At 55.4% G+C, this 57671-nt stretch carries 48 protein-coding genes (2 of these 48 running past the window's edge); 34 read left to right on the top strand and 14 right to left on the bottom strand.

Features of this window, described 5'->3' with window-relative positions:
- The 4 genes in view from J7413_RS17160 to J7413_RS17145 are tightly spaced (at most 9 nt apart) and all read left to right on the top strand, a layout consistent with a single transcriptional unit that may run on beyond the window.
- A protein-coding gene (locus tag J7413_RS17160; protein WP_209100415.1) for an alpha/beta hydrolase crosses the window boundary here: on the top strand, nt 1-492 show its 3' portion. 321 nt of this gene lie to the left of the window's left edge; the window shows 492 of its 813 coding nt (coding positions 322-813); the start codon falls outside the window, past its left edge; it ends in the stop codon at nt 490-492.
- On the top strand, nt 489-1418 hold the full coding sequence (locus J7413_RS17155; protein ID WP_209100414.1) for a flavin reductase family protein: 930 nt from the start codon (nt 489-491) through the stop codon (nt 1416-1418). Before J7413_RS17160 ends, J7413_RS17155 begins: the two co-directional genes overlap by 4 nt.
- On the top strand, nt 1415-2452 hold the full coding sequence (locus tag J7413_RS17150) for an LLM class flavin-dependent oxidoreductase (protein WP_209100413.1): 1038 nt from the start codon (nt 1415-1417) through the stop codon (nt 2450-2452). The genes J7413_RS17155 and J7413_RS17150 overlap by 4 nt, the downstream gene beginning before the upstream one ends.
- Nucleotides 2453-2461: 9 nt before the next feature.
- Nucleotides 2462-3928 (top strand): aldehyde dehydrogenase, encoded by a 1467-nt coding sequence (locus tag J7413_RS17145; protein WP_209100412.1) that lies wholly within the window; start codon nt 2462-2464, stop codon nt 3926-3928.
- 67 nt (nt 3929-3995) lie between these two features.
- Here the strand turns inward: J7413_RS17145 and J7413_RS17140 are convergent, their stop codons facing one another.
- From J7413_RS17140 to J7413_RS17095, 10 genes are all read right to left on the bottom strand, one after another.
- A complete protein-coding gene (locus J7413_RS17140) occupies nt 3996-5513 on the bottom strand; it encodes a deoxyribodipyrimidine photo-lyase (protein WP_209100411.1) in 1518 nt (505 codons plus the stop codon).
- Complete coding sequence (locus tag J7413_RS17135) at nt 5510-6643, bottom strand: FAD-binding domain-containing protein (RefSeq protein ID WP_247743582.1); 1134 nt, start codon at nt 6641-6643, stop codon at nt 5510-5512. Before J7413_RS17135 ends, J7413_RS17140 begins: the two co-directional genes overlap by 4 nt.
- Nucleotides 6633-6797 carry a DUF2256 domain-containing protein gene (locus tag J7413_RS17130; protein WP_209100409.1) on the bottom strand — a complete coding sequence of 55 codons (165 nt, stop codon included), beginning with the start codon at nt 6795-6797 and terminating at the stop codon, nt 6633-6635. The genes J7413_RS17135 and J7413_RS17130 overlap by 11 nt, the downstream gene beginning before the upstream one ends.
- Nucleotides 6784-8316, bottom strand: coding sequence for a cryptochrome/photolyase family protein (locus J7413_RS17125; protein ID WP_209100407.1), 1533 nt, complete (start codon nt 8314-8316; stop codon nt 6784-6786). The genes J7413_RS17130 and J7413_RS17125 overlap by 14 nt, the downstream gene beginning before the upstream one ends.
- 210 nt (nt 8317-8526) lie before the next feature.
- Complete coding sequence (locus J7413_RS17120) at nt 8527-9534, bottom strand: endonuclease/exonuclease/phosphatase family protein (protein WP_209100406.1); 1008 nt, start codon at nt 9532-9534, stop codon at nt 8527-8529.
- On the bottom strand, nt 9531-10571 hold the full coding sequence (gene ugpC, locus J7413_RS17115) for a sn-glycerol-3-phosphate ABC transporter ATP-binding protein UgpC (protein WP_209100405.1): 1041 nt from the start codon (nt 10569-10571) through the stop codon (nt 9531-9533). The genes J7413_RS17120 and ugpC overlap by 4 nt, the downstream gene beginning before the upstream one ends.
- An 11-nt stretch (nt 10572-10582) precedes the next feature.
- The gene (locus tag J7413_RS17110; RefSeq protein WP_209100404.1) at nt 10583-11479 is read right to left on the bottom strand and encodes an ABC transporter permease subunit; all 897 of its coding nucleotides are present in this window, start codon (nt 11477-11479) and stop codon (nt 10583-10585) included.
- Nucleotides 11480-11490: 11 nt separating this feature from the next.
- Nucleotides 11491-12372: an ABC transporter permease subunit gene (locus J7413_RS17105; protein WP_209100403.1), complete on the bottom strand. Its 882-nt coding sequence runs from the start codon at nt 12370-12372 to the stop codon at nt 11491-11493.
- A gap of 72 nt (nt 12373-12444) precedes the next feature.
- Nucleotides 12445-13740, bottom strand: coding sequence for an extracellular solute-binding protein (locus J7413_RS17100; protein WP_209100402.1), 1296 nt, complete (start codon nt 13738-13740; stop codon nt 12445-12447).
- 306 nt (nt 13741-14046) lie between these two features.
- Nucleotides 14047-14970, bottom strand: a complete 924-nt coding sequence (locus J7413_RS17095; RefSeq protein ID WP_209100401.1) for a LysR family transcriptional regulator — start codon at nt 14968-14970, stop codon at nt 14047-14049.
- 46 nt (nt 14971-15016) lie between these two features.
- Between J7413_RS17095 and J7413_RS17090 the strand changes: the two genes are divergently transcribed.
- The 8 genes from J7413_RS17090 to J7413_RS17055 all read left to right on the top strand — a co-directional run bounded on the left by J7413_RS17090 (nt 15017) and on the right by J7413_RS17055 (nt 23102).
- On the top strand, nt 15017-15328 hold the full coding sequence (locus J7413_RS17090) for a DUF2218 domain-containing protein (RefSeq protein WP_209100399.1): 312 nt from the start codon (nt 15017-15019) through the stop codon (nt 15326-15328).
- Between the two features lie 13 nt (nt 15329-15341).
- Nucleotides 15342-16400, top strand: a complete 1059-nt coding sequence (locus tag J7413_RS17085) for a DUF3500 domain-containing protein (protein WP_209100397.1) — start codon at nt 15342-15344, stop codon at nt 16398-16400.
- Between the two features lie 302 nt (nt 16401-16702).
- Nucleotides 16703-17248, top strand: a complete 546-nt coding sequence (locus J7413_RS17080) for a cytochrome b (protein ID WP_209100396.1) — start codon at nt 16703-16705, stop codon at nt 17246-17248.
- Between the two features lie 316 nt (nt 17249-17564).
- Nucleotides 17565-18815 (top strand): sarcosine oxidase subunit beta family protein, encoded by a 1251-nt coding sequence (locus J7413_RS17075; protein WP_209100394.1) that lies wholly within the window; start codon nt 17565-17567, stop codon nt 18813-18815.
- 10 nt (nt 18816-18825) lie between these two features.
- Nucleotides 18826-19311: a pyridoxamine 5'-phosphate oxidase family protein gene (locus J7413_RS17070; RefSeq protein ID WP_209100392.1), complete on the top strand. Its 486-nt coding sequence runs from the start codon at nt 18826-18828 to the stop codon at nt 19309-19311.
- Nucleotides 19305-19592 carry a sarcosine oxidase subunit delta gene (locus J7413_RS17065; RefSeq protein WP_209100390.1) on the top strand — a complete coding sequence of 96 codons (288 nt, stop codon included), beginning with the start codon at nt 19305-19307 and terminating at the stop codon, nt 19590-19592. Before J7413_RS17070 ends, J7413_RS17065 begins: the two co-directional genes overlap by 7 nt.
- Nucleotides 19592-22546 carry a sarcosine oxidase subunit alpha family protein gene (locus tag J7413_RS17060; protein WP_209100388.1) on the top strand — a complete coding sequence of 985 codons (2955 nt, stop codon included), beginning with the start codon at nt 19592-19594 and terminating at the stop codon, nt 22544-22546. The genes J7413_RS17065 and J7413_RS17060 overlap by 1 nt, the downstream gene beginning before the upstream one ends.
- On the top strand, nt 22539-23102 hold the full coding sequence (locus J7413_RS17055) for a sarcosine oxidase subunit gamma (RefSeq protein ID WP_209100386.1): 564 nt from the start codon (nt 22539-22541) through the stop codon (nt 23100-23102). Before J7413_RS17060 ends, J7413_RS17055 begins: the two co-directional genes overlap by 8 nt.
- Nucleotides 23103-23173: 71 nt before the next feature.
- On the opposite strand, the gene J7413_RS17050 is transcribed toward J7413_RS17055, so the two are convergent.
- On the bottom strand, nt 23174-24181 hold the full coding sequence (locus J7413_RS17050) for a helix-turn-helix domain-containing protein (protein WP_209100384.1): 1008 nt from the start codon (nt 24179-24181) through the stop codon (nt 23174-23176).
- Nucleotides 24178-25074, bottom strand: coding sequence for a LysR family transcriptional regulator (locus J7413_RS17045; RefSeq protein ID WP_209100381.1), 897 nt, complete (start codon nt 25072-25074; stop codon nt 24178-24180). The genes J7413_RS17050 and J7413_RS17045 overlap by 4 nt, the downstream gene beginning before the upstream one ends.
- Nucleotides 25075-25182: 108 nt before the next feature.
- On the opposite strand from J7413_RS17045, the gene J7413_RS17040 reads away from it, so the two are divergent.
- The 6 genes from J7413_RS17040 (at nt 25183) to J7413_RS17015 (ending at nt 32912) form a co-directional block, all read left to right on the top strand.
- Entirely contained in the window at nt 25183-26631 is a 1449-nt protein-coding gene (locus J7413_RS17040) for an aldehyde dehydrogenase family protein (protein WP_209100379.1), read from the top strand.
- A 169-nt stretch (nt 26632-26800) separates the two neighbouring features.
- Nucleotides 26801-27784: a membrane dipeptidase gene (locus J7413_RS17035; RefSeq protein ID WP_209100377.1), complete on the top strand. Its 984-nt coding sequence runs from the start codon at nt 26801-26803 to the stop codon at nt 27782-27784.
- A gap of 77 nt (nt 27785-27861) precedes the next feature.
- Entirely contained in the window at nt 27862-29406 is a 1545-nt protein-coding gene (locus tag J7413_RS17030) for a BCCT family transporter (protein WP_209100375.1), read from the top strand.
- Nucleotides 29407-29509: 103 nt separating this feature from the next.
- Nucleotides 29510-31201 (top strand): hypothetical protein, encoded by a 1692-nt coding sequence (locus tag J7413_RS17025; RefSeq protein WP_209100373.1) that lies wholly within the window; start codon nt 29510-29512, stop codon nt 31199-31201.
- Entirely contained in the window at nt 31198-31848 is a 651-nt protein-coding gene (locus J7413_RS17020) for a DUF3726 domain-containing protein (RefSeq protein ID WP_209100371.1), read from the top strand. Before J7413_RS17025 ends, J7413_RS17020 begins: the two co-directional genes overlap by 4 nt.
- A 56-nt stretch (nt 31849-31904) precedes the next feature.
- Nucleotides 31905-32912 (top strand): Ldh family oxidoreductase, encoded by a 1008-nt coding sequence (locus J7413_RS17015; RefSeq protein WP_209100369.1) that lies wholly within the window; start codon nt 31905-31907, stop codon nt 32910-32912.
- Between the two features lie 39 nt (nt 32913-32951).
- Here J7413_RS17015 and J7413_RS17010 read toward each other — a convergent pair whose 3' ends face one another.
- The gene (locus J7413_RS17010; protein WP_209100367.1) at nt 32952-33863 is read right to left on the bottom strand and encodes a LysR substrate-binding domain-containing protein; all 912 of its coding nucleotides are present in this window, start codon (nt 33861-33863) and stop codon (nt 32952-32954) included.
- 95 nt (nt 33864-33958) lie between these two features.
- On the opposite strand from J7413_RS17010, the gene J7413_RS17005 reads away from it, so the two are divergent.
- From J7413_RS17005 to J7413_RS16985, 5 genes are all read left to right on the top strand, one after another.
- Nucleotides 33959-35479: a trimethylamine methyltransferase family protein gene (locus tag J7413_RS17005; RefSeq protein WP_209100365.1), complete on the top strand. Its 1521-nt coding sequence runs from the start codon at nt 33959-33961 to the stop codon at nt 35477-35479.
- The gene (locus J7413_RS17000; protein ID WP_209100363.1) at nt 35466-36641 is read left to right on the top strand and encodes a mandelate racemase/muconate lactonizing enzyme family protein; all 1176 of its coding nucleotides are present in this window, start codon (nt 35466-35468) and stop codon (nt 36639-36641) included. The genes J7413_RS17005 and J7413_RS17000 overlap by 14 nt, the downstream gene beginning before the upstream one ends.
- 9 nt (nt 36642-36650) lie before the next feature.
- Nucleotides 36651-39119 carry an FAD-dependent oxidoreductase gene (locus J7413_RS16995; protein WP_209100361.1) on the top strand — a complete coding sequence of 823 codons (2469 nt, stop codon included), beginning with the start codon at nt 36651-36653 and terminating at the stop codon, nt 39117-39119.
- An 18-nt stretch (nt 39120-39137) separates the two neighbouring features.
- Nucleotides 39138-40130, top strand: coding sequence for a GlxA family transcriptional regulator (locus J7413_RS16990; protein WP_209100359.1), 993 nt, complete (start codon nt 39138-39140; stop codon nt 40128-40130).
- Between the two features lie 79 nt (nt 40131-40209).
- Nucleotides 40210-42036 (top strand): BCCT family transporter, encoded by a 1827-nt coding sequence (locus J7413_RS16985; RefSeq protein WP_209100356.1) that lies wholly within the window; start codon nt 40210-40212, stop codon nt 42034-42036.
- A 103-nt stretch (nt 42037-42139) separates the two neighbouring features.
- Here the strand turns inward: J7413_RS16985 and J7413_RS16980 are convergent, their stop codons facing one another.
- A complete protein-coding gene (locus J7413_RS16980; protein WP_209100354.1) occupies nt 42140-42919 on the bottom strand; it encodes a FadR/GntR family transcriptional regulator in 780 nt (259 codons plus the stop codon).
- Between the two features lie 210 nt (nt 42920-43129).
- Between J7413_RS16980 and J7413_RS16975 the strand changes: the two genes are divergently transcribed.
- The 11 genes from J7413_RS16975 to J7413_RS16925 all read left to right on the top strand — a co-directional run.
- Nucleotides 43130-44182, top strand: coding sequence for a TRAP transporter substrate-binding protein (locus J7413_RS16975; protein WP_209100352.1), 1053 nt, complete (start codon nt 43130-43132; stop codon nt 44180-44182).
- 139 nt (nt 44183-44321) lie between these two features.
- Nucleotides 44322-46385 carry a TRAP transporter large permease subunit gene (locus J7413_RS16970; protein WP_209100350.1) on the top strand — a complete coding sequence of 688 codons (2064 nt, stop codon included), beginning with the start codon at nt 44322-44324 and terminating at the stop codon, nt 46383-46385.
- A gap of 20 nt (nt 46386-46405) precedes the next feature.
- Nucleotides 46406-48088, top strand: a complete 1683-nt coding sequence (gene dld / locus J7413_RS16965; protein ID WP_209100348.1) for a D-lactate dehydrogenase — start codon at nt 46406-46408, stop codon at nt 48086-48088.
- Between the two features lie 323 nt (nt 48089-48411).
- The gene (locus tag J7413_RS16960; RefSeq protein WP_209100346.1) at nt 48412-49419 is read left to right on the top strand and encodes a substrate-binding domain-containing protein; all 1008 of its coding nucleotides are present in this window, start codon (nt 48412-48414) and stop codon (nt 49417-49419) included.
- Between the two features lie 83 nt (nt 49420-49502).
- Nucleotides 49503-51026 carry a sugar ABC transporter ATP-binding protein gene (locus J7413_RS16955; RefSeq protein WP_209100344.1) on the top strand — a complete coding sequence of 508 codons (1524 nt, stop codon included), beginning with the start codon at nt 49503-49505 and terminating at the stop codon, nt 51024-51026.
- 11 nt (nt 51027-51037) lie between these two features.
- Nucleotides 51038-52033 carry an ABC transporter permease gene (locus tag J7413_RS16950; RefSeq protein ID WP_209100342.1) on the top strand — a complete coding sequence of 332 codons (996 nt, stop codon included), beginning with the start codon at nt 51038-51040 and terminating at the stop codon, nt 52031-52033.
- Between the two features lie 10 nt (nt 52034-52043).
- On the top strand, nt 52044-53024 hold the full coding sequence (locus J7413_RS16945; RefSeq protein WP_209100340.1) for a sugar-binding transcriptional regulator: 981 nt from the start codon (nt 52044-52046) through the stop codon (nt 53022-53024).
- Nucleotides 53014-54009: an aldo/keto reductase gene (locus tag J7413_RS16940; RefSeq protein WP_209100338.1), complete on the top strand. Its 996-nt coding sequence runs from the start codon at nt 53014-53016 to the stop codon at nt 54007-54009. Before J7413_RS16945 ends, J7413_RS16940 begins: the two co-directional genes overlap by 11 nt.
- A 109-nt stretch (nt 54010-54118) precedes the next feature.
- Nucleotides 54119-55864 (top strand): glycerol-3-phosphate dehydrogenase/oxidase, encoded by a 1746-nt coding sequence (locus tag J7413_RS16935; protein WP_209100336.1) that lies wholly within the window; start codon nt 54119-54121, stop codon nt 55862-55864.
- Complete coding sequence (locus J7413_RS16930; RefSeq protein ID WP_209100334.1) at nt 55837-56679, top strand: class I fructose-bisphosphate aldolase; 843 nt, start codon at nt 55837-55839, stop codon at nt 56677-56679. Before J7413_RS16935 ends, J7413_RS16930 begins: the two co-directional genes overlap by 28 nt.
- Nucleotides 56672-57671 carry the 5' portion of an FGGY-family carbohydrate kinase gene (locus J7413_RS16925; protein WP_209100332.1) on the top strand. Its footprint extends 518 nt past the window's final position, so 1000 of the gene's 1518 nt are visible here — the first part of the coding sequence; its start codon is at nt 56672-56674; the stop codon falls past the right edge of the window. Before J7413_RS16930 ends, J7413_RS16925 begins: the two co-directional genes overlap by 8 nt.

The following is a 57671-nucleotide window of genomic DNA, read 5'->3' as shown; positions in this document are numbered from 1 at the left end:
GTGTCCCATCCGCAGCGAGTGGCAAGCGTGGCGCTTCTAAATGGTGTATTCCGCCGCTCGTCCGCGGCGCGGAAGGCTGTTGTGGCCCGTGCAAACGACATTCAACGTGGTTGTTTTGACCTTGAAACGCCGTTGAAGCGATGGTTCGGTGACAGACCAGCAGAGCAGAAGGCACGCGGTAAGGTGTCTGACTGGCTGTCTTCGGTGAACACCAAAGGGTACGCCGACGCTTACGCGGCATTTGCTGCGGGCGACGAAAAGTATGCGGATCAGTTTTCTCAAATCCGCTGCCCGCTGCTGGCACTCACCGGCGCATTGGATCCGAATTCGACGTCTGAAATGGCTGAGGCCATGGCTGATATAGCCCCGCAAGGACACGCGGTTATCATTGAGGGGGAGCGTCATATGGTCAACCTAACGGCACCGGAAAAGGTCAATGCAATTTTGAAAGATTGGTTGCCCACTCCGGCAGCGGAAAGAGGAACGGCATGACAAGTTTTGATCCTCGTGTACTCAGGAATGCGTTTGGAACGTTCATGACCGGCGTGACGGTTGTCACAACCCATGATGATGAGGGGAAGCCGTTGGGTTTTACTGCGAATTCGTTCAGTTCCGTTTCTCTGGATCCAGCGCTGGTCTCGATCTGTCTGGCCAACAGCTCTCGCAATTATGAGACGTTTGCCCGGGCAAAAGGATTTGGCGTCAATGTTCTGGCTGAGACCCAGAAAGATGTGTCCAATACGTTTGCGCGCCCAGTCGAAAACCGCTTTGCGGCCGTGAACTGGCGCGCTGGTCCCCTGGGATCACCTATATTTGAAGGGGTTTCGGCCTGGTTTGACTGTTCGACCTTCAAAACAGTTGAGGCAGGAGATCACCTGATTCTGATTGGCAGGGTCGAAGCTTTTGACATGTCCACTGCGCCTGGGCTTGGCTACGCGCGTGGTGCGTATGTCACCCCAGCGGCAGAAGCGGAGGCGTTAAGCCAAGGTACCAATTTGATCGTGTCCGCACTGATTGAGCGCGATGGAAAAGTGCTGTTGGTTGGTAACGAACATGGGCGTCTGACGCTGCCTGCAACCAAAACCGGGAAGATGGGTGTCACATCGGCCTTGAACGGCATAATCGATCGATGTGGCGTAAATGCTCAGCCTGGATTCATTTATTCTCTGTATGAAGATGCCGCACAGCAGCAACAGCACATCGCGTTCTTGTGCCAGGCGGCCGAGGGGGAACCATCACAAGGCACCTTTGCAGAACTGAAAGAAAGCACGCTGATGGATATTGCAGACGCGGCGATGTGCACGATGTTGGAGCGTTTTGAGCAGGAGCGTCGCATCGGTAGTTTCGGGATCTATCTAGGCAATCAGATCAGTGGAAAAGTTCGCCCAGTCCCGTCTGAAAAAAGAGTAATGCAATGAAGTTTTCGCTATTTGCTCACATGGAGCGTATCAGTCCAAAGGATGATCAAAGACGCCTGTATGATGAGTTCGTGCAGCTGTGCGAGATTGCGGATGAAGCTGGGTTCCACGCGGTTTGGACAGGTGAACATCACGGGATGAATTTCACAATCGCGCCGAACCCATTCATCAATCTCGTGGATCTTGCAAACAAGACCAAGAATGTGCGTTTGGGCACAGGAACGGTGATCGCACCTTTCTGGCACCCGATCCGCCTCGCCGGCGAAGCGGCGATGACTGATCTGATTACGGATGGCCGATTGGAGCTTGGCATTGCACGCGGCGCTTATTCTTTCGAATATGAACGCATGATGCCCGGGATGGACGCCTGGGAGGCTGGGCAACGCATGCGTGAACAAGTTCCGGCCATCAAGAAGCTCTGGGCTGGCGATTACGCGCACAACGGTGAGTTCTGGCAGTTTCCAGAAACCACCTCGGCGCCACAACCAGTACAGGTTGATGGTCCACCTATTTGGATCGCCGCAAGAGATCCAAACAGTCACGAATTTGCTGTCGCAAACGGGTGCAATGTGCAAGTGACGCCGCTTTGGAACGGTGATCCAGAGATCGAGTCACTGATGAGCAAATTCAACGATGCTTGCGTCAAATTCCCTGACGAGCCGCGCCCGAGCATAATGTTGCTCTTGCATACCTATGTTGCCAGCGATGCAGAAGATGCAAAACAGGCAGCGGTCGAACTGAACCGGTTCTACAACTACTTTGGCGCTTGGTTCATGAACCAGCGCAAGATCAGGCAGGGCTTGATTGAGCCGCTTTCTGATGAAGACATCGCGGCGCATCCTTTCTACTCACCTGAAGCAATACAGCGCGATCTCGCGATTGGTACAGCCGAAGAACTGATAGTGCGGCTGAAAAACTACGAAGCAATGGGGTATGATGAATACTCCTTCTGGATCGACAGCTCGATGCCCTTTGAGCGGAAGAAGAAGTCACTTGAGCGGTTCATCTCTGACGTGATGCCAGCCTTTCAGTAAGGGAAAATTATGCAGCATTTTCAGCAATATATTAACGGTGAATTTTCTGACGGCACTGCGCAATTCGAAAGCAAAGACCCGGCTACCGGGCGGCCTTGGGCCATGATGCCTGAGGCGCGTTCCGCTGATGTGAACCGTGCTGTTGAGGCGGCTGATCGTGCATTCTTTGATCCCGAGTGGGCGCATATGACGGCAACGCAGCGCGGGAAACTTTTGGCGCGTCTCGCGGATCTGATCGCAGAGAATGCCCCACGTCTGGCCGAGCTTGAAACACGTGATACTGGAAAGATCATTCGCGAAACCTCAGCCCAGATCTCTTACGTCGCGGACTACTACCGTTATTATGCAGGGCTTGCCGACAAAATCGAAGGGGCTTTCCTGCCGATAGACAAACCAGATATGCAAACTTGGCTGCGACGCGAGCCTATCGGTGTAGTGGCGGCAATCGTCCCTTGGAACTCTCAACTCTTTCTGTCTGCTGTCAAAATTGGGCCCGCACTTGCAGCGGGTTGTACAGTTGTTTTGAAAGCTAGCGAAGAGGGGCCGGCGCCCATGCTGGAATTTGCCCGCATTTTCGATCAAGCGGGATTTCCGAAAGGTGTTTTGAATGTCATCACCGGGTTTGGTCCGGAGTGCGGTGCAGTTTTGACATGTCATCCGAAGGTGTCGCATGTGGCCTTCACTGGAGGGGCTGAGACTGCGCGCAGTATCGTGCGCAGCACGGCAGGAAATTTGGCCTCGACCTCACTTGAACTGGGTGGGAAGTCTCCGTTCATCGTCTTTGATGACGCCGATCTCGACAGTGCGGTGAACGCGCAGATTTCGGGGATTTTCGCCGCGACGGGGCAGAGCTGCGTCGCAGGATCCCGCCTTGTGGTCCAAAATGCCATCAAAGATGAATTCCTGGCTCGACTGAAACAAAGGGCTGAAAAAGTGGCGATTGGCCCCCCTCAAGAGATGGCAACCGAAGTTGGCCCACTGTGCACCTTGAGGCAGCGCGATCGGGCTGTGTCTCTGATTGAGCGTTCTCTGGCACAGGGCGCGCGCTTGATCACCGGCGGTTATATCCCTCAAGGCGACGGGTATTTCTTTCCCCCGACCATTTTGGATTGTGCGGATGCACCTGATGCACCCTGCGTAACCGAAGAGTTTTTTGCTCCTGTTCTTTCAGTCATCAGCTTTGATACCGAAGCAGAGGCACTGGCGATTGCCAATGATACGCAATTCGGTCTCGCTTCGGGCCTGTTCACTCGCGATTTGACACGGGCGCATCGGATGATGCGTGGCATTCGAGCAGGTATCGTCTGGGTGAACACATACCGCGCGGTCAGCCCGATCGCGCCGTTTGGGGGATTTGGCTTATCGGGTCATGGGCGAGAAGGCGGCGTGGAGGCCGCACTTGAATACACAACAACTAAGGCGGTTTGGCTGCGCACCAGCGATGAACCAATCCCGGACCCATTCGTAATGCGATAGCCTTGCAGATCGCAAAGCAAATTAAAGCGAAGGTCAACAAGACACGGAGAGAGCGGGACTTGTGAAGTCAGAATAATTTGAGTTGCTTGCTGTGGTTGGCGTTGTCCGGTTTAGCTCGGGTGCGTTTGCGGCTGCCGTGTCGTTGGTTCACGCTCTCTGAGCGGGTTCGAAAATTAGCCGTTTTTTTCACCTCAGAAATCTTCGTCTTCGCCCATCTTGCGGCGACTTCATGATCAACGATCGGCGGCGGGTAGCTGGTATTAAATCTCGGTCTAAACAGCGGTGTTTCGGAGGCATACGGGACATGAATGGTTTCGTTGGGCAAATGGTCGAGTTCAGGCACCCATTTTCGAATAAACATGCCATTGGGATCCTGATCGCGGCTTTGCTTGATAGGATTGTAGACCCGCAGTGCATTGATGCCAGTCACGCCAGATTGCATCTGAAACTGGCTGTAGTGAATGCCCGGTTCATAATCGGTAAACAACCTGCCCATGTAAGGCGCGGTCTTACGCCAGTCGAGCCAGAGCTGATAACTGGCAAAACTGACCAACATCGCGCGCATACGAAACGTGATCCACCCCGTTTCAATCAGTGATCGCATGCAGGCGTCGATAAAGGGAAACCCGGTTTGCCCTGTCGCCCACGCATGAAACCTGTTTTCATCATGGGCGTCTTCTCGCAGACCTTCAAAGGCGGGATTCATGCAGTTGGTTTCAATTTCTGGCTGATCTTCCAATTTTTGAATGAAGTGACAACGCCAAGCCAATCGCGACCCAAAGGCGTTGAGGCTGCGGCCAAAACTCTGTTTTTCCAGTGGGGTCAATTGGGCTTTGCGTTGTTTGAGCGCCTGTTCGACTTCCCTGACGGAGAGCGTGCCCCAGGCCAAATGCGCAGACAGACGCGAACAGCTGTGTTCTGATGCGATGGGAGAAGAAATGTTGCGTAGATAATCATGCGAGCGTTGGTCTAAAAAACTGCGCAACGTATCTATTGCGGCACTGCGTCCGCCTTGCTGGGGCACACGCAGCTGAGCGCCAAACATAGGATGATTTTTGGCAGGTAGGATATCTGACACGCATTCAGCGACAGGCGTGAGGGTCTGGGGCGTTGGCGCAACAGCGGAGGCCATTCGCTGGTTGCGTATTCGGCTCCAGTCATCGCGGTTCCTGAGCCGGCGCACCACGCCATTTGATGGAAATTCTGTGAACGAAACCCCCAGCCTTCGGCACATTTGGTGTACCTGCTGATCGCGTTGGTAGCTCCACAAGTTGCCGGTTTCTTCGTGTGCCAGAAGCTTGTTGGCGCCAGTTTGCGCAGCGAGCAAACTCAAAACTTCACAGGCGCTGCCGATGCGAATGATCAAAGGCTGGCCCAGTCTTTCGAGACTGACAGTCAATTCTAACAGGCTGTCGTGTATAAAACTCCAGTGCCGTGCGGAGGCCGAAGGCTGTTCCCAGAGTTCCGGTTCCACGATGTAGAGGGGAATGATCGGGGCGCCAGTTCGCGCGGCTGTGAACAGCGGTAAGTGATCCTGCACGCGCAAGTCACGTTTGAACCAGACGATTTGCGGTGCTGAAATCATAGGTCAAGGTCCCGAAGTAGGGCAGGGATTTGTTTCTTTAGCTTGAAGAAACCCTTGGTCGTATGGGGCCAGACATGTCTGTCATAGGCCCGTACAAAGACGTGTATGCGAATGTTCTTGGCGGCCAGGTTTTGGTATGTTTTTGCAAAGCCCGCTGCGGCCGGGCCAACAGGCAAATGTGCGCAGATGACATCTGAAGTGCCTGCTTTAGCAGCCGCACGGCAAATTGCCGTACTCCAATTATGGCCCACATCGGTTTGGCCGTTTGCGGTGGAGGCGGCATGGCGTACAGCGTTTATGGCGAAGCCTGTTGCATCGGGTGACACAATGCCAAGCACACCCGCTGGCTTGGCGCCGTCAGGAGGCGGCTGACAGTCCTCCTCGGTCATTAACCAAAGCGCACGGGTGGGTAGATCAGGCGATCTCGGTGTGATGGGCACAATCGGGTGCGTTTTTTCTTCGATCAGGGGCGCTGCATTTTCGTTCAACTGACCAGTTGGCTGAAAACGCCCATCGGTGAATTTGGCAATGTTCTCTGCTGTGGCAAGATAGTGCTTGCCGGGCGTGTGCAGACCCGCGACCCAGCGCCAGCTGAGCGTGTTGGATGCCGGATCAGCGTCTTGTAGATGCCGGAGAAAGAAATCTGCACCCAGCGGCCAAGGCAGACGCAATGTAAAAATCCAGATCGAAGCGAACCACATGCGCGCGTGGTTATGGAGATACCCGGTTTGGCGCAGTTGCTGACACCAGTGATCAAAGCACGCGATTCCAGTCTGGCCAGATACTGCGGTCTGGTAATTGGGTAGTGGGTCGAGCAACGACGCATCCCGCTCCGCCTGATACGCGGACCACACGCTTGGCCGCTGCTCCAGCCAGCCTTTGAAGTACCCGCGCCAAAACACTTCTTGCACAAAAGGCATTGCCGTTTTCAGCGTGTGGTGCGCCAGAATTTCTGACAGGATCTCACGTTCAGAAACCAATCGGTGGCGAATATAAGGTGACAGAAACGAAACCGCTGCCGCGCGCCGATTGCGATCAAAGTTACGCTCGGAGGTATAGGTTTTTCCTGCATGCGGCGCAAAGCGTGCAAGCCGTTGCAAACCTGCACGGCGTGTCGGCTCAAACATCATTGACAGCGCTTCCTTTGGTGGCAGGGCCCTTCTGTGATCTACACTTAGCGGAACAGTATTTGACTTCCTCCCAAACGCGAGCCCATTTCTTGCGCCAAACGAACGGGCGCTGGCACGCGACACGATTTTTTTGTGGAAGGTCAGACTTTTTCATTTTCTTCCAAAGCCTTGAAAAAACGTTGCGCATCTTCACGGATGGCTTGGCGCTTTTCATTAGACATGCGCTCATGGGTTTTGAACACAAATCCCATGCGAGGGTTTCCCCGCAGTTTCTGCGCGTTACGGTCGATAAAGTCCCAGTAGAGATAATTGAACGGGCAGGCCTTGGGGCCATTTTTTGCGTTTACGTTATAGGAACACTGCGCGCAGTAGTTCGACATTTTTTTGATGTATGCACCGCTTGCGGCATAAGGTTTTGACGCCAGAACACCGCCGTCAGCGTATAAAACCATCCCGTGTACATTGGGCAGCTCAACCCATTCGTAAGCATCCGCGTAAACCTGCAGATACCAGTCGTTCACCTGATCAGGATCGAGCCCTGCCAGCAGGGCAAAATTGCCCAAAACCATCAGACGTTGGATGTGATGTGCATATGCGTTTTGCTGGGTTTCCAATACCGTTTGGCGCAGACAGTTCATACGTGTTTGCGCGGTCCAATAGAATGCGGGTAACGGGCGGGAGGCGTGAAGGAAGTTTCTTTCCTTGTAGTCAGGCATCAAATGCCAATAAAGGCCACGCACATACTCTCGCCAGCCAAGTATCTGGCGTATAAAGCCCTCCACCGCATTCAGCGGGGCATGTCCCTGACGATAGGCGTGCTCTGCCTGTTGAATGCACTCCATTGGGTCCAGAAGGCCGACGTTCAAATAGAGCGCGATGTGGCTGTGATACATCCACGGCTCGTCCTGAAGCATCGCGTCTTGCCAGTCTCCAAACTTGGGCAGGCGCTCTTGGATAAAAGACGCCAAGGCCTCCAGCGCGCCTTGCCGAGTCACCGCATAAGAAAATGGTGCGAGGTCGCCAAAGTGATCGGGAAACTCTGTCTCAATAAGCTCCAGAACTTGCTGGGTGATGGTATCTGGATCGGCTGAGTAGGGCGCTGGAACATCGAGATTTGTGAGCGGGGCACGCCTGTTCTCTGTATCATAGTTCCATTGTCCGCCTGTTGGGCCATCGGGTTCCATGAGAACCGAGTGTTTTTTGCGCATTTCGCGATAGAAAAACTCCATGCGCAGTTGCTTCCGCCCATTGGCCCAATCCGCAAAATCGTTTCGAGAGGCGAGAAAACGGTCGTCTTCCAGAATGGATACAGGAATGCCGAGTTCGTGCTCCCAGTTTTGCACCGCGTCGAGCAATCGAAACTCACCAGGCGCTGTGATGATCAAAGCCTCTGGGGTGAGTTGGGCAACTGCTCTTTGGACTTCACCAGAGAGGGAGCCTTGGTTGTCCGGGGCATCATACTCTCGGTAAATGACATTAAGCCCACGCACTTTCAGGTCCTCTGCAAAGTGGCGCATCGCCGAAAAAACAAATGCAATCTTTTTCTTGTGGTGTTTTACGTAGGTCGCTTCTTCGCGCACCTCCGCCATTAAGATGACGTCACCATCGTTATGCTTCTGCAGGGAAGATACCGAAGGGGTCAGCTGGTCGCCCAAGACGAGGATAAGTTGCATATTTGGCCAGACGGTGGACGCGGCGCGCGCCTTTAAGTGACGTGATTGTGTCTGATACGCAGCGGCAAGTGGTGCGGATCAGCAGACATGCCGACGACTGGCTGTCGCAGTGGAAAGGTTGGCATTGTGCAATCGGCTTCGTATTGCACAATGCCTTATGTTGATGTGGACAAATCCAAAGCTGGTCTGACCGCATCAAGGATTTTCGGGCTAAGTCTTTGAGGTCACTGTGCACCAAACGCAATCATGGTCAGACAGTGGGCGGCCATTTGCGTCCAGCGCGGGCAGCAGGCCTTTGCTCATACATTGCAGGCCGCTTCCGGCGAACCAGTCCAGCTTCATCACACGATCGGGATGCGGGGTAATAAGACTGGGGCGGGTTGTCATTCCCTCCGCGGTGAAATCCCATGAAAACCCCTGCTGTTCAGCCAATGCGAACAGGGTTTCTTGCGTCCAGTCGAAATTGGGTGGGATGTGGTTGCCGGTGTTTAGATCGCCTCCAATCAGGATGGGCATGTCAGGCGCAAAACGCGCCACCTCTGTCAGAAGTTCTTCAAACTGTGCGTGGCGGTGGGCGGCACCGGCGTTGCTTTCCAGATGAGTGGAAACGACGCACACGGGTCCTGTTTCTGTCGGTACAATCGCGACAATTGCCATACGCCCCCCCAGCCTTGGCTGTTGCGGATCCGCCGCGCCCGCATCTGCGGCAAACCAATGTCCGTCTTTGTCGAGCCGGATCATGCCCACCTTTTGAAAGGGAACGGAAGACAAAATGGCATTACCGTGCCAGCCTAGCGTATTGAAATCATCTTTGCAGAAGGGGCGCTCTGTTGGGCCGCCAAGGTCGAGTTCATGGAACTCTACGCCAAAGGCGTATTGCATGCTCAATGCGTTTGCCATGTCCTCAGTGGTGTGACGTTGCCCTGTGCGGGACATGCCGTGATCCACCTCAGACAGAAGCACGATGTCTGGCGCAACCGTACTCAAATGGGCGGCAGTGTCTTCTGGAAACAGGCAACGTTCTACATTCCAGGCCGCCACGGTTATGTCCGTGGGGAGCGACGTGCGGTGACTTTCGCCGCCGATTTGAATGGCATTCATCGCAGGCGTGTCTGCAAGTAACGCTTGGTGAGCTGGCACTGTGCGCGGTGTATCTAAAATGCGTTGCTGCTCTGCTTTGCTGATCGCTGGCAAGGTCGCAAGGGTGTGGGTGATCATAGAGCTTTTCCCGTTTCCGCATCAAACAGCCGAAGCGCATCAGCCTTGAGACCGACGCGTACAGCTCCTGGTGCTGCTGCGACTTCTTTGCTGACATGCATTGTGAAATTTTGCGCGGCCAGTTGGCCATGCAACAGTCTGTGTGCGCCCAATTCTTCAACGATATCAATATGGAAGTCCAGCGGCCCAGCAGGGTCGAACGCGACATCTTCGGGGCGGATACCCAGAGTGACTGCCCCGCGTCCCTGCGCATTTGCAAGTGGAGTGCCACCATTGACAAACACCTGTCCGCCCTCAAGCCGGGCCTCGAGCAGGTTCATTGGTGGTGCGCCCATAAAGCTTGCGACAAAGGTCGAAGCAGGGGAATGATAAATTTCTGCTGGGGTGCCAATCTGCTCTATGCGACCCTCATTCAGTACGATGATCCGATCCGCCATGGTCATGGCTTCCACTTGATCGTGGGTGACGTAGATTGAGGTCACACCGAGTCGACGTTGCAAGGCTTTGATTTCAATGCGCATCTGATTGCGCAGTTTGGCATCGAGGTTGGAGAGCGGTTCGTCAAACAGGAACAGCGCTGGATCGCGAACCACAGCGCGGCCCATGGCGACCCGCTGGCGTTGCCCTCCGGACAGCTGACTTGGTTTGCGGTCCAGGTAGGGCTCAAGATTGAGCATCTTTGCGGCTTCGTCCACCTTGCGTTCAATTTCTTGCGCCGGCGTTTTGCGGTTCTTGAGGCCGTAGCCGATGTTCTTGCGCACAGTCATATGCGGATAGAGCGCGTAGTTTTGAAACACCATTGCGATGTCGCGATCAGCGGGATCGACGTCATTCACCACACGATCACCAATCGACAGGCTGCCCTCCGTGATGTCTTCCAAACCTGCCACCATGCGCAGCAAGGTAGATTTGCCGCAGCCGGATGGGCCCACGAGTACCACGAATTCACCGTCGGCAATATCAAAGCTGGTGCTGGTGACCGCCTCATAGCCGTTGGGATAGATTTTGCGGATGTTTTGCAGAGAGACCTGAGCCATTTCTCTTGTCCTTATTTGTCAGATTCCGTGAGGCCCTTGACGAACCAGCTTTGGAAGAAAATCACCACGAGTACGGGCGGCAGGATCGCAATCAATGCGAGCATATTGGCGCGGCCGTATTCAGGAATATTTGTGCCTTCGAGATCTTGGGTGATTTGTTTGATCCCGCGCACCAGCGTGTACATGTGCTCTTCGGTGGTGATCATTGTCGGCCAAAGATATTGGTTCCAGCCAAAGACAAACATGATGATAAACATGGCTGCGATCATCGTCTGGCTGAGAGGCACGAGGATGTCGATGAAGAATTTCACCGGTCCTGCGCCGTCGATCCGAGCGGCTTCAACCAACTCTTCTGGTACAGAGCGGAAGAATTGGCGGAAGAAAAACGTCGCGGTTGCCGAGGCGATCAACGGCACAATCAAGCCGCTGTAGGTGTTAAGCAGCCCGAGCTTTTGCGCGATCTCATATGACGGCAGAATGCGCACCTCGAGCGGCAGAAGGAGCGTTGTGAAGATGAGCCAGAACGCAAATGTTGCAAACCGAAGTCGGAAATACACCAACGCATAGGCCGCCATCATGCCAATCGCGATTTTACCAAGGGCAAAGCCGAGCCCGAGGATCAGCGAGTTCTTCAGCATGGACATGCCAGTATTCTCGCCAGAAAACCCGGAGGCCTCGAACATGGCTTTGTCGAAGTTGGCACCAAATTGATCCCCGATCACCAGACCAGGGCCGTTTTTGATGGTTTCAACATCGGTGGTTGTCGTAGTTTGCAGCACGATCAGTAGGGGCACCAGCATAAAGAGCGAGCCAAGGATCAGCACTGCATGATCGCCAATATCGCTCCAGCGAATGCGGAATTTGCGAACAGGCAGTGTGGGAGCCTGAGTTTGTGTTAGATCTGTCATGATTTGCGCCCTCAAGTGTAGTGAATGCGCCGCTCAACCAAGCGGAACTGGAAGATGGTCAGCGCCAGCACAAGCACCATGAGAACGACGGATTGTGCAGATGAACCTCCAAGGTCATTGCCGCGGAAGCCATCCACGTAGACCTTGTAAACCAGCGTCATCGGGTTGTTGCCGGGCTCGCCTTTCACCAGGGTGTCAACGATGCCGAAAGTGTCAAACAGCGCGTAAGTGATGTTGATGATCAACAGAAAGAATCCGGTTGGTGCGAGCAAAGGGAAGGTGACTTGCCAGAAGCGGCCTGTGGCGGAACGATTGTCGATCAACGCAGCCTCACGCACGGCTTTCGGGATGGACTGCAAGCCAGAGAGGAAGAAAATGAAGTTCACTGGCACCTGCTTCCAGACGGATACGATGACCATAGCAACCGCGGTGTCATTGAAGTTCACACCCAGTTTGAAATCCCAGCCCATGCTGCGTGCGAGCTCGGTCAGCGGGCCCCAACTTTGGTCAAACATGATCAGCCCGATAAAGCCTGCAACGGGAGGCGCAACCGCATAGACCCACATCAGCAAAGTCCGATAGCTGCGCGCGCCGCGCAGCACTTTGTCTGCTTTCACGGCAAGCAGAAGCGCCAGCGCAAGCGAGAAAAAGGTGACGAGCGTTGTGAACACCAGCGTGAACCGCGCAATCTTCATGTATTCGCCACTGCCTGCGAGGTCTTTGTAGTTATCGACACCCACAAAGGTGGAACCAAATCCAAACGGGTCCTGCAGATAGAATGAAGATTGGACTGCATGGGCGGCAGGCCAATAGAAAAAGATGGCAATGATGATCAACTGCGGCAGGAGCAACAAGATCGGCAACCATCTGGTGGTGAAACCGGCGCGTTTCATGGGAAGTGTCCTTTGAAAGAAGGAACGGCCGCGATGCTGCGCGGCCGCTCTTTGTGTGTTTGACAGAGGGTGTTAGCTCTGAGTCTTGGCGAATTTTGCCAGCAGGGCGTTGGCTTCTTTTTCGATGGTGGCAAACGCATCCTCGACAGAGGTTTCGCCAGTCAAAATGCGACCGTATTCGCGGTTCATCACGTCACGGATCTGCACGTAGAAGCCCATGCGGTAGCCCTTGGTGTTGTCACCGGCAGGCAGGGACAGCTGTTTGATGCCGACTTCCGCAGCCGGCGCGCGGTCATAGTGGCCGTCCGCTTTCGCCATTTCATAGGCGGCTTCGGTGATTGGTACATAGCCAGTTTCCTGGTGCCAGAAGTACTGGGTCTCTGGCTGGGTCAGGAATTCGAAGAACGCAGCGGTTGCCTTGTTGTCTTCGGCGTCGTGGCCCGACATGGCGAAGAGGGATGCGCCACCGATGAATGTTTGCTTTGGCTCAGCGGTCACAGCTTCCCAGTAGGGCAGGTAGGTCGCTGAGAAATCGAACGGCAGATCTTTCTTGGACAGGCCGCCAAAGGAGCCAGAAGAGCCAAGCCACATGCCGACTTTGCCTTCTTCAAACGGGGTTGCGTTGTCGCCCCAGCCTGTGCCGAACCATTCAAAATATCCAGCGTCCTGCCATTCGGTCACGGCAGTGAAGTGGGCTTTGATCGCGTCATTGTTCACAAGGATTTCGGTGCCCTCGGCGCCTTCATAGCCGTTGTTGTTGGTGGCAAAAGGCAGATCGTGACGAGACATGAAGTTCTCGGTGAAGATCCAAGGCAGATGGGATTGAGTCAGCGCGGTATAGCCGGCATCTTTCAGAGCAGGTGCAGTGACTGTCTGAAACTCTTCCCAGGTTTTTGGCGGCTCAACACCCGCTTTTTCGAACGCCTGCACGTTGTAGTACATGATCGGCGAAGAGGAGTTGAACGGCATGCCGATCATCTTGTCATCGGCGTCTGCATAGAAGTAGCGTACGCCCGAGATGTAGTCGTTGATGTCAAAGGCCACGCCATTGTCGGTCAGTAGATCCTGTACCGGCACGGTTGCGCCCTTGGCGCCAATCACGGTCGCTGCGCCTGCGTCAAATACTTGAAGGATGTTGGGCTGCTCGCCCGCGCGGAATGCGGCGATGCCTGCGGTCAACGCTTCTTCATAGGTGCCTTTGAAGACAGGGGTGATTTTGTAGTCATCTTGAGACGCGTTGAAGTCTTCCGCAATCGCATTCACGGTTTCGCCAAGCGCGCCACCCATGGCGTGCCACCAGGTGATTTCAGTTTCGGCAAAGGCAGAATTTGCCACCATTGCGAATGCGGCCGCGGCCGTGCTGGTCATGAAATGTTTCACAATTGGTCTCCAGTTGAGTCGACAGATCGACACAGATCTGCCTGTCCTTTTTTCCGTGAGCGATCGCCTCGAAAAGACGATCCAAGTAAAATCCGATCGCCCGCAAAAAGCGGTGCGTGAGATGTGCGTATGAGCTGCACACGTGTTCAACTAACGGGGTTATGCGACAGATCTGTGAAACGAGTTTTGCGTTTCTGTAACGATTTGCTTGCCGGTGCGGTGCGCGATCGCGCAATGCCGCGTACCAAGAGCGCGCAGCATGCTGTTTCAGGCATGAAGGCGCGACGTGGCGCCTTATTGCTGCAAAAACTCTACGAGGCGTTTTGCAAGGCTGTTTCTGCGCGATGTCCCCATCCAGACAGCTTGAATGGAGAGCGGTGGCAGTGCCCACTCAGGCAACAGGCGCAACAGTGACCCTTCAGCGAGATCGTCAGTGATCAAGGGTTCCGGAAGACTGCCAAAACCCACGCCTGCAAGTGTTCCGGCTTTCGCTGCGAGGATGCTTTGCACACTCAATTGGCAAACATCTAGTTTGATTTCTTGTGTATTCTGCCCCCGGACCAACGAAAACACGTCGTTAGAGCGCCCCATGGAGACGAAAGGCATGCTTTCTAGGTCTTTCGGTTGTTTAGGGGTGCCATGGCGGATTAGAAAATCGGGTGTGGCCACAAAGAGATGTTGAACAGAGCCAATCTTTTTACGAGTCAGACTGGAGTCTGGTAGGTCGCCAATGCGAATGGAAAGATCATAGGCTGCATCCACGATGCTCACGATGTGATCGCTGTATTCGAGGGTGAGCGCCACGCTCGGGTGACGCAGCATAAATTCCATAACGCGTGCTTCAAGATTGGGATCGGGCACAAAAGCAGGCAGCGCAATCTTTAGTGCCCCGGCTATGTGTTCTGACCCGGCCTTGATCCGGTCCGTCTCAAGTTCAATGCCTTCAAAGCCGCGTTGCGTAGTTTCAAACAGGCGTTTCCCATTTTCTGATAACGAGAGTTTCCGCGTGGTGCGATGAATCAGCGTTTCTCCCAATGCGTCTTCAAGTCGCGAAATATGGTGACTGATAACCGACGGCGTAACACCGAGTTGTCTGGCGGCCTTGACGAAGGCACCGGTCTGACCAACGGCGACAAACGCCACAAGGCTTTGGGCATAACGATACATTACTTCATTATATCGAATAAATAAATCGAATAAAGCCGTATAATCATACAAAGTGTCGTCTGCTACATGCGTTGGGTAACCTAGGTGAGGCTGCTCAATGACGTCATTGTCGCAAACAACGATCTTGTCCCCAAAGGCACGTGGATACGTCACGCAGCTAACCCAACACTTTGGTCACAAGATCCGGGTGGAACATGTGGAAAGCGAAAGTGAATGCACCGCAGTTTTTCATTTTTCAGCCGGCACAGCCCATGTGAGAGCCGATGAAAAGTCGCTCACACTGTCTGCACGGGCGGCAACGGTTGGCCAGCTCAGACAAGTCGAAGACATTATTGGCGCTCATCTTGAGCGCTTCGCCTTCCGCGAGGATCTGCGCGTGGTTTGGTCAGAAGAAAACAGCATAGAATAAGGTGAGACGTATTATGAAAGTTTTGGTAACAACAGCGGCTCTTTTTCTTGCCACTTCTGTCTGTGCACATGAGGCGCCAATTCATGAACATACAGAACTTGTCCCGATCCCGGCCTATGAATTGCCGTATGGCCCTGCATCAGGAGCGGCGGCTCTGCGCGCAGTAGAAGCTTTCCTGGCGCGCGTTGATGCCGACACCAAGGCGCAATTTATGTTCGCACTCGACAGCCCGATCCGTACAAAGTGGTCAAATTTGCCGGCTGGCATTGTCGATCGTTCTGGTATCTCTGTGGGGGAACTGGACGATGAACAGCGCAAATTGTTGTTTGCCTTCCTTGCCTCGTCCCTCGGACAAGAGGGGTATGAAAGCGTTGCAGAAGTGATGGCTGCAGAGACCTTCTTAAGCACGGACAGACGCGCCAAGCGGCTGCAATGGGCGCCCGAAAACTACTGGCTGTCTATTTATGGCACGCCTGATGCAAATGCCCCGTGGGGATGGCAATTCGGTGGTCATCACCTGGGCCTTAACATTTCAATTGAAGGCAATCGTGTTGAGACCATGTCCCCCACATTTGTGGGCACTGAGCCTGCGATCTTTACCGTGAATGGCATGGACTATGAGGCGGTGCGCGACATGCATCTGTCAGGGTATGCCGTTTACACAGCACTTGATGAGGAGCAGCAGGCGGCCGCGCATGCCGGGAAAGTGCCAGAAGATGTGTTGACGGGGCCAGGCAATGACGGACGTATTCCGCCGATGATTGGGCTGTCCGCATCAGAGATGACAGGTACGCAAAGGGCGGCGTTGCTGACTGCGATCAACGAATGGGTATCGATTCAACCAGATGAGAACGCCAAATTGCGTATGGCGGAACTGGCTGAAGGTCTGGAGGAGATATCCTTCGCCTGGGTTGGTACAGATGAGGTGAACACCCCCACTTACATGCGCATTCAGGGGCCGACGCTGATAATTGAAATGCTTTCAACCGGTGGGAACGTAGGCAGCAGTGCGCAAGGTGCTGGGCACTATCACACCATGTATCGCAACCCGACAAAGGACTATGGAAAATAAAGTTCTGAGATGCGCTTCAACCTTTGAGATCTTGGGGATTGCTCGCCTATCTGTGCGCGAAACAGTGACGCAAGTGTAGCGGCTAGCATAGGCCGTATGGTTCAGTGCTAGGCTGCGAATAAAATGTCGCACCCTGCCATTGGTGGCCAATTCGCCGATCTTTTTTGTGCGCGACTAGCTTGAAACCTTCCTTCCCTTTGAGAACTTGAGAAACACGCGCGCCATCCAAGTTTATTTCGCCGGAACGCCACTGTTGGACCGTTAAATGTATGTCCTGTGACACAGCAACGAAAGACCACGCCATGACCACGAAAAGTTTAACCCGTACCGAAATCAGCCTGCACTGGATTGTGGGGCTGGGTATGATCGCCTTGATTGCGGCGGGTCTGTATATGACCCGTGTCGATGGCGCGCGCTGGCTGTATCCGCTGCACAAATCTTTCGGCATCGTGATCTTTGCTGTCATCTTATGGCGTGTCGTGTTGAGGGTGCGCAAAGGATGGCCTGATGATGTGAGCAAGGGTGCCAAATGGGAGCATGGTATTGCGCGGGTCATCCATTGGGTGTTGATTGTTGGTACGATTGCCATGCCTCTTTCTGGGATGGTGGATTCCTACATGGGGGGACGTGGTCTCACCGCGTTTGGACTGGAAATCCTTGGAGCCAACATGGGTGACAATGGACGCCCAGTCGCAATCAACCGCACCCTAGGGGACATCGGCGAGACGGTTCATGTGCTTTTGGGCAAGGCTTTGGTGGCCGCGATCTTGTTGCATGTCTTGGGTGCGTTCAAGCACCATATCATCGACAGAGACAGCACCCTGCGTCGCATGGTTGGTCGTGCATAAAGCCTGACTTGCGCTGGCCGACGCCATGGGGTTCGGCCAGCGCTACCGCGCTGTGTGACAGGCTGTGGTGCGGTCAACTCCTCTTACGCAGCCGTCCGCTGTTTGCAGCCTTGTGAAACGGCTGCACCAGTATTCTAATCTTCTCAATTATGATGGCGCGCGCTCCGCTCTCACAGCTTCGCAATGTGAGTGCGTGGCGCATTTGCAGCGCGCGCGCGCAATCTCTGTCGGATCTGAAAGTGTTTCTGTCCGAATCCGAGGCCGGGAATGTGCTGACTGCGGCGTAGAAAGATGGGAGCAACCAATAGGAGCTCTTATGCGATTCTCGGCGCTGCGACTTTTTAAAGAGGCTTTGACTGGCCACAAAGGCTGGGGTGCGCACTGGCGTGACCCTGAGCCCGCTGATGCCTACGACTATGTGATCGTAGGTGGTGGTGGCCATGGTCTTGCAACTGCTTATTATCTTGCCAAGGAATTCGGCGGTGCACGCATTGCTGTGCTTGAAAAAGGCTGGATTGGCGGTGGCAATGTGGGACGGAACACCACGATCATTCGCTCAAACTATCTGCTGGATGGGAATGAGCCGTTTTATGAATTCTCGCTGAAGCTTTGGGAAAATCTTGAGCAGGACTTCAACTATAATGCGATGGTCAGCCAACGCGGTATTTTGAATCTGGTGCATACAGATGCGCAGCGTGATGCCGCCCGACGCCGCGGCAACGCGATGATCCTGAACGGATCAGATGCCGAGTTGCTGGACACTGACGGGGTGCGTGACATGTACCCTTTCCTGAATTTCAATGATGCGCGTTTCCCGATCAAAGGTGGTTTGCTGCACCGTCGCGGGGGCACTGTGCGCCATGACGCTGTGGCCTGGGGCTATGCCCGCGGCGCAGATATGCGCGGCGTGGATATCATCCAAAATTGTGAGGTCACGGGCTTCCGCATCGAAAATGGCAAAGTGCTCGGGGTGGAAACAACGCGCGGCTATATCGGGGCCAAAAAGGTTGGTGTCTCTGTCGCTGGCAGCTCCAGCCGGGTGATGGAGAAGGCGGGGATGCGCCTGCCAATTGAAAGCCATGTTTTGCAAGCGTTTGTGTCTGAAGGGCTGAAGCCGTTCATTCCCGGAGTGATCACCTATGGCGCTGGGCATTTTTATTGCAGCCAGTCTGACAAGGGCGGTCTGGTGTTTGGTGGCGACATCGACATGTATAATTCATATGCCCAACGCGGCAACTTGCCGGTGGTGGAAGACGTGATCGAAAGCGGTATGTCATTGATCCCGGCGCTGGGTCGGGCACGGCTGCTGCGCAGCTGGGGCGGGATCATGGATATGTCCATGGACGGCTCACCCTTCATTGATAAGACCCATATTGAGGGTCTCTATTTCAATGGGGGTTGGTGTTACGGCGGCTTTAAGGCCACGCCCGCGGCGGGCTACTGCTTTGCGCACCTTCTCAAAACTGACCGCCCTCATGAAACAGCAACTGCCTATCGTCTCGATCGGTTCCTGACCGGGCACATGATTGACGAAAAAGGGCAGGGCGCCCAACCAAACCTGCACTAAGGATACGGCCATGATCAACAAGTTCGCCCGCGACCTGATCGAAAATTGGCATCTTGGCTTTGTGGCCACCGCCGATGCTGAGGGCAATCCAAACGTTTCGCCCAAGGGGTCATTTGTCATCCATGATGACACCACGATCAGTTTCGCCGAGATCCGTTCGCCAGACACTTTGGCCAACATCAAGGTGCGCCCTCAGCTAGAGGTCAATTTCATCGATATTTTGACCCGCCGGGGAGTGCTCATCCAAGGGGAGGCAAGCTTCGTCGCTCGCGAAGACGCCCGCTACCCTTCGTTGCGTCCACCCTACACCACACGCTGGCCTGAGCTGGAGCCCGAGTTTTCTGGCTTTGTTGTCATCAATGTGACCGCCTGCAAACCGCTCGCCACACCGGCCTATGATATTGGCGTAACCAGCGAAGACTTGCGCGCCAAATGGATGCAGCGCGTCCGGGATATCAACATCATCCACAAAGGATCGGAGGACGCCGAATGCTGATCGATCACCCATTGTTGGGCCTGCGCGATGCGCAGGAATTTACCTATCTTGGCGATGCCTCACTGATCAATCGTCCTGATTGGCAGGCGGAAAATGCGGCGCAGGCGTTTCACGACTATCTATACCTGCGCGACAACCCTGCGGGTGAACATCGCGAGCTGTGGTTTCACGAACAGGGCGACCGGTCCTGGCTGGTGGTGACACGCAACACGCTCACCCATGAAATTCTGAAAGTCGAATTGGCACGTGATGTGGCCAAAGCGGCAGGGAAGGCAGACTAATGGCGCAAAACAATCGTCTGAGTGGTGGGCTGATCAATCGTGACGCCGCCCTGAATTTCACATTTGATGGCAAAACCTATCAGGGGTTTGAAGGCGATACGCTTGCCTCCGCCTTGCTGGCCAACGGCGTGCGCCTGATGGGGCGGTCATTTAAATATCACCGTCCCCGCGGGCCGCTGACAGCAGGCAGCGAAGAGCCAAATGCGCTGGTTGAGCTGCGCAGCGGCGGGCGGCAGGAGCCAAACACGCGTGCGACTGTGGCCGAGCTTTACGATGGCTTCAGCGCGAATTCACAAAACCGCTGGCCCTCGCTTGAGCGTGATTTCATGGCGATCAACGATCGCTTCTCAAATTTCCTGACCGCAGGGTTTTACTACAAAACCTTCATGTGGCCGAAGGCCTTCTGGGAAAAGCTCTATGAGCCGATCATCCGCAAGGCGGCGGGTCTTGGCAGTCTGACCGGCGAAGATGATCCGGATCATTACGACAAAGGCTTTCTGCATTGTGATTTGCTGATCATCGGCGCAGGCCCCGCCGGGCTGGCGGCAGCGCTGACCGCCGGACGCGCAGGCGCGCAGGTCATTGTGGCGGACGAAGACTTCCGTATGGGCGGTCGGCTGATCGCGGAAACCGGTGCTCTGGCTGAGATGGCAGGTGAGGCCTGGGTTACGGAGACGCTGGCAGAGCTTGCGTCGATGGGCAATGTGCGGGTGATGCCGCGCACCACCGTGTTTGGGGCCTATGACCACGGCATTTACGGCGCTGTAGAGCGTAATGCCGACCATCTGATAGCCCCGGCAACAGATAAGCCGCGCCAGACGCTGTGGCGGATCTATTCCAAACGCGCCGTCATCGCGACAGGGGCGATTGAACGCCCGATTGCCTTTGAAAACAACGACCGTCCCGGTGTGATGCTGGCAGGCGCTGTGCGGGGCTATGCCAACCGTTGGGCGGCGACACCAGCGCAGTCTGTGGTGGTCTTCGCCAACAATGATGATGCACATCAGACCGCGCGTGATCTTATGGCACGCGGTGTTGTTGTGCCTGCGATCGTTGATACACGCCCGGATGCGCCTGATGTGGCTGGCACAGAGGTGCTCAAAGGTGCTGAGATCGTGGACAGCTCTGGCCGTCTGGGGCTGACCTCGGTACGCGTGCGCACCGCCAACGGCCAGACCCGCGACATCGCTTGTGGCGCAGTGGCTATGTCAGGGGGCTGGAACCCAAATCTGGGCCTGACCTGTCATCAGCGCGGCCGCCCGGTCTGGCATAACGATATTCACGCCTTTGTGCCGGGAGAGGGACTGCCAGTTGGCCAGATTGTAGCTGGCGCTGCAAAAGGTGAGTTTACAACTGAAGCTGCGCTGAAAGGCGGGGCTGCGGCTGCGGTGGCGGCGCTTTCAGATCTGGGGATCACAGCCGCCGCCGCGGAGCTGCCAGCGGCAACAGACGCTCCGGTTGCGATCACACCATTCTGGCATGTCAAAGGCGCAAAACGCGCCTGGCTGGACTATCAGAACGACGTAACGGTCAAAGATGTGAAGCTGGCCCACCAGGAAAACTTCACCGCGGTGGAGCATCTGAAGCGCTACACCACGCTAGGTATGGCCACAGACCAGGGTAAAACATCCAACGTCGGCGCTTTGGCAGTGATGGCGGAACTGACCGGCAAGTCGATCCCAGAGACAGGTACCACGATTTTCCGCCCGCCCTACACACCGGTTGCGATGGGCGCCTTTGGGGGCCGTGCGGTGGGCAAGGATTTCCATCCCACCCGCCTGACACCGAGCCACAAATGGGCGGAAGAACAAGGGGCCGTGTTTGTCGAAGTTGGCAACTGGCTGCGGGCACAGTGGTTCCCGCGCAAGGGCGAAACCCATTGGCGTCAGTCCGTTGACCGCGAGGTCTTGCAGACCCGCAATTCTGTTGGTGTGTGTGATGTGACCACATTGGGCAAGATTGATGTGCAGGGCGCGGATGCTGCCGCCTTCCTGAACAAGATCTACGCCAATGGGTTTGCGAAGTTGGCAGTGGGCAAGACCCGCTATGGCCTTATGTTGCGCGAAGATGGCGTGGCCTATGATGATGGCACCGCGGCGCGTCTGGCTGAGGATCATTTTGTGGTGACAACGACCACCGCGAATGCGGTGCTGGCCTATCGCAATATGGAATTCGTGCGCCAGTGCCTGTGCCCAGAGATGGATGTTCAGCTGATCTCAACCACCGAAGCGTGGGCGCAATATGCTGTGGCAGGGCCTAACAGCCGAAAGCTGCTTCAGAAAATTGTCGATCCTGAATTTGACATCTCCAACGAGGCCTTTCCATTCATGGGTTGCGGCGAAATCACCGTTTGTGGTGGTTTGCGTGCGCGGCTGTTCAGGATCTCGTTCTCAGGCGAACTGGCCTATGAAATCGCGGTGCCGACCCGTTATGGCGACGCCATGATGCGTGCGCTGATGGAGGCGGGCGAGGAGTTTGATGCTGTTCCTTATGGTACCGAAGCGCTTGGCGTTATGCGGATTGAAAAAGGTCATGCAGCAGGCAATGAGCTCAACGGCACCACGACCGCGCTGAACCTCGGGCTTGGGCGTATGGTCAGCACCAAGAAAGACTGCATCGGCAATGTGCTCAGCCGCCGTGAAGGGATGAACACCAAAGACGCGCTGGCACTGGTTGGCGTGAAACCAGTGAATGCGGCAGATCCATTGCCTGCGGGGGCGCATCTGATGAATGCGACCGGGCCAGTCGATGCAGCGCATGATCAGGGCTATGTCACCTCTGCTGCCTACTCGCCGATCCTTGAAAGCTCCATTGGCTTGGCTTTCGTTAAGGGCGGTTTTGATCGCAAAGGTGAAAAGCTGCGTCTTGTGAACCCGCTGGAAGGTCAGGAAACCCTGGTCGAGATCGTCAGCGCCCATTTTGTGGACCCTGAAGGGGAGAAACTTCGTGCATAAACTCAAAGCAATCACTCCGTTGGGCAGTGACTCGCCGCGTATCGACACGATTGGTGCGCTGACCATCTCGGAAGGTGTTGACAGCGCACTTGCATCCGTCGCAGCACGCGCTGGACAGGAGACCGCGGTGCGTGACCTTCTGGCGGAAAAACTTAGTCTATCATTGCCTGATGTGGGGCGCTCGGCAGACGCTGCACCTCTAGCAGCCTTTTGGTCTGCGCCCGAACAGTGGATGATCACAGCGCCACATGACACTCATGAACTTCTGGCCTCTGAACTCAAGGCAGTGTTGGGTGATGCAGCATCTGTTGTGGAGCAAACGGATGGTTGGTGCCGTTTTGACGTGATTGGTGACACGCTTGAGGACTTGTTTGAGCGACTCAGCAATGCACCGATCCGCACAATGGGGGCGAGCTCTGTGCGCCGCACCACTGTTGAACATGTTGGTGTGTTTTTGTGGCGTCTCAGTGAAACGCACGTCGCCGTGTTCGGACCGCGTTCTTCCGCAGCCTCTTTGCATCACGGGTTGATCTCTGTTGCCAAATCCATCGCGTAGCGATGCCCAAACTAGCGTGCGGAGCGCTTTCTGCTGAAAGCGCCCATTCGTTATGATTAAACTCTGTGGACTTAGCCTGATGGCAAGGCGTCATCACTACCGACGCGCATGGAGTTCTTTGCGCGCCGGTCACTGACAGGTGTCACCCCATAGGTTTCACGATAGTAGCGAATAAAGGTGCCTGGTGTGGCGTAGCCCACCATATACGCCACTTCAGCGATAGAGACATTGGTGTAAAGCACAAGTTGGCGTGCCTGCTTCATGCGCATACGCCGGTAGTAAACGAGGGGGCTCTGCCCTGTCGCATTTTTGAAGCTACGCTCCAGTGAGCGCGCAGAGAGGCCCACAGAGGCCGCGACTTCGCTGATCTGGATCGGATTTTCAATGTGTTCAGCAAAATGCGCAATCGCTTTGGCAATTTGACTGGGCAGCAGATCTTCGCTTTGCGGCGTTGAAATCGCAGGAACTTTCTGAGTTACATTCTCGCTGCGGATGAAGGGGTGCTGAAACCAGCAGGCCACCTCCGCCATGATGTCGCCGCCCAGTCTTTCTTCGATGAGCTCAAGCATGTGGTCAAACACGGCCGAGGCGCCCGAAATCGTCGTTATGGAGGCTTCTTTGCAAATCACAGATCCATTGATTGGGATGTGTGGAAATTCTGACTGGAACGCGGCCTCATAACACCAATGCACAGACAGGGGTGTGTCCCCAGTCAAATTGGTGCGTGCCAGAGGGAACACGCCGCCGCTGATGGCGCCGATTCTGGTTTTGTTGCGGATCAGGCGTTGAAGCGCGGCGTTTGCTTTGGATGGGGCGTCAAATGCGCTGTTGGGGCTTGAGGCAAACAGAAGGTGATCTAATTTTTCTACCTCTGACAGGGCGAGATCTGGTGCAAATGTCACGCCCGCGGATGACTGAATACGGGCCGTGCTTTCGGAGATCACTACCCAGTCAAAAGCGGTTTGGCCGGAGATTTCATTGGCTGCACGCAATGGTTCGATACAAGATGTGAGGCAAGCCATGGGAAAGCCTGGGAAGATCAAAATGCCCAGCGTGGTGCATTCGGGTTGCGGGCTCATTTCTGTTGTTCCTTCTTGAGGCTGTCGACCGTTTCCAAAATATCGGCTTCGAGCCTTTGTGCTGCTGGGCTCATCGCCGAATCGGCACGGCGGAGCAGGTGTATATGGCGCTTTGCTTTCTCATCCGCGATAGGGCGAAAAATCAGATCTGTATGGCCTGCAGAGATGGCAGCCATTTCTGGCAGGATTGTGATGCCAATTCCCGCGCGGACAAGCCCCAAGATTGATGTAAGGTTGTGTGCAGAGAAGCGTGATCTTGAATGTAGCGCTTCAACTTCGGCCCCAAGCATGCCTTCGGACAAGCTATTGGCGATCAGATGCTCTTGCGCCAACGCATCCCATTCGATCGGGTCAGGCTTCAAAGCTAAAGGGTGCTCAGAGGGCAGCATAACGCCAAACCAGTCGGTCATTAGAAGTTGGCTGTGTAACCCCGTGTCATGGGTGCTGAGCGTGGCGATGCCAATATCGATACGGCCGCGCGTGAGTTCATGCAGCACAGATTTTGAATCCATATCACGCAAATCTATGCGGACGCTTTTGTAAGCCTTTATGTTCCCGGAAAAAACGCGTGGCATGATTGTTCCTGCGACCGAGGGAACAGTTGCGATGCGCACATGGCCCATGCTGGCATCCGCAAAGCTTTCTATGGCCCTGACAGTATTGTCGAAGTGTTGTAGCTGTTGCTCTGACTGCTCCAGCACGAATGCGCCTAGAGCCGTGAGTTTATTTTTCCGATCGGTCTCAAACAATGGCTCGCCAAGATGCGCTTCGAACTGTTTGAGCATCATGGAAACCGCAGAGGGAGTCCGCTTAAGGATGAGTGCGGCGTCGGTGAGGTTGCCGCTGCGAGCGACGGCGACGAAACCGCGGAGCGTTTCAATTTTGAGCGTCATCAGATGCTTCAGTTTTGTTGAAGTTATCTTCAATAATTTTAGTTTGATTGATTGATCGAAAAGAGTCCATACCCGGAGGTGACAATTTCTTAATGAGGTGACTCGGCGATGTCTGACATCCAAAAGAACCTGATCGCTGGCGAATGGCTGACTGGCGAAGGCGAAATCGAAAACCGCAACCCGTCTGATCTGAGCGATCTTGTCGGAGTGTTCGCACAGGCGAGTGCAGATCAGCTTGAGGCAACCCTTGATCAAGCGCGCATCGCGCAGCGGGAGTGGGCGGCCTATGGGTTGGAGCGCAAGCAGGCTGTGCTGAATGCGATCGGCAACGAGCTTATGGCACGCGCAGAAGAGCTGGGCACATTGCTCAGCCGCGAAGAAGGCAAGCCTCTGGCCGAAGGCAAGGGCGAAGTTTTCCGCGCAGGTCAGTTCTTCACCTACTATGCCGCAGAGTGCCTGCGCCAGATCGGTGAGAATGCTGACTCCGTACGCCCTGACATTGAAATCGACGTACGCCGCGAAGCGGTGGGCACCGTTGCGATCATCTCACCATGGAACTTCCCGACGGCGACGGCATCTTGGAAAATTGCGCCTGCGCTCTGCTATGGCAATGCCGTTGTGTGGAAGCCTGCCAATATCACGCCTGCCTCTGCTGTGGCACTGACAGAAATCATCAACCGTCAGGACATTCCCAAAGGATTGTTCAGCCTCGTAATGGGCTCCGGCCGGTCGATCGGTCAGCGTCTGGTGGAGAGCCCAAAGGTGGATGCGATTTCCTTTACGGGCTCTGTGCCTGTGGGCAAGGGTATTGCCGCCGCTGCAATCCAGAACTTAACCAAAGTTCAGATGGAAATGGGCTCCAAAAACGCATTGGCGGTGATGGATGACGCGGATCTCGATCTCGCGGTCACGCTGGCCCTTGGTGGCGCATTTGGTGGCACCGGTCAGAAATGTACAGCCTCCTCGCGTCTGGTTGTGCATGCTGCCGTGCATGATGCTTTTGTCGAAAAACTTGTGGCCGGTACGCAGGCGATGAAAGTGGGTCACGCGTTGGAAGCTGGTACTCAGATGGGGCCGGTCGTCAGCGAACAGCAGCTCACTGAAAACCTGTCCTATGTGGATTTGGGAAAATCCGAAGGTGCGGAACTGGCATGTGGCGGTCAGCGTCTGGAGATGCCGCATCAGGGCTTCTACATGTCGCCTGGTGTTTTCCTGAACACCACCAATGACATGCGCATCAACCGGGAAGAGATGTTTGCTCCGTTGACCAGCGTTATCAAAGTCGGCAGCTATGACGAGGCCCTGTCGGTCGTCAATGACACCAACTTTGGTCTGACATCTGGCATCGTCACCAAGTCTCTGGCACGCGCGACGCACTTCCGTCGCAACGCCCGCACAGGTGTAGTAACCGTGAACCTGCCAACCGCGGGCACGGACTATCATGTGCCATTTGGTGGCCGCGGCGACAGCTCCTACGGCCCACGCGAACAGGGCAAAGCGGCGGCTGAGTTCTACACCACCGTTAAAACCGCATACATCAGCGCAGGTCCTGTTTGACCTGAGTGTGCACGCAGCTGCGCCCGCTTGGGCGCAGCGCTCAAGGCGCGCATGTGCCCTGATTCCGAGACGAAATTTCGCAGACAACGCTGCTTGGGCGCTGACCACATAAAAATGGTTGCCGCATCGCTTTGAAAGCCAAGTGCACCGAGCGGGGGGAGAGATCACAATGAGCCATTTCCGTATCGACGGACTGCAATACGCCAATTGGTCTGAAAAGATCTTTCGCCAGTTGCGTGAAGGGCAAGTCGATGCCATCCATGTGACCATTTCTTATCACGAGAACTTTCGTGAAACGGTTCTAAATTTTGAGAAATGGAACCGTTGGTTCGAGCAATACCCTGATTTGATTATGAAAGGTCGCTGGGCCAGCGATATCGCCAAGGCCCGTGAAACCGGTCGCACTGCGGTGTTTTTTGGCTTCCAGAACCCGAGCCCGATTGAAGATGACATCGGATTGGTCGAAATCCTGCACGATCTCGGCGCGCGGTTCATGCAGCTGACCTATAACAACCAATCGCTTCTGGCGACGGGCTGCTATGAGGCTGAAGATCCTGGCATCACGCGCATGGGCAAACAAGTCATCAAAGAGATGAACCGCGTTGGTCTTGTGGTGGACATGAGCCATTCAGCAGATCGATCCACGATTGAAGCGGCGGAGATTTCTGAACGTCCGATCGCTATCACACATGCCAACCCCTACGATTGGTCGCCCGCACTGCGCAATAAACGAGACAGTGTGATACGCGCGGTTACGGAAAACGGTGGTATGCTGGGGTTCTCGGTGTACCCGCATCATCTTAAAGACAAGTCGAACTGCACGCTTGAAAGCTTTTGCGAGATGATCGCCCGCACCGCCGAAACCTATGGGGCGGAGCATTTGGGCATTGGCACTGACCTTTGCCAAGATCAGCCTGACAGCATCGTGGAATGGATGCGCGTCGGTCGCTGGACCAAAGAAATCGACTATGGCGAAGGCTCTGCTGCTGCGCCTGGCTTCCCGCCGATGCCAACTTGGTTTGAAGACAATCGCCACTTTGGCAACATCGAAGAAGGTCTGCGGGCCACAGGTCTCAACGCCGAGGAAGTTGCGGGGATAATGGGGAACAATTGGCACCGTTTCTTTGCGGAGAACTTCACACCGCGCGCTTAACGCCAGCCGAGAAAACAACACTCAAAAATAACGGCCGGGACCTATGTTGTGGTGTCGGCCCGACCAACGGAGGGGTCATGTCTGACGCAACTTTGGAAACCGGAGCAAAAGAAGGGCGGATCAACAAGCCGCTGTTTCTGATTTCCGGTGGGTTTATCGCGATTTTTTGTATCGCTGCGCTTGTAAATCTGCAGGCGCTGTCTGCGGCGGTTGACTGGGGCTTCAACATCTCAGCAACGTATTTTGGTCTGTATTGGCAGGTACTGCTGCTGGCAACGTTCCTGATTGGTCTGGTGCTTTGTCTTCTGCCCGGAGGGCGTGCGATCATGGGCGGCATCACCACGCCTGAGTTCACCACGTTCCAGTGGGGCTCCATGATCATGTGTACACTGCTTGCTGGTGGTGGTGTGTTCTGGGCGGCAGGTGAGCCAATTGCCCACTTCCTGTATTCCCCTCCGCTCTATGGGGCAGAAGGCGCAACCGAATCTGCGGTTAATCCGGCGATTGCCCAGAGCTTCATGCACTGGGGTTTTCTTGCATGGGCCATTCTGGGGTCCCTCACCACAGTGATGCTCATGCATTATCACTATGAAAAAGGCCTCCCCCTTGCGCCACGCACGCTGCTGTATCCGGTGTTTGGTGATAAGGCGATCAATGGCCCGATTGGGTTGATTGCAGATGCCTCTTCGATCATCGCTGTTGTGGCAGGCACCGTAGGGCCGATTGGCTTCTTGGGGCTTCAGGTCAGCTACGGTCTTGCAGATCTCTTTGGCCTGACTGATGGCTTTGCGCTGCAGGCGACTGTGATCGCTGGCCTTGTGGCAATTTACACGATTTCTGCCATGACCGGCCTGTCGCGGGGAATTCAGATCCTGTCAAAGGTCAATGTTCTTCTGGCGGCTGCGCTTTTGCTGTTTGTGCTTATTGCTGGGCCAACGGGCTTTATCTTTGGCTCGTTCTTCTCCGGTTTTGGCACCTATGTTGAGAATTTTTTCCAGATGGCACTTTATCGCGGCGATGCTGGGGTCTTTGGTGAACCAGGCTGGCTTGGTTGGTGGACTGTGTTCTTCTGGGGCTGGTTCATGGGCTATGGCCCGCTGATGGCAATGTTCATCGCCCGTGTATCCCGTGGCCGTTCGATCCGTTCGATCATCATTATGCTCTCCATTATTGCGCCCATCGTGACCAACTTCTGGTTCACCATCATTGGTGGCACGGGCATCGCAATGGAGCTGGAAGCAACAGGCTTGATTTCCTCAGCATTTGAGGGGTTCAATCTGCCGGCCGCACTTTTGGCAATCACCAACAACCTGCCGATGGGGTTTGTGATCTCTATCCTGTTCCTCATCCTGACCACGATCTTTGTGGCTACCACAGGGGACTCGATGAGCTTTGTGATTTCTGCCACCATGAGCAATGAAAACAATCCACCTGCTGCGCTGCGCGTATTCTGGGGGATTGCAATGGGCGTGATGGCAGTGATCTTGATCTCTGTTGGTTCTGGCGGTGTATCGAAGCTGCAGAGCTTTATTGTGGTCACTGCTGTACCGGTGTCGTTGCTGCTGCTGCCGTCGCTGTGGGATGCGTTGCGCATCACGCTTGCCAAAGGCAAAGCTGAGTAAACGGCCTTTGTTGGGCGCAAAACGCGCCCAACACTCCCCATTCAAAGACTGTCAGGCATCTTGTCAATTTCACTTAGATGCCAAAAGATCAGGAGGATATCGAATGACTGAGGTTTCCCGACGTGCCCCACAGGTGGTGATGCGTCTTGCGCGTCTTGGTTCTATGCACCAGTCGCGACTGTCCTTTATGCGCGTTCTAACCCGTCGCATGGCACGAGAGAACTGGCGGTTTGAGAAGACAGCTTTTGAAATCAACGATAATGGGGTTGGCCATGCAGTTTATACCGCGCATGGTCCTGAGAGATCGTATTCACTGATTGCGTTTGCACATGATCTCCCCCCTGAAAAGCGATCTGATCGGGTGATTGCGGATGCATGGGATGCAACCTACACTCTCTTTGATGGCGTGCCGACGGGTTCAGACATTGAGCGGCTTTCGGCCAACATACCTGTGCAGGAAGCGGGGCGCGTGACTAACACGGAGCTGTCTGTGTCGCGGTCAAACAGATCGGTGCGCTTGTGGGAACATGTTGTCGATGCTCTCGCAAAAGGGGACCAGCCTTCTGTGGAAAAAATCGACGCCGTTGGATACCTCATGCGGACAACAGCGGTGTATGGTTCAGGCAAATTGGGGGCCGCAGATCGCGAAATGATCGCGGATCGCCCTGAGTTTCGTGCCCCTTTTCAGGTCGAAATGTTGTCAGTTTATCTGACGCGCTGGTTTGTACTGGATTTGGTGCAGCATATGGCGGACGTGCGTGCGAGAGAGAATGGCTCCAAGGCTGTTGCGCTGGATGTTGATATTGCGCGCTCAATGGGCATCGGGAACTCAACGGGGCTCGGAATGGCGCCGTTTCTGCTGAACCATCCAGTTCTGTTCAACAATTGGATCGCGGCGCGTGAAAACGCCGTTCAAGTGGTGCGAGGTGTTCAATCCGCAACCGCAGAAGACATCGCGCTATTTCGGGATGTCTTTGAGCGAAATAAGAAAATTGCTGAGACTTGGGTCTCTGAGCATCCAATCCAAATAGAGAAACTCGCCGCTCTGCGTGAGGATGTTGAAAAGGTTGATGGCTATCTGGCCGACGCTGATTTGAACGCCGCGTCTCCTTGGAATACTTTGTACGAATGGGCCGAAGAGCACCTTTCGCTGGAAGGACAGGAATGGGTCGCATCGCTGATACTGGAGCCTTATGGCGCTTTGGTGGATGAGTTCGCCGAAGGCATGGCCGCCGATAACACCGCCACATTCCGTATCGCAGGCGCTATGAAAATCGGCGATCTCAGAGCGCTGCTGCGCGAGATCTATGGCTGGGCGATTGAAACCGACTGGACGGCCCCCGCGAGCAAGGCGCGGGCGTGGTATGTGTCGGAAGAAAAGCTCGAGCCGCGCTTGGGCGAACGCTTTGAAGAGCCTATTGAGGAATATGAGCAACCATTGGCGCCCGGACGGGACGCGGCACAACTGTATCAGGCGCTGGCGCATTGGTCAGAGGATGCGCAGGTTGCAGACTTCCTTCTGCGTCACCCAGAACATCGCCATGTGCTGCGGCGCGTTCAGATAGTCGGGCGCGCACCCTACGCAGAAATCAGAGACAATACAATTTCCGATCACGTGCTGCCGATTGACATGTTGCGCTGCAAGCTGTCGTTCTTCGGGGCAACTAAGTTTGATCCGCGATCCGACCGGTGGGTGCGCATTTGCATGTATGGCAACGCGCCGCTACCGCATGAATTGTCCAATGAAAACGCGGACTATTGGGTTTTCCCGCAACTTGAAAAGGCAACCGCATGAGGCACTCCCTGAACGAAATTGAAGCCATGAGCAAACGGGCAGCACGTGGCGCGGGCTTGTCTTGGGGACTGTCGGAAGAAGCCGCAAAAGGCACACGATGGCTTTCTGCTTTTGGCTTCCCCGGGGCAGGGTTGTTGGCGGACTTGCTGGAGATGAATGATCGCATTCCTTCAATTGATGTTTCGCCTGTGTCGCTGAGTGCGGAAATCTGGCATGCACCGACACGCCGCATGAGCCCCTTGATTGCAGGTGCCTCCCTGAGCGACAGCGCTGTGCGCCTCCTCGATCGCGGCACCATTGTAATGGAAAATGTAAGCATTCCATTGCTTGCGGTGCCGTTCATGGGCGGGGCTGCATTGCGTCTTGGGGTGCCGGTTGCCGCAGAATGGGATGGCGCGCGCTTGGCGACCGACGGACGTCAGCTTTGCGTTCAGGCCAGCCCAGAAGCACTGAACGCGGACCATGTTGCCAAGCTGGTGTTCTCCGCGCCTGCGGATATGGAAGGCCGGCGGGAGCCATTGCTGCGCGCGGATGTTCCAGACAACGACTGGGACAGATTGAGCGCATTTGCCCACCGCACTTTTGCCCCTGCGACAGAAGAAAGCCGTTTGCGCGGCGCTGGCTCCGGGCTGAGTGACAACGACTAAACCCCTGCGGTTTGCGCCAATCGGCGCATCACATATCAGAAGATTGGGAACCCACGATGACTGCAACCGAAACTCTCTCTCTTGCCGAGATTGAAGCACTTGCCTTTGACGCTTTGGTGAAAGCTGGCACCTCCGAAGAAAACGCGCGCCCACTGGCTGTCGCCACAGCGATGACAGAGGCGGATGGCGTGGCCTCTCACGGTTTGGCCTATATTCCAATCTACGCTCAGCATGTGGATTGCGGAAAAGTCGATGGGAAAGCCAAGCCCATTGTGACCCAGCCACGTCCCGCAGTTGTCGCGGTGGACGCGGCAACGGGGTTTGCCCATTCAGCGATTGATCTCGGCTTTGAAAAGCTGATCCCTTTGGCCAAAGAGCAGGGCGTGGCTGTGCTTGCAGTGAACAACTCTTACAACTGCGGTGTGCTCGGCGTGCACACACAGCGTTTGGCACAAGCCGGGCTTCTGGGCATTGGCTTCACCAACGCGCCTGCCTCCATTGCACCTTCAGGCGGCGCCAAACCCGTTGTTGGCACAAACCCGTTTTCCATCGCCGCGCCGGATGCTGACGGAAATGCAGCGTTGTTGATTGACCAATCCGCCAGCACCATTGCCAAGAGCGAAGTGATGAAACACGCGCGCGAAGGCAAACCCGTGCCGGAAGGGTGGGTTCTGGATGCGGATGGACAGCCCACAACCGATCCAGAGGCCGGCCTTAAAGGCTCCATGGTCCCCTCCGGCGGCTACAAAGGTGTCGGCATCGCGCTGACCGTTGAATTGATGGCGGCAGCGATGACTGGTGCGACGCTCGGTTCCGTGGCCAGCCCCTTCTCTGGGACCGCAGGTGGGCCTCCTAAGACCGGTCAGTTCTTCATCGCGGTCGATCCATCTGCCACGTCAGGCGGTGCTTTTCAGGAGAAGCTCGCTGATTTGATCGCGTCGTTCCATGAGCAAGACGGTGCGCGTCTTCCCGGTGATGGGCGCAGAAAGTGCCGTGAAGTCGCGGCAACCGAAGGCGTCGCGGTCAACGCTGCGTTGTTGGAAAAAGTGCGCGCACTTCTGTAACGAAAAAACTGGGGGCCGCGAAACACGCGGCTCCCGGACCTAAGGGGTATTGGTCGTATTGTCCAAAACCCAATCGCGGACCTTTTTGGCGTCTTCTGTGAGTGGGGTCTTTTTCGACCATACAAGATAGAACCCGTTTCCGGTTTTCCACTGCCATTCAAACCGTGCGGCCAGAACGCCCTGTGCCACAAGACGATCAGTCAGATGTTTCCAGCCAAATGCAAAGCCTTCTCCGGCCATGGCGGCTTGCAGGACAAGGGCATAGTCATTTAGCCGAAGTCCGGTGTTTGGCACGCCTGATTTGACCGAGAAGTTTTTGAACCAATCGCTCCAGCTCGGTCTTTGACGAATGGGCTCCTCCAGGTGGATCAGTCGCTGATTGAGCAGGTCGAAAATGTCTTCTAGCTGACCTGCGGCTTCCATAATGCGCGGTGCAGCAACCGGGTAAATCACTTCGTCTGCGATCAACTCTCTTTCGTATTCTGGCCAGTTCCCATCGCCTAAGCGGACAGCGAGGCTGATATTTTCTGCATCAATGTCTGGTTCGCGATCACTTGATTGTAAACGCAAGTCAATTTCCGGGTGTTGCGCCTGAAACTCAGCCAACCTTGGCATGATCCAGTAGTTGTTAAATGCGGTCGAGGCACTGAGGGTGACATATTTGGCCTGCTTAAGCTGCTGAATCGACGCCACAGAATGGGCAAGCTGGCTAAAAGCCCGGGTTACATCCGCCATAAGCCGCTCGCCCGCAGTGGTTAGAATCACTTTGCGGTGCTGGCGAATGAACAGAGCCGTGCCGAGCCCTTCTTCGAGGTGACGTATCGCGACACTCACCGCCGGTTGTTGGACATTCAGCTCCTGCGCTGCGTGCGTGAAGGATTGGAGACGCGCAGCCGCTTCAAAGACCACGAGGTGGCGCGGTGACCCGAGTTGTTTCCAGAGTTCTTGCATAAATTCTGTTTATGCCAACCATATATTTTTTCAAGCGTCACAGCCGCTTTTTCACAGGTTAATATTCTGAGTTGAAGAATATGGGGAGCAGGCCAATGGCACGTCGCGCAAGAGCGTCTAGGCAACGTAACACGCAAGGGGGAGGCGCGATTGCCAGCCCTTTTATTCGCCGTAAACTCAAGCATTTCGACATCTTGGATGAAGAGGACCTCGTCAAGATTGAGGCCCAGGTTGACTGGATCATTCAAGAGGTCGGAATTGCGTTCCGAGACGACCCTGAAGCGTTGGCGTTGTGGAAGAAAGAGGGCGCGCGCGTTGAAGATGATTTGGTGCGCGCCGATGCGAGTTGGATTCGTGCGCTCTGTGCCAAGGCGCCAAGTGAGTTTACCCAAGTAGCCCGCAATCCGGAGCGGTCTGTTACCATTGGCGGGACCAATCAGGTTTTTGCACCGGTTTACGGCTCTCCCTTCGTGCGCGATCTGGAGCGCGGTCGCCGTTACGGTGATATGGCTTCCTTCGAAGAGCTGGTGAAGCTGACGTATATGCACCCCAATCTGCATCACGGTGGTTTTGTGACCTGTGAGCCGACCGATGTGCCTGTTTCAAAGCGCCACTTTGACATGCTCATGGCGCACATCACATTGAGTGACAAACCACATCTAGGGGCGATCACAGAAATGAGCCGTGCGCAGGACAGCATGGACATGATGGATATCGTTTTCGGGCGCGATTTTGTCGATGACAACTGCGTTATTATGGCAAATGTGAACACCAACTCACCTTTGTTGGTGGATCGCGTGGTGACTGAATCTGTGCGGGTCTATTCCGCGCGGGGGCAGGGGGTCATTACGGTGCCGTTCATTTTGACAGGGGCGATGGGGCCTGTGTCGACTGCGGCGGCCGTGGCGCAAGCGATGGCAGAGGCGATGATGGTCTGCGCATATGTTCAGCTGATCCGCCCAGGCGCGCCGTTCGTTATGGGGAACTTCTTGTCCTCCATGTCACTAAAAACCGGGGCCCCCACGTTTGGCATGCCTGAGCCTGTGGTCTCGAACTACGCAATCGGGCAGTTGGCGCGCCGTATCGGGTTGCCGTTGCGCTGTGGCGGGTCGTTGACGGCATCCAAGATCGAGGATGCTCAAGCGGCCTATGAAAGCGCGGATTCAATGCATTCAACCATGCTGGCAGGTGCAAATTTTGTGCTGCACTCCGCTGGTTGGCTCGAAGGCGGATTGGTAACCGGATACGAAAAGCTGGTGATGGATGCGGATCGTCTCGGATCCTATCAAAAGGTTCTGAGCCAAGGTTTGGACACCAGCGACGAGAGTTTTGCGCGCGATGCCTATGGCGAAGTAGAGGCAGGCGGGCACTTCCTTGGGTCGGCCCACACGATGCGTCATTATCAGAACGCGTTCTACGAAGCCCAGCTTTCAGACAGCGAAAACGTTGAAAACTGGGAGGAGCGCGGCTCACTTGATATGCGCGCGCGTGCCTGCGCCCGCTGGAAGCAGATGTTGGCTGAATACAAACAGCCAGACATAGACGTCGCGAAGCTTGAAGAGCTTCAGACCTATGTTGCCAAGCGCAAAGAGGAACTGCCTGATGCCTGGTATTAAAATAACAGGGCTGAAGGCGACGCCGGTCAATATTCCGCTTGAAAAGCCGATGTGGTGGACCGGCGGATACTATCCGGGCACGTCAAAAACCATCATCGAAGTCGAGACGGATCAAGGCTTGGTTGGCCTTGGTGAAGCACCCTCGATCGATGTGGTGCGCACGATTGAGGCCATGGGCGAACGGCTGATCGGCGCAGACCCGTTGGATATTGCCGGCTGCGAAAGTCTATGCGTGCCGCCCTGGCAGATCGTACAAAACACAGACGACAGCTCTGTGGTGAAAGCATTTGGTGCGATTGAGATCGCGCTCTGGGATCTGCGCGGTAAGGTTGCCAATGAGCCCCTGTATCGCCTCCTTGGGGGCGCGGTGCGTAACGAGATCCCTTTCACCGAGTATTTTGGCTATCGTGTCGGGGGCGAAATGGCCCCTCAGGAGGTGGCGGACTACTGCGCGACGATGGCGGAGGAACATGGCTCAACCATGTTCGAAGGTAAGCTGATCCTCGGCGATCCCGAGCTGGAAATCGACACGGTCAAAGCGCTGCGTGACACGCTGGGCCGCAAGGCCATGATCCGTCTGGACAGCAATATGCAGTATTCGCTGCCAACAGCGATGCGTCTGTTCCGTGAAATCGAGCCCTATAATATACGCAACTACGAAGATCCGGTGGCCACCTTTGAAGAGATGGCAGAGCTGCGCCGTCACTTTACCATTCCGATCTCCACCCATGTGCCAGACATCCGCAAGGCGATTGCCGTAGGCGGACCAGATTACATCGTGACAAATTTCGCGGTTTTGGGCGGTATTGCGCGTGCGGTGCGCTTTATCGGGGCCTGTGAAGCGATGGGCGTTGGTTTCTGGTGCTATTCCGGCGATGCGGGCATCGCAACCGCTGGCTATCTGCATATGTCCGCAGCCATGCCCTGGATCTCTGAGCCATCACAATCGCTGTTCCGCTGGCAGATCGGTGATGTCATCGAAGGCGGCCCGTTCCGCCAGAAAAATGATGTGATCGCCGTCCCCGAAGGCCCCGGTCTGGGCGTGACGCTTGATAGAGACGCGCTCAACCACTGGCACAACCATCTGGTCGAAAACGGACCACTTGACCATTTTTATGACCCTGCAATGCCCGGCAAATTCCGCCGGTTGCCCCTGAACTGAGGAAAGATCATGCCTGAGATTCAAAAAGAAGAAAGCACTGGCGGCAAGCAGCTGCCCTCCCACGCCAAAGTGGTTGTGATCGGTGGCGGCGTTGTCGGCTGCTCGATCCTGTTTCACCTGGCTAAATTCGGCTGGAAAGACGCCGTCCTGCTGGAGCGTGACGAGCTGACCTCCGGCTCAAGCTGGCACGCGGCGGGACAGATCCACACGATCTCCTCAGACCCGAATATCTCGCGTCTGCAGTCTTATACCATCGACCTCTATAAAGAGATCGAAGAGACCTCTGGCCATTCGGTGGGCATGCACATCACCGGCGGCTTTTATCTGGCCTCGACCCCGGAATGGTATGACTATCTCAAGCGCGAGCGTTCCAAAGCGCGCTATATGGGCCTGCATCAGGAATTCATCAGCCCCAAAGAAGTGGCCGAGCGTCACCCGCTGATTGACCCGAAACACTATCATGCCGCCCTGTGGGACGAACAGGATGGCGATGTCGATCCATCTGGCGCCACCTATGCCTTCGCAAAATCCGCCCGTCACCATGGCGCGCAGTATTTCACCCATTGCGGCGTGACCGCCATGAGCCAGCGCCCGGATGGCAGCTGGGATCTGACCACCCCCAAAGGTAAAATCAACGCAGAGCACGTTGTGAACTGTGGCGGCCTCTGGGCGCGGGAAGTTGGCCATATGTCTGGTATTCACCTGCCTGTGCAGCCAATGGAGCACCACTACCTGATCACCGAAGCAATCCCAGAGATTGCCGGGCGCATGGACAGCATGGGCGAAGCTGGCCGTTTGCCTGCGGGCATCGACTATGAGGCAAACATCTACTTCCGTCAGGAACGTCAGGGGATGCTGCTGGGCACTTACGAGCCAAAATCTACACCCTGGAAGATCGAAGGCACGCCTTGGGACTTTGGCCACGAGCTCTTGCAACCGGATCTGGACCGCATCGCCGACCGTCTGGAAATGTCCTTTGAACGCATCCCAGCCATCGGCAACGCTGGTATCAAGGATATGATCAACGGCCCATTCACCTTTGGTCCGGATGGCAACCCGATGATCGGCCCAGTTCCGGGTATGAAGAACTACTGGTGTGCGGTTGGTGTCATGGCAGGCTTCTGTCAGGGCGGCGGCGTTGGCCTGACGATGGCGGAATGGATGATTGACGGTGAGCCGTCCATCGACGTCTGGGCCATGGATGTGGCGCGCTTTGGCGAATTTGCCACACCAGACTGGGGTACCATCAAATCGGCGGAGAACTACGAGCGCCGTTTTGTGATGACCTTCCCCAATGAAACGCTGCCCAAAGGGCGCCTGCAAAAAACCACGGCGCTTTATGACCGGCTGGTGGCCAAGGGCGCGGTGATGGATCAAGGCTTTGGTCTTGAAAACGCTTTGTGGTTTGCGGACGGTGCTGACGATGCGCATGAAGAGCCAACGTTTGAGCGCAACCGCTCGTTTGACTATGTCGCACGCGAAGTGAAAGCCGTTCAGGAGGCTGTGGGCGGCATTGAGATCGCAAACTTTGCGAAGCATGAGTTCAAGGGCGCAGGCGCGCGCGATTATCTGAACAAAACCCTCGCAGGCTATGTGCCAAAACCGGGCCGTCTGACACTGACGCCGATGCTTACGGAAAAGGGCCGTCTTTATGGCGATCTGACCGTGGCCTGTCTGGCAGAAGATCACTTCATGCTGTTTGGATCTGGCAGCATGCAGGAGGCGCATCGCCGCTGGTTTGAGAGGGACCTGCCGGATGATGTGAACTATGAGAACGTCTCTGACGATTGGCACGGCGTGGCTCTTTCCGGGCCGAAGTCACGTGAACTGCTGGCGCGCATCACCCGTGATGATGTGTCTGCGGAGACGTTTAAATTCCGCGACCTGCGCCAGACCTTTGTTGGCGGTGTTCCAGTTATCCTGAACCGAATTTCCTTCTCTGGTGAACTGGGCTTTGAGATCTACTGTAAGCCACAGTACCTGCTGCGCCTTGCGCAATCGATTGAGGATGCGGGCGCGGATCTGAGCTATCGCTGGTATGGCGCACGCGCATTGATGAGCCTGCGCTTGGAAAAAGGTTGGGGAGTCTGGACCACAGATTTCCGTCCAGACTTCAATGCGGTTGAAAGCGGCATGGATGCTTTCATCAACTGGAAGAAGGATTTTGTCGGCAAAGATGCCACGCTTAAATTCCGTGAGGAAGGCGTCAAACAGAAGCTTGTGACGATGACAATCGAGGTTGATGGCATCGATGTCTCCAACGATGAGGCGATCCTAAAAGACGGCGAGGCAGTCGGTTACGTCTCTTCCGGTGGGTATGGCCATCGCGTCGGTCAGTCTATGGCGATGGGCTATGTAGCGACGGCGCATGCTGCGCCAGGCACCAAACTCCAGGTGGAGATATTGGGCACAATGTATGATGCAGAGATCCTTGGCGCCCCAGCATATGACGCCAACGGTGCAAACATGCGTGCCTAAGAGAAGAGAGGGCTGAAAATGATGCGGGGTCCTGAAATCAGAGTCTCAAACTCAAACATCAAGCCAAGCGCGCGTGCCAAGTTCGTCTTCTTGATTTCACCAGGCTTCTCAGCCTTGGAACTTGGTGCAGGTGTAGACGCTCTGGCGACAGCAAACGCTGTCGCCGAGCACCCTGTGTTTGATTGGACCATCGTGAGCGAAACCGGTGGTCCGGTGACATCGTCTTCTGGCATCAAAGTAGAGGTTGAGGGAAGCTTGCCGCACACCAGCCGTGGCGATTGTATCGTCATCTGCGGCGCGGCGGGTGTTGCGCAAATTGTGTCCAACGAGCTCAAGTCCTGGCTGCGGCAGGCCCGAAGGTTTGGTGTTCAGCTCTGCGGCATCGGCGGCGGCGCAACGATCCTTGCCAGTGCTGGTCTTGCGACTGGGCAGAGGTTGAGCGCGCATTGGCAGCATCAGCCAGCGTTTGTGGAGCTGTTTCCGGAAATCGAATCTGTATGTTCGATCTATGAAACGGAACGTGGCATCACCACATGCGGCGGCGGGGCATCGACTATTGATCTCTTTGCGTCGATTATCAATCAGCAATGTGGTCAAGATACTGTCAGCAAAGTTGCAGACCACTTGCTTTATGCATCGGTTCGCGTGAAGGATGATCGTCAGACACAGACAGATCTGTGCCGTTTTGGAACGCGCCATGAAAAACTCGCGCGTGCGGTCACTCTGATGCAAGAAAGTTTAGAAGCGCCATTGTCGCCGAGTGTCGTTGCAGCCAACGCAGGCCTGTCAACGCGGCAGCTGGAGAGGCTGTTTCAAAAATACGTGGGTATGAGCCCCAAAACCTACATGACAAGCTTGAGATTGGAACGTGCCCGCACTTTGCTTCAGCAAACCGACATGCGTGTCCTAGACGTGGCCATTTCCTGCGGCTTTGCCTCTGCAAGTCACTTCTCCAAATGCTTTCGACAGCATTTCGGGATTTCACCGCATACGCAAAAGCGCGCGGGATAGTCGTAATTAGACGCGAAAGGAGTCGCTAAAAGGACAGGATCTATCGAAAAAAGGACAAAAACGACACGGGAGGAATAGTATGTCGATAAAAGAACCTTTTACGGACTTAGAGATAGAAACGGCTGATGCCGGTTTCTATGAAAATTACAGCGTGCCCATTGCCTTAATCAGTAAGGGCATCATGGTGGCGCTTGTGCTTTGGGCTCTGGTGTTTCCAGCCAATGCGACCGGCACGCTGGGGAGCTTGAACGGAAAGCTTCTTGAGAGCTTCAATAGCTTTTACGTTATCATTGTTGGCCTGTTTTTCTTTTTTCTTGCTGTGGTCGCGCTGTTGCCTTCCACTGGGAAGCGGATCATGGGTGCGCCGGGCGAAAAGCCTGAGTTTTCGAATTTCTCATGGTTTTCAATGATGTTTGGGGCAGGCCTCGGGGTAGGTCTGATGGTGTTTGCCACTGCTGAGCCTCTGGGACTTTGGGGATCGAACCCTGAAGTTGTGTCGGGGGCTGTGCCGGGCAATCAACCCGAGGCGGTTCAATCTGCTTACCGTTATACCTATCTGCACTATGGCTTCCATGCTTGGGCAATCTATGTGGTGACTGGGCTTAGCCTCGCGTATTATGCCTATACACGCGGTATGCCGCTGACCATTCGCTCCGCTCTGACCCCACTTTTTGGCCGTCTGATGAATGGCTTCTTGGGGCATCTTGTCGATGTGCTTGGTGTGGTTGCGACCATTCTTGGTGTGTCAGTGACCATCGGCTACGGCATCAGCCAGTTTGTTGATGGGATCTATGCGATCACCGGCATGACCTGGATCATGGATATGGGTGGTGAGGTTCCAACACCAAGCAAAGTTGGCTTGATTGCTGGGCTTGTGACCATCATGAGCTTGTCCATCCTGTCTGCGGTTTCTGGTGTGGGCCGTGGGGTGAAATACCTCTCCAACCTGAACCTGGTGCTGTCGATCATCTTGCTTGGCACATTTGTCGTATTTGGGTCCTTCGCTTTTGCAATGACCACCTATGGCACGGCGATGGTGGATTACATCCTCCACTTCCTGTCTCTGAGCTTTGGCGCATATAGCCCGCTGTCTGCGGAAGCTTTTGCCTCTTCCCTGCCTGCTGCGGCACAACCGCTTGCAGGGGATCTGATGGGAGGCGCAACCAATGCATGGGGCAGCTATGAGGGCTTTAAATCCGGTCTGACAGGCGCGGCGGCTGAGCTCGATGAAACCACGCTGACTGCGATTTACGCAGCGGGCGAGCAAGGTCGTCAGTTTGGCTGGCAGGCTGGCTGGACAACCTTCTATTGGGCTTGGTGGATTGCGTTCTCTCCTTTTGTGGGCCTGTTCTTGGCGCGCATTTCAAAGGGGCGCAGCGTGCGCGAGTTCATCCTGGGCTGTGTGTTCGCGCCGGCACTGGTGTGCTTTGCGTGGATGACCATTCTTGGTGGCACATCCATTGATCTGGAGCTCGCAGGTGTTGCGGATGGCGCAATCATCGGTGCATCCAACACCAACAAGCTGTTTGTCACCCTGTCTTACATGATCGACGGTGGTCTTCTGTCCATGTTGAACGTGATGTGCGTGGTGCTGGTGATGACCTTCCTCGTGACTTCGGCAGATTCAGGCATCTTGGTGATGAACACCATCATGTCCGGCGGTGCAGAAGAAACAGGTATCAAGCACCGTATCATCTGGGGCCTGATCCTGACGGCTGTTATTGGCGCGCTCATCTTGGCGGCTGGTGACAACAATCCGATGGACGCCCTGCGCGCGGCAATGATCATCGGCGCACTGCCATTTACAATGGTGATGGGCCTGATGTGCATTTCTCTGGGCAAGGCGCTGTATCGCGATGGCGTGCGTGACAACTACGATGGCGCAGCACAGCAAGCAGCTGAATAAATAGCGTAAAATAAACCAAGACGCCGCTCCTGTTCGGGGCGGCGTTTCTCGTTCGTGTCTCTTTTTTTGGCGGCAGGTTTACCCGACCTGTTGGGTATGGGTACTATTCTGAAACCAAACCTTCGCGCTTTTGTGAGACGCGTTCGTTGACAGATTGTTGTTCGCCAACACGAAACGACCGTTCGACAAAGTCTAAATGAGCCTTCGCCGCTGTTTCAGCGCTATCACCATCGCCGGCCAAAATGGCGTTCGCGATCTCGATGTGTTGTGCCAAGAGCTTCTCTCCGGTCCCATCTAGCGTGCGCAGATAGGCGCGATTGTAAAAAACACCCCGACGTGTCAGATCGTAAATTGAGGACATCATGTGGACCAGCATGGCGTTGTGACTGGCTTCAACAATCACCGAATGAAAACGCACATCGGCCTCTTGGCCCGCCTCCATGTCTCCGCATGCGTCGGCCTCTCGGATCGCGTCCAGATGACGTTTAATGCGATCGCGATCGGTTGCTGTCGCTCTCTCTGCGGCGAGTCTGGAGGCAAAGGCCTCCTGTGCGCGGCGGTACTCCAAGTAGTCAAAAAACGCCTTGCCATGACGCGCATATAGATCGATCAGCGCGGGTTGCATTGCTTGCCCGGTAAGCCGTGCCACAAACGTACCTTCCCCGTGCTGGACGGTTATGAGCCTGCGCGCCTCTAACTGTTTTAGAGCATCGCGCAATTTGGGGCGCGAGACATTCAGTTGCGCAGAAAGCTCCCGCTCAGACGGGAGCCGGTCTCCTTCCGCGAGAACCCCCTGAACGATGAGATCCTCAATTTGCTGAACGACCATGTCGGCGACAGGGGCAGATTCGATTCGGTCAAATATGGTTGCAAGTGTGCGCATCTGTGCCTCCTAGAGGTAAAATTAGAGTACCTCTTCATTCCAAAAGCGCAAGAAAAATCATCTATAATCTATTAGAAACAAGCGTTTAAATCTTCAGTGGTGCGGAGCAAATTGACACCTCTTTGGGGCATGAAGTACACCAACGACGAGAGGTAAATATATTTTACCACTTTTCGATCAAACGGATCGGTCTTGCATGAGGAGGAAAACATGAAATCCATCATCACCAGTCTTGCATTGGCTGCTGGCCTTGCGGCCACGCCTGCGCTCGCAAAAGATAAACTGCTTCTGAAGACGCCTGTCGCGTTCTCAACTGCGCTTCCTGGATTGGGAACGCCCATCCCACGTGTGGCTGATGCCGTACAAGCGATGTCCGGCGGCACTCTGAAGATGAAAGTCTACGAACCAGGCAAACTGGTGCCAGCCTTTGAAATCCTCGATGCGGTTTCTGCTGGCAAAATCAACTCTGGCTACACCACAGCTGGCTATTGGGCAGGCAAGATCCCCGCGGCACCGCTGTTCAGCGCTGTTCCCTTTGGCCCCGAAGCTGGCGAATACATGGCGTGGATGTACTACGGTGACGGCCTGTCCCTATATCAGCGCATGTATGACGAAGCGGGCTACAACGTGAAGGTTCTGCCTTGCGCCGTAATCGCCCCGGAAACATCTGGCTGGTTTGCCAAAGAGATCAACTCCCCAGAAGATCTCAAAGGTCTGAAGATGCGCTTCTTCGGTCTGGGCGGCAAAGTCATGGAAAAGCTTGGTGTTGCAACTTCGCTTCTGCCAGGTGGCGAAATCTTCCCTGCGCTTGAAAAAGGCGCGATTGACGCAACCGAATTCTCGATGCCAGCCATCGACCAGCGCCTCGGTTTCCACAAGGTTGTCAAATACAACTACTTCCCCGGCTGGCACCAGCAGGCGACCGTGTTTGAATTGCTGATCAACAAAGATGTGTGGAACTCAGCCTCTGAGCAGCACCAGTACATCCTGACCGAGGCCTGCAAGGCGTCTATGGCGGACAGCTTCGCCGAAGGTGAAGCCATGCAGTTTGATGCTCTGCAAAAGAACATCGAAGAGAATGGCGTGCAAATCCGCAAATGGTCCCCTGAGATGCTGACCGTCTTCAAAGACACTTGGGAAGAAGTTGCCGCCGAAGAAAGCGCCAACGATCCTTTCTTCAAGGAAGTCTATGAAAACATGACAACCTTCCGCAATCAGTACGACCTTTGGGAGCAGAACGCCTTCCTCCCGCGGATCAACTAACAGCACCCGTTAGCCCGCGAGAGATGCGCCGAGGACCTCCCAGTCTCGGCGCATCTTACTGACAGCCGAATTGAGATTTTGGGCAGGCAGATCGCGCCTGTCGCGGCCTACAGACACGCCGCAACCGGAGGAGTCCCCGATGACGATGCAAACCGACTATCGTGGTGATGTCGCAGAGACATTCGAAGAGATCATTGAACACCCAGACAAAGACACGCAGCCGATTGCGGTCTTTCTGGATACTCTGATTAAGAGTGTTGGCCATATTGTCATGCTGGCCAACCTGCTATTGATTGCGGCAATCGTGTCTCAGGTTGTGATGCGCTATGCGTTCAATCTGAACTTCCCCAAACTTGATGAGCTTCAGTGGCATTTTTACGGCTTGGTCACAATGTTTGGTGTGTCCTACGCGCTGGTGACAGACAGCCACGTGCGCGTTGATCTGTTTCACATGCAATTGTCACGCCGGGCCCAACGCATCATAGAAGTTCTGGGTATTCTCGTTCTACTGTCGCCCTTCGTCTATCTGATGATCGATCAGGGCTATGACTATTTTTATGAGAGTTTCCGCGTTGATGAAGGCTCTTCCAGTGCCACCGGTCTGCCAAACCTGTGGATCTTCAAGTCGGTCATCCCTCTCAGCTTCACGCTCCTTGGTTTGGCGGCGGTTGCCCGTCTGATCCACGATGTGCATGCGCTGATCCAAAACCCACCCGAAGAGCGGGAAGGCCGCTCGCTTCTGCTCGTGGCCTCGGTGTTTGTCATGACAATGGCCGTGGCCTGGGGCCTGCATTTCCTAGTGGAGACCACCGAGGAAATGATGGTCATGGGGATGTTCATGACTTTCATCGGCTTGTTGTTCACCGGCTTCCCCGTGGCTTGGACCCTTGCGGGCACAGGTATGATTTTTGGCTTCGCAGCCTATCTCTTTGACAATGACCTGATGCTCTGGACCGGGCTCGAAAGCACTTTCACGGGTCTCGACTATTTGACGCTGGGCGCGGTGGTTAACCGCGTCTATGCCACCATGTCCAACGCGGTTCTGGTGGCGCTGCCTATGTTTATCTTCATGGGGTTGATGCTGGATGAAAGCGGGGTTGCCGAACGTCTTATGACGGCCATGACACGCCTGTTTGGCACCGTGCGGGGCGGTTTGGCGATCACGGTTACCCTGATTGGCATCGTGCTCGCCGCATCAACCGGCATTGTCGGGGCATCGGTTGTGCTTTTGGGTGTTCTAAGCCTGCCAACGATGCTGCAGAACAAATACTCCAAGACGCTTGCCACCGGCACGATTGCAGCCTCTGGCACGCTGGGCATTCTGATCCCACCCTCCATTATGCTGGTGATTATGGCGGATCAGATGGCGCTGTCCGTAGGCGATCTGTTTATGGCAGCGATGGTACCCGGTGTTCTTCTTGGCACCTTGTATCTAGGCTATATCTTTATCGTGGCCCAGCTCAACCGCGCCGCAGCGCCGGTGCCGGAAGGGGCGAAAGCACCCGACTGGAGCGTCATCAAAGATGTGCTGGTCGCGGTGTTGCCGCCACTTGGGCTTATTCTGGCAGTCCTGGGCTCCATTTTTGCGGGCATAACCACCCCAACCGAAGCATCGGGTGTGGGCGCGATCGGGGCAACTTTGCTTGCCGTGATCTACCGCAAACTGACGTTTAAGAAGCTTTGGAACGTCTGTAAGGCAACCTTCAATTCAACCGCTTATATCTTCGCGATTTTCCTTGGGGCCACTGTGTTCTCCTTTGTGCTGCGCGAGCTGGGCGGGGACGAATTCATCGAACATCTGATCGGATCCACCGGACTGGGGCCAAATGGCACGATCCTCTTCATCCTGTTCATCTGTTTCCTTCTCGGCTTCTTCTTGGATTGGATTGAGATCACCTTGATCGTCCTGCCTTTGATGGGGCCGGTTGTCATGGCGCTGGATCTTGGCATTCCGGGGTTCGGTTTGGATGAACCTGCATTGATCTGGTTTGTGATCCTTGTGGCTGTGACACTGCAGACAAGTTTCCTGACCCCGCCTGTTGGTTTTTCCCTGTTTTATCTCAAAGGTGTTTGCCCGCCTGAGGTGAAGTTGACCGACATCTACAAAGGTGTGGTGCCTTTCGTGCTGTTGCAGCTACTGTGCCTTGGCTTGGTTTTCTTGTGGCCCGCTTTGGTCACGTGGCTGCCGTCCGTGGCCTATTGATAAAAAGGGAGGAGTGGCAAATGTCTGCGTTGCTTCAACAGCTTGATCAGATCGTTGGTTCCAAAAATCTGTTGACCTCCTCCAGTCAGACGGAACGGTTCCGCAAGGGGTTTCGGTCCGGCGAGGGCGAGGCCATTGCGGTTGTGATGCCAACAAACCTGCTGCAGATGTGGCAGGTTCTTCAGGCTTGTGTTGCCGCTGATGTTGTTGTTGTCATGCAGGCTGCCAACACGGGGCTCACCGAAGGATCGACACCCAAAGGCACCTATGACCGCCCCATTGTTGTGCTGAATTCGAGCAAAATCAAAGGTCTGCATCTCTTGCAGGACGGTGAGCAGGTGCTGAGCCTGCCAGGTGCCAGCTTGTTTGAGCTGGAAAAACTGCTGCGCCCCCTCGGGCGCACGCCGCACTCGGTGATCGGCTCAAGCAGCATTGGCGCTTCGATCACGGGCGGGGTGTGCAACAATTCAGGCGGGGCGCTCTGTGAACGCGGGCCCAGCTATACCGAATTGGCGCTTTTTGCCCGGATTGATGAAACCGGCGCGCTTGAGCTTGTCAACCATCTGGGCATTGAGCTTGGTGACACTCCTGAGGAAATGCTGACACGGCTGGAGGCGGGCGATTATGACAAAAACAGCCCAACGCCGGAAGGCCGCAAAGCCCGCGATACAGATTACGAAGAGATTGTGCGTGACGCTGATGCGCGCAGCCCAGCGCGCTACAACAATGACCCACGCCTGCTGTATGAAGTGTCCGGTTGTGCCGGAAAGCTCGTGGTGTTTGCGGTGCGTCTGGACACCTTCCCAACCTATGAGCGTGAGCAAACATTTTACATCGGCACCAATGATCCGGATCAGCTCACAGAGCTGCGCCGCCGCATTCTGAAAGGTTTCGAAACCCTGCCGGTCTCTGCAGAATACATGCATCGCGAGTGTTTCGATATTGCGGCGGTCTATGGCAAAGACACGCTGGTGATGATCGACAAACTGGGCACTGACCGATTGCCGATGTTCTTCGCCCTGAAAGGGGCGATCGACGCACGATTGAACAAATTCTCTTTGACCCGTGGGTTCACGGACAAGTTTATGCAGCTGGTGTCAAAGATCTGGCCACAGCACCTGCCGGCGTTTCTGCGATCCTACCGCGATCGATTTGAACACCACCTGATCCTGAAAATGCATGATGGTGGCATCGAAGAGGCAGCACAGCTCTTGCCGGAACTCTTTGACAACACAGATGCAGATTATGTGACCTGTTCTCCGCGAGAGGCAAAAATTGCTGGACTGCATAGGTTTGCAGCGGCGGGCGCAGCGGTTCGGTATGGCCATGTGCATGCCAAGGAGTCCGAAGGCATTCTTTCACTCGATATCGCTCTACGTCGCGACGATCGTGCGTGGCTTGAAAAACTGCCACAGGATCTGCTCGATCAGATTGCGGCGAAGGTCTACTATGGGCATCTTATGTGCCACGTGTTCCATCAGGACTATGTGGTGAAAAAAGGCTGCGATCCCTTAGCGCTGAAGGCCGCGATGCTGAAAATTCTGGATGAGCGCGGCGCTGAATACCCCGCTGAACACAATGTGGGCCACCTCTACACAGCCAAACCGGCATTGGCGGCGCATTATCGCGATTGCGATCCGACCAACTCATTCAACCCTGGCATCGGGAAAATGAGTCGGGCAAAGCACTATGGCGCAAGCTGATGATTTAGCTGTGTGCGCTGGTCGAAAGCCGCGCGCACAGTCCTGCGCCCTCCACGCGCGAGTAGGGCGAACGCCCCCTTGATCCACGGGCTTGTTTATCCCCACCTGTCGATGCTGAAGCCCGACCAAGCTTTTTCGCGAGTCTACGGAAATTGTGAAATAAATTTCAGCTTCTGAGAAATTTTGCTTGTTCGATTGATTGAGGTGCCATTTCCTCTCTAACTCAGGGTCAGTGCAAGAAACTGCACAGGATGAAATTTCTTGCGGCGCGCTTGAGGAGAGGCTGCGTCACAAGGTCAATCGACCGTGGGAGGAATAGGATTATGGTCAAATTTAAGCAGATGGCTTTATGCGCCGCTTTGTCGCTGACAACCGCTGTTGGCGTGGCGCAGGCAGACACGCTGAAGTGTGATCCGGGCGAAACTTACATCATGAATGTCATGGTGTCAGGGCATCCATACTGGGTGCCCGTCTATCAGGGCTTTAAACAAGCAGCGGCCGCTTTTGGGTGTGAAACCATTTTCTCGGGCACTCCAGATTACGACATCACCAAACAGATTGCCTCTTTTGAACAGGATCTGGTGAAAGCCCCGGCAGGTATCCTGCTGCACCCAATGCAAGCGGATCCATTCATTGAACCAATCAACCGCGCGATCGACAACGGCACCGAAATAACGACATTTGCCGCGGACTCGCCAAATTCAAAGCGCTCCGCCTACATCACCTCAGACAACCTTGCAGAGGCGAAATATGCCGCCGAGGCCTTTGTGGGTGAACTGGGCGACAGTTTCGAATTCGCAGTTCTGGAGAATCCGGGTCAGTCCAACCACGATCTGCGTGTCACAGCCTTCCTGTCCTACATGGAAGAGCACTATCCGAACACCAAACTGGTCGGGCGCCAGGCCACCAATCAGGACAGCAACGCCGCCTATCGCGCGACCGCATCTATCGTTCAGGCGAACCCAAACCTGAAAGCCATCTGGATCCCGGAGGCAGGCTCCGCCGAAGGTGCCGTGGCTGCTATTCTTGAGGCCGAGTCTGATGTGATGGTGATGCACGCTGATGTGACACCAACAACGCTAGAGCATATCAAAGCGGGCAACATCTATGCGGCGCTGAACCCAAATCAGGGCATGCAGGGCTTCATGGGCTTTATGTCTGTGTTCATGGCGGCGAAGTCTGACGTTTTTGATCCGTTCAATGACTACAAGGTCTCTGGCTACAACCCGGTTCAGATCCCGTTTGTGGACAATGGCTTCTCGGTCATCACCAAAGCGAATGCTGAGAGCTTTGATCTGAATGCCTACATGGAAGGCCGCGATCCGAGCTGATCGGATTGAGTTGAGTTTGGCTGCTCCGCTGGCGTGTGGGGCAGCTGCTTCCAACAACAAGACTTCAGAGAAAAGTGGGCGCTATGACTGGGGATGTAATCCTTAAAATATCCAAGCTCTCCAAATCCTTCGGGCCGGTGAAGGCACTGAAAGGGGTGGATTTCGAGCTGCGCAAAGGAGAGATCCACGCGATTGCCGGGGAAAACGGCGCGGGCAAGTCGACCTTGATGAACATCATCGACGGGATCTTGCAGCCCGACAGCGGCGAGATCTGGCTCGACGGTCACAAAGTGCGCATGCAGTCCCCAGCGGAGGCGCAGAAACGCGGGATTGGCTTTGTACATCAGGAGATTGCGCTTTGCCCTGATGTCTCTGTGGCCGAAAACATCTTTATGGCGACCACCAACGCTAGCCGCGCTTTTCTGATGGATTATAAGGGCATCGAAGAAAAAGCGCGTCAGGTCTTTGCGCAGCTTTCCAGCATTGATCCGGCGGTTCTGGTGCGTGATCTTTCAATTTCCAATCAACAGCTTGTTGAGATTGCTAAGGCGCTGACGCTTGATTGCCGCGTGCTTATTCTGGATGAGCCCACCGCCGCGCTGACCGAAACCGAGGCGCAGGTGCTGTTTGGCATCATGCGGCAGCTGGCGGATCGTGGGATTTCCATCATCTATATCTCACACCGGATGGTCGAGATCTTTGAAAACTGCGACCGGGTCTCGGTGTTTCGGGATGGGCGTTATGTACGTACCGACACTGTCGCCGACATCACTCCGAGCGACGTGGTGAATGCCATGGTGGGGCGCGAACTTGGGGATCTCTATCCAGACAAGCAACATCCCGATGATCGAAGCGACACAGAAGTGTTGCGGGTTGAGAACCTGACCGAAGCCACGCGTTTCAGCGATGTGTCCTTCTCGCTGAAGAAAGGAGAGATCCTGGGCTTTGCCGGTCTTATAGGCGCTGGGCGCAGTGAAATTGCCAAAGGTATCTGCGCGCTGGAGGGAGAGGTCACCGGCGACCTCTGGCTGAACGGAGCGCAGCTCAAGCTGCGTGACTATCAGGACAGCATAGAGGCGGGCATGGTCTATTTATCAGAAGACCGCAAAGGCGACGGCGTGTTTTTGGACATGTCCATCGCCAGCAATGTCTCCGCGCTGAAAGTAGAGCAGGTCGCCAGCGGCCTTGGTTTGATCCAGACGCGCAAAGAAGTCGATCAGGCGGATCGGCTCGGCCGCAAACTCAATCTGAAATGTGGCGGGCTGAATGATCCGGTGTCTTCGCTGTCTGGCGGCAACCAACAAAAGGTCGCCATCGCGAAAATGCTGTCGGTCAATCCGCGTCTGATCTTTCTGGATGAGCCAACCCGCGGAGTCGATGTGGGGGCCAAGGTGGAGATCCACCGTATCTTGCGCGATCTCGCCAATGAAGGCGTGGGCATCGTGGTGATTTCCTCAGAGCTGCCCGAATTGATCGGTGTCTGCGACCGTGTGCTGGTCATCCACGAGGGCCACATTACGGGCGAGGTAACGGGCGATCAAATGACAGAAGAAAATATCATGCATCTGGCCTCTGGCGCAGATGCGGCGCTCTCAGCAGCGCAATGAAGGGGGAGAAAATGGAGCAATCAGTGAACATCGGAGCCGTCGATGACAGCAAGGAGCACTCTCTTTTGGGGCGCTTGATCCGCATGCGGGAAACAGGGCTGATCGTCATTATTCTGGCGCTTTTCATCGGCATGTCCTTTGCCTCGCCCTATTTTCTGACTTGGGTGAACATCCGCGCCATGACCATGGCATTCGCGGTGGAAGGCATCGTGGTGGTCGGCATGACTGTCCTGTTGATTTCCGGTGGTATCGACCTTTCGGTGGGCTCAGTCACAGCCCTTGCTGGCGTCATTGCGGGCTGGTTGTTTTTGCAAGGGATCGATCCGTGGGTCGCCTCTGCGATGGCAATTTTTGCTTGCACCGCTATTGGCTCTTTCATGGGGTTTTTCACCACGCGGATCGGCTTGCATCACTTTATTGTCTCGCTCGCGATCATGGTGATTGCCCGTGGGATTTGTTTGCTGGCCACCGGTGGCCGCCCCATTGGCCTCTACACGCTGCCACCAGAGTTCAAATTCATTGGACAAGGCTCCATCGGCCCCATCCCTGTAGTGATCATCATCTTCTTTGTGGTTGTGATTGCGGCCGATTTCATGCTGCGCCGCACCACCATGTTCCGCAAAGTGTTTTACACCGGCTCCAATGAAAAAGCTGCGGCCTATTCCGGCATTCGCACCAAGAAGGTTGTGTTTCTGACCACCACGCTTTGCTCTGCGCTCTGTGGTTTTGCAGGCATCATCTATATGGCGCGCTTTGGGTCTGCGCAGCCGACCTTTGGTCTGGGGATGGAACTTAATGTGATCGCCGCAGCGGTGATCGGCGGGGCCAGCCTGAATGGCGGATCTGGCTCTATCTTCGGGGCGATCCTTGGTACGGTGCTGTTGTCTGTGGTGTCCTCCTCGCTCGCACTTTTGGATGTGTCGGTCTATTGGCAGGACATCATCCGTGGCTCGATCCTGCTCGCGGCTGTGACCATCGACCACTACCTCAACAAGAAACGGCGCTGAGGTGAAGGGGATGGCAGAACGCAGACAAGACTTTGAAACGGTGCGCCAAATCCACGCTGTGCTGGTCCTACATTTCATCGAAGGCAAAAAGCAGTCAGAGATCGCAAGCGAGCTCAACCTTTCAACATCCAAAGTGAACCGGTTGATCACCCAGGGACGCAAGCTTGGGATGCTCAAGATCGAAATCGACAGCCCGTTCCAGCGTTTGATGGATCTGGAGGACGCGCTTAGCCGCTTTGCGCGCCTCGACAGCGCCGTTGTCACCCCCACGGTGGACGGCAGTGAGAAGGCAACATTGCAGCAGGTTGGGCGCGCCGCGGCCAGCCATTTGACAGAAACCCTGAGAGATGGCGATGTGATCGCAATCACCGGCGGGAAGGCGGTCAGCGCTTTGGTCGATAGCCTGGAGGTGGAGCGCGCCTGGGACGTCACAGTGGTACCGCTCACTGGGGGAGTGCAGGGTAAGTACTTCACCGATGTGAACCATCTGGCGACACGTCTGGCGGAGCGCTTGGGGGGCAAGACCATGCTCCTGCATGCGCCACTCTTTGCGGAAAGTCAGGCGCAGAGGGACATGTTGATGGGGGTGTCCTCAATCAAAGAAGTGCTGGACTTGGCGCGGCGCGCGAACATCGCGCTTGTTGGGATCGGTTCCGTTCAACCGGCTCAGTCAAGCTACTACGACTTGCACCCCGTGCCCGAGGCAGACCGCAAAATGCTGGTGGGAACAGGCGTTGTCGGAGAATTCATGGCCCATCTGATCCGCGAGAATGGCGCGGTGGCGAATTTTGCCCTGAATTCGCGCCTTGTTGCGCTGTCTCCTCAGGAACTTGGCCAATGTGAGCGGGTGATCGGCATTGCCGCAGGCACCAGCAAAGTGAGCCCGATCAAAGCTGCCCTGAATGGTGGTTTTCTGGAGTCCTTGATCGTGGACGAAGACACGGCCGCAGCGGTGCTGCAGCAATATGAAGGAAGTGAACATGTCGCATGAAATGCTAAAACGCGAAATCGGCCAGTCGGGCATAAAGGCGTCCGCCATTGGGCTTGGCACCTGGGCGATTGGCGGCTGGATGTGGGGCGGCACGGATGAGGCGCGCTCAATCAAAGCGATTGAAGCCTCCATTGATGCCGGTATCAGCCTGATCGACACGGCCCCTGCCTATGGTCAGGGTGTTGCCGAAGAAATCGTCGGCAAAGCCATCAAAAACCAGCGAGATCAGGTGGTGCTTGCCACCAAATGCGGTCTTGTCTGGCACACTCAGAAAGGCAACCACTTCTTTGATTATGACGGCGCGCCCGTACATCGCTATCTGGGCAAAGATGCGATTGTCTATGAGGTCGAACAGAGTCTCAAACGTCTCGGCACGGACTATATCGACCATTACATCACCCATTGGCAGGATCCGACAACGCCCGTTGTCGAAACAATGGAGGCGCTGGAGCTTCTGAAGCAGCAGGGCAAAATCCGCTCTATCGGGGCAAGCAATACAACGCCTGCGGATGTGCGCGCCTACCTAGCCGCAGGCCAGCTAGATGCGGTCCAGGAGGAATACTCCATGGTCAACCGCGCGGTCGAAGTTGAGATGGCCCCGCTCTGTCTGCAGCAGGGCGTGTCGATCCTGAGCTACTCTTCGCTGGCGCTGGGATTGCTGTCGGGCAAGATGGGTCCTGACCGGGTGTTTGAAGGCGATGATCAACGCAAAGACAACCCGCGGTTCTCGATGGCAAACCGTCAAAAGGTGGCGCAGTTGATGGCGGCGATCGCCCCCATTGCTGAGGCCCATGGCGCGACCAAAGCGCAAATTGTGATTGCCTGGACGCTGCAACAGCCTGGCATCACATTTTCACTTTGTGGCGCGCGCGATGCAGATCAGGCGGCGGAGAATGCGAAGGCAGGCTTGCTCCGGTTGAGCGAAGCTGAACTTGCCACCATCAGTCAGGCCGCAGCCGCGCACCTCAGCAACCTAGACGGCTAACACGCTGTCCTTTCACCAGGCGGCTGTTTTGGTCGCCTGATCGGGGCAATGCCTCACCCACCACGGCAATAGAACGCGCCAGCCCCGGCTGGCAGCGAACGGAGAAGTCATGTCCGATCAGCGGAGCAAAAACTGGCAGAAGCTTCAAGCAGACGGAGCGTTTGACGTTGTGGTTGTCGGCGGGGGTGTCAACGGGATCGGCACGTACCGAGAGCTGGCGCTACAGGGGTTGCGCGTGCTGTTGGTGGAACGGGGCGATTTCGCCAGCGGATGCAGCGCTGCGCCCTCGCGCATGATCCATGGTGGCTTGCGCTATCTGGAAAATGGTGAGTTTGATCTTGTACGTGAAAGCTTGCAGGAACGCGATGCCTTGCTGCTGAATGCGGCGCATATGGTGCATCCGCTGCCCACCGTGATCCCGATCACGTCGACGTTTTCGGGGCTACTGAATGCCGGGGTGTCTTTCTTGGGGCTAAGTGGCAAACCCTCCCGTCGTGGCGCGCTTCCGATCAAGTTGGGACTGTCCCTGTATGACTGGGTAACGCGCAAACGCCGCCTGATGCCGAAACACAGTTTTGCCGGGGAACAGACCACGCGACGGGATTGGCCGGATCTGATGGCTGAGGCCAAGTATACCGCCACCTATCATGACGCATGGATCGGCTTTCCTGAGCGGTTGTGCCTTGAGATGATTGCCGATGTTGCCGAGGCGCATGCGGGCTGTGTCGCGGTGAACTACGCCGAAATTGCCCCCTCTGATGCAGGCTATACCCTGACGTGCCAGATCTCAGGACAGAAGACTCAGATCACAACCAAGCTCATTGTGAATGCCACCGGTGCTTGGCTCGATGAAACCGTTGCCCAATTGGGCGGGGGAACCAACAAAGCCATGGTGGAAGGCACCAGAGGATCACATGTGATCTTGGATCATCCCAAGCTGCACGCTGCACTTAAGGGCAGCATGGTGTTTTTTGAAAACGATGATGGGCGCATCTGCATCGTATTTCCCTTTCATGACAAGGTTCTGGCAGGCTCAACCGACATTCGGGTTCAAAAGCCAGGCCGCGTACGCTGCGAGCCAGAGGAAACACGTTATATTCTGGGGTCTCTGCAAAACGTGTTTCCGAACATGCAGTTTGACGAACGCGATATCGTCTTTAGCTACTCCGGCATTCGCCCATTGCCGCAAAGTGATCAGGATTTCACAGGCCGCATCTCGCGCGGCCATGACATTCGCCACCTTGCGGCGCGTGACGGGCGGCCCCCACAGCTTTGTATGATCGGGGGAAAATGGACCACCTTTCGCGCCTTTGCCGAACAGGTCTGTGATGAGGCTCTGGGGATTCTAGGCCAGTCGCGCAAATGCGATACCTTGGGGCTGTCGATCGGCGGCGGGAAAGGGTTTGAGGGGCAGTCTGCCGCTGTCTTGCAAACCTTGCGCGCAAAGAACGGGCTAAGCGCCGCGCGCGCCGCTCATCTGCTCAGCCGCTATGGCACCAATGCGCTGAATGTCGCCAAGCACTGCCCATACGGCGATCAGTCGTTGTCCCCGGCGACCCTATACAGCCGCGCAGAACTGGCACACCTGAGCCGCTCCGAACACGTCGCCACCCTGTCTGATCTTGCCCTGCGGCGCACGGACTTGGCGATTTCCGGTGTGCTCTCTGCCGAGATCATCGACGCCCTCGCAGAGGTGATGCGTGAGACGGTGGGCATCTCCGCAGAAACACTTGCCGCGCAAAAACAAGCGCTGACCAAGGAACTGCAGCAGTTCCATGGCGTCAGCCCCGAAACACTCAGATCACGTAATACCAAAGGGAGAGCGCAATGCGCATCAGTACAAAAGCACGCATGAACCGGATGTTCACCAATGGGGGGTGCCTTGACGTGGCCATCGACCATGGCGTCTGCAACGAACCGAGCTTTATGGTCGGGCTGGAGGATATGCCTGCCGTAATGAACACGCTGATTGATGCGGGTCCGGATGCCATTCAATGCGCCTATGGTCAGGCCGATCTGCTGCAAAATCGCCCCGAAAAAGACAAGCCTGCGCTGGTCATGCGCATTGACATGGGCAACCCCTACAATGATCAGCGTCACCGGGTGATGTGGTCCATGTTGCAAAACTCAGAGGAGCCGATCATCGGTGCGTTGGAGATGGATGCAGCTGCGGTGGTGGTGAACCTGTTCATGTTGCCGGATGAGCCGGAACTCTTCCGCCAATGCGTCGAAAACATCAGTCGCGTGCGCGCATCTTGTGAGAAATACGGCATGCCCCTGATGATCGAACCGCTGGTGATGCTGCCCAATGATGTGCGCGGCGGCTATCAAGTCGATGGCAATGCCGAAAAAATTGTGACCCTCACCCGTCTGGCCAGCGAAATGGGGGCCGATATCATCAAGGCCGATCCAACAGAGAACCCCGAGGATTTTCACCGTGTGGTCGAAGCGGCACGGGTGCCGGTGCTGGTGCGCGGCGGTGGCAAAGAAGATCTGAAAAATGTTCTGATGAAATCGGCTGCGCTGATGCAGCAGGGCGCGAAAGGAATGGTCTATGGCCGCAATATCTATCAGCATGACAATCCAAAGGCCGTGGTCAGCGCTCTGATGGCGATGATCCACAATGGCGCTGGCGGCGAAGAAGCATGGGACATCTATAACCGTGGCTGAAGAACAGACATATCTGCTGGGTCTGGATGCAGGCAACACAGTCATCAAGGCTGTGTTGTTTGATCTGGAGGGACGGCAAATCGCCATGCAGGCCATGGATGGGCAAACGCATTCGCCTAAAACAGGCCATGTAGAGCGCGACATGAACGAACTTTGGGCCAACGCCCAACAGGTGATCCGCAGCTGTATCGAAACCGCGGGCATTGATCCAAAACAAATTGCCGGGGTCGGGTGTGCAGGTCATGGCAATGGGCTTTATGCGCTGGACAAAGCGGGGGAGGCGCTGATCGGGATACAGTCTCTTGATACGCGTGCTGCGCAGCTTGCCACAGATCTCGCAAACACTCAGGGGGATGCTTTGCATCGCATCTGCCTGCAAAAGCCCTGGCCCTCTCAAACTCCGGTTCTGTTGGCTTGGCTGAAACGCAATGCACCAGATATCTACGCGCAGATCGGAACAGTGTTCCTGTGCAAGGATTACATGAATTACTGCCTGACAGGCGCACGCGTCAGCGATATTTCCGATATGTCAGGCTGCGGTCTCACCCGCTTGCCGGACGCGCTCTACGATGCGGATCTCATGGCGCTATATGATCTTTCTGAAGCGCTGGAGTGTCTGCCACGCTTGGCGGACCCTGCCGAAGTCATCGGATATGTCACAGCCGAAAGTGCCGCGCTCACCGGGTTGGCAGAAGGCACGCCTGTGATTGGCGGATATTTTGATGTGGTTTCCAGTGCGCTGGGGTCTGGTGCTGGGGTGCCCGGTGACGCCTCAATCATCGTAGGGACATGGAGCATCAATCAGGTGTTTTCAGACGCGCCGGTCTTTGATCCAGACGTGTTTATGGTCAGCGCCTTTGGCGACGGGCACTTTGTGAATATTGAATCCAGCGCGACCTCTGCGGTCAATCTGGAGTGGTATGTTCGCGAGTTGGTGGAGCGCGGCGCGCACCATGATGATCCGTTTGGGCACTGCAATCAGCGGGTTGGTG

Source organism: Shimia sp. R10_1 (assembly GCF_017744095.1).
Taxonomy (GTDB): domain Bacteria; phylum Pseudomonadota; class Alphaproteobacteria; order Rhodobacterales; family Rhodobacteraceae; genus Shimia.
Note: the sequence above shows the minus strand (reverse complement) of the source record. Positions and strands in the feature narration are given on the sequence as shown.

What these genes read in the sequence shown, in the direction of transcription:
- J7413_RS16990 (WP_209100359.1), top strand. Translation starts at nt 39,138, where the DNA reads ATGATGCGGGGTCCTGAAATCAGAGTCTCAAACTCAAACATCAAGCCA.
- J7413_RS16975 (WP_209100352.1), top strand. Translation starts at nt 43,130, where the DNA reads ATGAAATCCATCATCACCAGTCTTGCATTGGCTGCTGGCCTTGCGGCC.
- J7413_RS16980 (WP_209100354.1), bottom strand. Translation starts at nt 42,919, where the DNA reads ATGCGCACACTTGCAACCATATTTGACCGAATCGAATCTGCCCCTGTC.
- J7413_RS17105 (WP_209100403.1), bottom strand. Translation starts at nt 12,372, where the DNA reads ATGAAACGCGCCGGTTTCACCACCAGATGGTTGCCGATCTTGTTGCTC.
- J7413_RS17120 (WP_209100406.1), bottom strand. Translation starts at nt 9,534, where the DNA reads ATGATCACCCACACCCTTGCGACCTTGCCAGCGATCAGCAAAGCAGAG.
- J7413_RS17090 (WP_209100399.1), top strand. Translation starts at nt 15,017, where the DNA reads ATGACGTCATTGTCGCAAACAACGATCTTGTCCCCAAAGGCACGTGGA.
- J7413_RS17130 (WP_209100409.1), bottom strand. Translation starts at nt 6,797, where the DNA reads ATGAAAAAGTCTGACCTTCCACAAAAAAATCGTGTCGCGTGCCAGCGC.
- J7413_RS17070 (WP_209100392.1), top strand. Translation starts at nt 18,826, where the DNA reads ATGATCAACAAGTTCGCCCGCGACCTGATCGAAAATTGGCATCTTGGC.
- J7413_RS17065 (WP_209100390.1), top strand. Translation starts at nt 19,305, where the DNA reads ATGCTGATCGATCACCCATTGTTGGGCCTGCGCGATGCGCAGGAATTT.
- J7413_RS17060 (WP_209100388.1), top strand. Translation starts at nt 19,592, where the DNA reads ATGGCGCAAAACAATCGTCTGAGTGGTGGGCTGATCAATCGTGACGCC.
- J7413_RS16945 (WP_209100340.1), top strand. Translation starts at nt 52,044, where the DNA reads ATGGCAGAACGCAGACAAGACTTTGAAACGGTGCGCCAAATCCACGCT.
- J7413_RS16935 (WP_209100336.1), top strand. Translation starts at nt 54,119, where the DNA reads ATGTCCGATCAGCGGAGCAAAAACTGGCAGAAGCTTCAAGCAGACGGA.
- J7413_RS16985 (WP_209100356.1), top strand. Translation starts at nt 40,210, where the DNA reads ATGTCGATAAAAGAACCTTTTACGGACTTAGAGATAGAAACGGCTGAT.
- J7413_RS17085 (WP_209100397.1), top strand. Translation starts at nt 15,342, where the DNA reads ATGAAAGTTTTGGTAACAACAGCGGCTCTTTTTCTTGCCACTTCTGTC.
- J7413_RS17080 (WP_209100396.1), top strand. Translation starts at nt 16,703, where the DNA reads ATGACCACGAAAAGTTTAACCCGTACCGAAATCAGCCTGCACTGGATT.
- J7413_RS17125 (WP_209100407.1), bottom strand. Translation starts at nt 8,316, where the DNA reads ATGCAACTTATCCTCGTCTTGGGCGACCAGCTGACCCCTTCGGTATCT.
- J7413_RS17020 (WP_209100371.1), top strand. Translation starts at nt 31,198, where the DNA reads ATGAGGCACTCCCTGAACGAAATTGAAGCCATGAGCAAACGGGCAGCA.
- dld (WP_209100348.1), top strand. Translation starts at nt 46,406, where the DNA reads ATGTCTGCGTTGCTTCAACAGCTTGATCAGATCGTTGGTTCCAAAAAT.
- J7413_RS17045 (WP_209100381.1), bottom strand. Translation starts at nt 25,074, where the DNA reads ATGACGCTCAAAATTGAAACGCTCCGCGGTTTCGTCGCCGTCGCTCGC.
- J7413_RS17110 (WP_209100404.1), bottom strand. Translation starts at nt 11,479, where the DNA reads ATGACAGATCTAACACAAACTCAGGCTCCCACACTGCCTGTTCGCAAA.
- J7413_RS16960 (WP_209100346.1), top strand. Translation starts at nt 48,412, where the DNA reads ATGGTCAAATTTAAGCAGATGGCTTTATGCGCCGCTTTGTCGCTGACA.
- J7413_RS16970 (WP_209100350.1), top strand. Translation starts at nt 44,322, where the DNA reads ATGACGATGCAAACCGACTATCGTGGTGATGTCGCAGAGACATTCGAA.
- J7413_RS17150 (WP_209100413.1), top strand. Translation starts at nt 1,415, where the DNA reads ATGAAGTTTTCGCTATTTGCTCACATGGAGCGTATCAGTCCAAAGGAT.
- J7413_RS17040 (WP_209100379.1), top strand. Translation starts at nt 25,183, where the DNA reads ATGTCTGACATCCAAAAGAACCTGATCGCTGGCGAATGGCTGACTGGC.
- J7413_RS17145 (WP_209100412.1), top strand. Translation starts at nt 2,462, where the DNA reads ATGCAGCATTTTCAGCAATATATTAACGGTGAATTTTCTGACGGCACT.
- J7413_RS17155 (WP_209100414.1), top strand. Translation starts at nt 489, where the DNA reads ATGACAAGTTTTGATCCTCGTGTACTCAGGAATGCGTTTGGAACGTTC.
- J7413_RS16940 (WP_209100338.1), top strand. Translation starts at nt 53,014, where the DNA reads ATGTCGCATGAAATGCTAAAACGCGAAATCGGCCAGTCGGGCATAAAG.
- J7413_RS17135 (WP_247743582.1), bottom strand. Translation starts at nt 6,643, where the DNA reads ATGATGTTTGAGCCGACACGCCGTGCAGGTTTGCAACGGCTTGCACGC.
- J7413_RS17075 (WP_209100394.1), top strand. Translation starts at nt 17,565, where the DNA reads ATGCGATTCTCGGCGCTGCGACTTTTTAAAGAGGCTTTGACTGGCCAC.
- J7413_RS16955 (WP_209100344.1), top strand. Translation starts at nt 49,503, where the DNA reads ATGACTGGGGATGTAATCCTTAAAATATCCAAGCTCTCCAAATCCTTC.
- J7413_RS16995 (WP_209100361.1), top strand. Translation starts at nt 36,651, where the DNA reads ATGCCTGAGATTCAAAAAGAAGAAAGCACTGGCGGCAAGCAGCTGCCC.
- J7413_RS17140 (WP_209100411.1), bottom strand. Translation starts at nt 5,513, where the DNA reads ATGATTTCAGCACCGCAAATCGTCTGGTTCAAACGTGACTTGCGCGTG.
- J7413_RS17000 (WP_209100363.1), top strand. Translation starts at nt 35,466, where the DNA reads ATGCCTGGTATTAAAATAACAGGGCTGAAGGCGACGCCGGTCAATATT.
- J7413_RS17025 (WP_209100373.1), top strand. Translation starts at nt 29,510, where the DNA reads ATGACTGAGGTTTCCCGACGTGCCCCACAGGTGGTGATGCGTCTTGCG.
- ugpC (WP_209100405.1), bottom strand. Translation starts at nt 10,571, where the DNA reads ATGGCTCAGGTCTCTCTGCAAAACATCCGCAAAATCTATCCCAACGGC.
- J7413_RS17030 (WP_209100375.1), top strand. Translation starts at nt 27,862, where the DNA reads ATGTCTGACGCAACTTTGGAAACCGGAGCAAAAGAAGGGCGGATCAAC.
- J7413_RS17035 (WP_209100377.1), top strand. Translation starts at nt 26,801, where the DNA reads ATGAGCCATTTCCGTATCGACGGACTGCAATACGCCAATTGGTCTGAA.
- J7413_RS17005 (WP_209100365.1), top strand. Translation starts at nt 33,959, where the DNA reads ATGGCACGTCGCGCAAGAGCGTCTAGGCAACGTAACACGCAAGGGGGA.
- J7413_RS16930 (WP_209100334.1), top strand. Translation starts at nt 55,837, where the DNA reads ATGCGCATCAGTACAAAAGCACGCATGAACCGGATGTTCACCAATGGG.
- J7413_RS17050 (WP_209100384.1), bottom strand. Translation starts at nt 24,181, where the DNA reads ATGAGCCCGCAACCCGAATGCACCACGCTGGGCATTTTGATCTTCCCA.
- J7413_RS17015 (WP_209100369.1), top strand. Translation starts at nt 31,905, where the DNA reads ATGACTGCAACCGAAACTCTCTCTCTTGCCGAGATTGAAGCACTTGCC.
- J7413_RS17010 (WP_209100367.1), bottom strand. Translation starts at nt 33,863, where the DNA reads ATGCAAGAACTCTGGAAACAACTCGGGTCACCGCGCCACCTCGTGGTC.
- J7413_RS17100 (WP_209100402.1), bottom strand. Translation starts at nt 13,740, where the DNA reads ATGACCAGCACGGCCGCGGCCGCATTCGCAATGGTGGCAAATTCTGCC.
- J7413_RS16950 (WP_209100342.1), top strand. Translation starts at nt 51,038, where the DNA reads ATGGAGCAATCAGTGAACATCGGAGCCGTCGATGACAGCAAGGAGCAC.